Origin of the sequence: Myroides odoratimimus (assembly GCF_004337635.1) — a bacterium.
GTDB classification, from domain to species: Bacteria; Bacteroidota; Bacteroidia; order Flavobacteriales; family Flavobacteriaceae; genus Flavobacterium; species Flavobacterium odoratimimum.
In genome coordinates, this window is record NZ_CP037427.1 from 3,529,090 (window position 1) to 3,586,760 (window position 57,671).

Consider the following 57,671-nt stretch of genomic DNA (forward strand, 5'->3'; position numbering starts at 1 on the left):
ATTAAGTACAATGGAACACAGAATTCAAGATTGACAAAAGGTGCAGCATTAGCGTTTAAGGCAAAAACAGCATTAAATCTTCACGATTATGAAATAGCACGTAAGGCTGCTGAAGAGTGTATAAAACTAAATAATTATAAGCTACACAGTAATTATGGAGAATATTTCCTTTCTAAAACTAAGAATTCTTCTGAAACTGTGTTTGCTATTCCACGTTCTGCTCAACATAATTCTATATTCTCAGTTAAGAATTTCTATACTAGAAATGCTGGTGGAAGCTCTGTAGCACAACCTTCTTGGGAATTATTTGCTACTTATCTATGCACGGATGGGAAAACAATAGATCAATCTCCTCTTTTTGATCCTCAAAACCCATTTAAAAACAGAGATCCGAGATTAAAAGAAACTATAGTAGAATTTGGTACTGATCACCTTGGATATATTTATGATCCTAATCCTTACTCTACTAATGTCCTTAACACTACAACAGGTAAGCAAGTAAAAAATAAAGACACAAGATCTGTAGATACCTATGCTTCTTATAATGGATTAACACTAAAAAAAGGAGTTGATACAGACTGGTCTGATGATTCTTATTCTGATGCTGACATTGTTATTATGAGATATGCTGATGTACTACTAATGTATGCAGAGGCAAAAATAGAACTAAACCAATTAGATAGCGAAATGCTTAAAGCGTTTAACCAAGTAAGAGCACGCGCTTATAATGACTCTGGTATTACTGCTCCATTACTTACTATCTCATCACAAACTGAAATGAGAAAATACCTTAGAATAGAAAGAAGAGTAGAATTTGCTTGGGAAAATAGAAGAATTGAAGATATTATGCGTTGGAAACATGCCGAAATCGCCCTAACTAGACCAAATTATGGTATGTTAGACCCTGACAAACTAAAAAAAGAAGTAGTTGATAAAGGACTGTGGTTCTGGTCAGAAACACCAACCATAGATGAAAATGGATTACCTGTATTTGACGGATTACTTAGTAAAGGAAAAATAAAAGTATTAGCCACCAGGGCTTTTGATAAGAATAAGCAATACTTATGGCCTATTCCGTCAAAAGAAATTATTATCAATTCTAACCTTACCCAAAACCCTGGTTATTAAAATGAAGTGTTTGTATAGTTTATATTTCCAAATAGGGGTGCTTTTTTTATTAGCATCCCCTATTTCTCTTGCTCAACAATACGCGACAAAAGTAGAGTTAGACCAGCCAAACTCTTGGTCTATGATTTTAATTCCTGATATTCAAAACTATTCTAAATATAGCCAAAATCAACCTATACTAGACCTTATTAATAGATGGATAGAGGCTAATATAGATCAACTAAATATTAAAATGGTACTGTGCACTGGTGACTTAGTAGAGCAAGATGATGTAATCCTTCCTGGATTAAATGGAAATCTCTCTTCTAAGCAACAATGGGAGTTTATAGATAAATCCTTTACTATCTTAGATCATAAGATTCCTTATATTCTAGCAACAGGAAATCACGATTACACCATAGACTCTAAAGGAACGAGAACTACCCAATATGACAAGTACTTCCCTATAACTAAGAATTACTTAAATCAAAAACATCTTGTACAACATGGACTTAATGAGCATAACTTACCTACGCTAACGAATGCCATGTATGAGTTTAAAGGAATTAACAATAAAGATTACCTGATTGTCAACCTAGAATACGCTCCACGAAACACAACCCTAAACTGGGCAAATGAAATTCTAAAATTTAAACAATATGAAAATCATCAAATCGTCTTGTTAACACACGCCTATCTCAATCGCAATGATACAAGATTAGAAGGAGATAACAAATGGATAATCTTTGAACCTTACTTTAAGGATAAAAAAGAAAGAAAATCAGACAGAATATTACTCCCTGAATCTAATAATGGAGAACAGATTTGGAATAAAATAGTAAAAGAAACAAAGAATATGCAATTAGTCCTATCTGGACATATTTCGGGAGAAGGATATAGAGTAGATAAAAACAACTTTGGACAAGAAGTACACCAGATGCTCTTTGATATGCAATCAGAAGGTGGCGGCCATCAAGGTAACGGAGGAGACGGCTTTATAAGAATATTAGAATTCTATGACGACAATAGAACTATTAAGGTTAAGACCTTCTCTCCTCTATTTGGTATCTCCCCAAAAACAGCTCATTTAGCTCATAAAAGAGATGAAAGAAATCAATACCTAATTCATTTAGATTAATCAAATCCTTTCAACAACAAAAATCGCCAAGACTATTTCTTGGTGATTTTTTATTTATACCTCATCCTCTTAAAAACACCCTCTTAATGCCCAGTCATAAGTACTTCCTGTCATTTCTATATTACAAGTCCCAATACTATACTGTTCAGATCATCTAATATTAAATTCTGAATACTAGCCAAAGTTACTTTCACTCTTAAAACTCTCTTCCTAAAACCCTCCCAAAACCTTAAAATTGCGATGATTTAAAGTGAACTTATAATTTACATAAACACTGACTTCTTTGTAATTCTTGGTTTTAATTATTTGTATTTAATTAGTTTGCTCTGAAGTAATTACCTTAAACCATAGCACCCTAATATAGCAAGTACTTATTCCTCTGATTCTTTTTCTATACACATAACTTACATACACATCTAAATCTTCTAAAGGTTAAAATAAATTCATCTTTGATAGTCCAATAAATACTATTAAAAATCAAACCTTTTAATTACATCCAACGAGCGTGCAAAATATCTAAAAAAAGCAACCCTCAGGTTGCTTTGCTATTTTAGTTTACTTCTACTTCTGGTCTAACACTCTTATTGACAATATAACCTATTATATAGCCAACATAATTGATAAACCCTTCTAACCTGTGATTATCCTCTACATAAATCACAGTACTATTAGAAGCATTATTCTTTACATCGAAACTACTATAATCAATTACCTCATCTTCTTTAGCCATAATCACTAAAGCGTCCTCTACATTGTTTATTTTTATTAAACTCTCTTGAAGATTCTCTGTAAACTGTAGATCAGCATTAAGACGTTTATCATAATCTAGCAATGGACTAGTTAGTACTAATATTGTCTTTAACCCTAACGCTTTACGAGCTTCTCTTACTTGGTACGCTAGATTAGCTCCAGTAGAGTCTCCTACTAAAATGATTTGTTCAATCTCTGCTGTCTGTCTTACAGCTGTTTGTAATAACAACTTAAAATCTGTGTTCTCATCCCATTCAAAAACCGCAGCCGGAAAGTCTGGCAAAGATTCTTTTATATTATAAAATTTACGTGATTCTCTGTTTGATCCATATCCATGGATATATAATAAAAAAAGGTTGTCCATTATCTATATTTAATTATCGAATAGTAATTCTTTATACTATCAAGGGCTAAATGTACATTTATCTTCTACATATTCCACCCTTTTTTTAAAAAAATATCTCTACAAAGCCCATTTAAATATTTATTATGCAATAAGTCCAAAATAAAAATCGCATTATTAACATTTCTAACCTAAATTAATTTGTATCTTGTTAGAAGATTTCTTACCCACTCAACTAACGATAATGTAACCAAAAAAACAAAACCGTTATGAAACAAGCGAATCAACAAGTGCTAAATGCATTACTATCTCCTGAGGAGTACACGCGTATTCTACAAAGTACTAAAGATACCATACCTGAAGATGCCTTATTTAACTTCTTGCTTAAAAACAAAATCTTATATGAAGTCAATGTTAATGCTCCGCATCTAGATAGTGATGCCATTTCTTTTATCAGCCAAAGAATGAATACACTAGGTGAAGATTTCGTAATCAATGAAAAGAAATTAGACAAAAAAGTCTCTAAAGCTGTAAAAAAAGAAAAGATCGACAAAGGGGAAGCTCTTGCTTATATGATTAATCAAATCCGTAAGAAACTACCTAAAAATTATACGGTCTGCAATTTAGAGAGAGGAGATGAAGCTTATTATATAGGAGTAATCAAGAAAAAAGAACTCAAAAAGATAAGTAAGTTGAACCTTGACTTTGGGGTATTCCATAAATTTATAACAACACCTGATAAAGAGCCCTTCTATGTTATAGAATGCTCGTGTGGTACTACTTATATATGGGAAACTCAAGAAGAAGATGTAGATCCTAGCAAAGGCGTTTGTCATAATTGTGGTAAATCATTTGCAGATCAAAATACACATCTTAGCAATGAAATAAAAGAATAAATATATCTAGGTATTGTCTATCTTTACTTTATGATTAATGTTATTTAGAAATGATTAAATTCAGTAGATTATTTATTCCGCTATTATCACTAGGTCTTCTTACTATTAGTTGTAGTAGTGATGATGATATTAAAATCACTCCACCTGTAGAAGAGGAAATTATTGATCTAACAGAGCCTCATACCTATAGTTTTAGCTCTGTATTTATAGAACAGCAAAGTACCTTCATAGATAAAGCAATTACCAATCAAGGGACAATAACTTTGGACCAAGATTGGGAAAAGGAAATAGAAGCTATCCGACCTGTATCCATGACATTAGATGGAGAGCGCCTACGTGTAATACTAAACAATGGTAAGGATACAAACTATGTGATCAAACTGATAGAGCGTACCATCTACTTTATCAGAGGTGATGGCGTTCTTCTACCAGCTGCTACACTTGCAGAGGATAATAAAAGTATAACACTATACTCTTCTTTCTATCAAATAGATGGATTAGACAAGGTTTCATTAATGACACAAAAAGAAGAAATACACGACTATCAAGCAATCGATTTATTATCCTTTACCAAACAATTCTATCATCTAAAAGATATTAAAGGAAAGTATTTACGCATTTCACTTGAATATAAAATAGTACAAGGAGCTCCATGAGCTCCTTTTTTTATTACTTTTTAATTATTTTTCAAAAGACATATTTTGACATAATCATCAGTACTTATATCAACATCAACTAAATAGTATTACACATATTTTTACGCAATCTTCTTTACGGTATAAATCACACAATTGAGGATAATTAACATTGTTAATTTTAACAAAAACACATATCTGACACCTTGTAACAAACACGAATTGATATGATACGTACCACTGTAAAATTATTTAGCCTGTGTCTAGCCATAGGAGTTATTACTGCTTCTTGTAGCAGTGATGACAGCAGCCCAGTAAAGCCACCTATTGTTGATCCAGAAAAACCGGAGCCAGAGAAACCTGAGCCTGCCACAGCAATTACTTTTGACTTCAGTGCTCAGAATGTTGTTAAGCAAGTATCTTTTAAAGACAATGCGACTACAGATCTAGGAACTACTGTCTCTAAAGAATGGGAACCTACTCTAGCCTACTTAAAACCTATCCAACTAACCTTAGATAAAGAAAAACTAGTGGTTACTTATAACGAAAGTAAAGTAAAAGAATATACTGTAAAAATAGAGAATAACAATATCGTTATTCAAGCGACTAAAGACTATCCATCTTATACTTTCGCTAAAATATCAGAGGATAAAAAGAGTCTATCTGTATACTCTTCGTTCTTCCGTATTAAGGGAGCACATAAGACATTAAATGTAAACAACGTAACTTCTCTTCAAGAATACGGAGAAGTAGACTTTACTACATTTGCTAATAAGTATAATCACTTAAAGAACACAAGTGGTAAATACTTGAAAGTTGAATTTAAATACACTCAAAAAAACTAAGACATCATGAAAAAAATACTTTATACTCTAGTTGCCTTAGCTTTTAGTAGTGCAACTTTCGCTCAGACATTTGGTAGCAATGCAGTGAAATCAGAAGAGTTCTATCCAGGTGCAATATTCAATGAAAAATCTTTAAAAAGTACTGAACCTAAAAGGTTAGCTACTGCAACAGAAACAAGTCATGTGCTTCTTCCTTCTTTTTTAGGAGAGTTAGCTTTTGAAATTAGCGATTATTCTAAAGATCATTGGCATTCTATTATAGATAAACATTACACTAAACTAGCTGAAAGTAATAATAATGAAGGTTTTTCATTTTCAAGTCCTTCTCAAGTCAACTCTTTAAAATATGTAGATAAAGCTTACAATACTTATGAAGCGCTAAAAAACTACTTTGGTGTGGAAAAAATAACTTCTAAGAACTTATTCTTTGGTAAAAGTGAGCAGATTCTTTTCTCTTTAAATATTGTTGACCCAATCAATAAAGAAGGTCGATATATTTCAAAGGAAGCATTAAAAAACATCGAGAGTCAAGATCCTATCTTAGTAACAAGCATAAGTTTCGGAAAAAGAGCTGATATCTTAATTGAATCTAATCAATCACGAGAAAATGTAACAAAAGCTTTTAATATTTATAGTCATAAAGAGACTCAACAGTATGAAGAAGCAAATCAAATCCTATATGATGCGTCTATACATATGATCTTTTTTGGACAGAACAGCATCGATGTATCTGATTTAACGAATCAAGAAATGATTTTAAAATATATTGAGTTTATTACTAAACCTGCTACTAAGGAAGATTATTACTTCCCGATTAGATATAATGGTATTCACCTAAACAATCGAGGTAATTACGAAAGTGATATAATGCAAGATACTTATTATTAAAAATAACACATAAAGGAGCTCCATGAGCTCCTTTATTTATACCATCAAAAAAGCAAGTAGGCCATCAGCCTACTTGCTCATATAATATAAAATGCAATTATAACCTTTATATACTCTAATATACCAAAGTATATACACTAGGCTAACTCTTTATAATCAATTACTTCGTTATCTCTTTTACGATATCTCTTACCTCCATCACTCCAGTGTGTTTCCACAGTACCTCTCCTACTTGATTTACAAGTACCATAGTAGGAATCGCTCGTATGTGAAACTGAGCAGATATCTCCTGATGCTGATCTACATCTATACGTTGCAAATAGGCATGCTCTGTAATCTCTCCTACCGATTCATCTATTATCCTAGTCAACATCTTACAGGGTCCACACCATTCTGCAAAAAACTGTAACAATACTGGTTTATCTGTTTCTTTTAAAATCTCAGCTAACTTCATTTCTTCTTTTTTTAATTCGTTTGACTAAAGCAAAATTAGATATCATTCTATCAGAAAGTCATATACGAATGGGAGGTTAAACAGTACAAAGCACATTATATTGTTTTTTTTTCTTAATTTACATACCTAATAACCTAACTAACAGACCTTGGAAGAAAATACCACTACTCCTATTCAGCTACCTAAGCCTGAAGGATTCGAAGACTATACCATAGAGAAGAAGACCATTGATCTAGGAAAAGCAAACGGGTATGCACTACTTAGCTTAATCCCTATTGCGATAGTTAATTTTGCTGGATACTATCTCGTTTGGGGAGAAATAATTAGCATTTCTAAACTAAAAGGACTACATCCATTACTAGTCATGGGCTATTGCTTCTTATACATAGTCGTTATGACTCTCGGAATCGTAGTACATGAGCTTATACATGGAGCTACATGGGCTATATTTGCAAAGAAAGGATTTAAGTCTATAAAGCTTGGCTTTCTAAAAGAATATCTCACTCCTTACTGTCATTGTAAAGAGCCACTTAAAGTCAGAGCCTATAGTATAGGCGCGATCATGCCAGCTATTATACTTGGCTTTATCCCTTCTATACTCGCTATATGGACAGGTAGCTTAGGAATGCTATTATTCGGCATATTTTTTACTGTATCAGCTATGGGAGACTTTATGATTATTTACCTCATCTATAAAGAAGATAAGGATACATGGGTACAAGATCACCCTTCAGAAGCGGGATACTACTTACTAAAACAATAATTAAACAAAAAGACAGCTCATAGGCTGTCTTTTTAACCCAGAATCAGTGATAGACAGATAAACGAAAAGTAATTATACAAAATAGCTCTGAATTAGTGATACAAGCATACTATAGTATGGTTTTAGAGCTAATGAAAGAGATATGAAGTAGAATTGCTTTGTAGTATTTGGCTAACGCTTATTCTGGGTTTAATATACTATCTCTTAAGGTATTAATACGGCTCTACCTTTCAGTTCTCCTCTTCTCATTTTATCATATACCTCTAGAGCCTGATCTAAAGGAAACTTCTCTACTTCGATATGGATATGCCTTTGTCTAGCTAGTTCTATAACTTCCATTAGTTCTACCTCAGACCCCCAATACGGTATAGATACATTTACTCCCAATGGGACTTTTCCGAAGCCAAAAGGATAGTTACCTCCTGACAGTCCTATGATGGTAAGGTCTCCATTTAATCCCACTACTTTCGCTCCTAATTCGATAGTAGAGGTCGCTCCTACAAAGTCAAGTACAGCTATAGCTTTCTTCGCACCTGTTATCTTCACGATTTGCTCTGCAGCATCCTTATCTGTCGAATTAACAGTATAGGTAGCTCCCATTTTCTTAGCGAAATCTAATTTGTCTTGAGTGATATCGCATGCAATAATAGTAGCGCTACTAACGGCCTTTAATATCTGTAAGGCAGTATGCCCTAATCCTCCAATACCGATAACCACTACATAAGAGTCAGGAGACAGTTTATGCAACGATCTCTTAATCGCAGAATATGGTGTCAAAGCCGCATCTGTAATAGGCGCTGCTATAGCAGGATCTAAGTCTCCTATCGGCACTAATAAACGAGATGAAGGTACTAGCATATACTCTGCCATCCCTCCGTCTAATCCTAACCCTCCTCCTGCAGCCTGACTCGCATGGTTATCACAGTAGTTCTCAGAAGATTGTTTGCATGGCTTACAATGCCCACATCCCCAAGGACCATATACTACTACGGCATCTCCTTTTTTAAATCCTTTTACACTTTCACCCATTGCCTCTACATAACCAGCATTCTCATGACCTAAGGTAAAAGGTCCAGGTACGATACCGTCATCTATCACATGCAAATCTGAATGACAGACACCAGCACCTGCTACTTTAATTAATACTTGTTCTCCTGTAGGTACAGGAATAGGCATATCATCAACGATTTTCACATCGTGTAGTCCTAAAAAACGTACTGCTTTCATTTTCATAATTATGGTTTTAAGTATACTCACTAAGTTACAAAAATGGATTAAAAGAGTCAGTTTATATCCGTTCTCTACACATTACACAAGTAATCTATCAATATATTTATTAATTCACAGCACAACTACACAATACGCAATACATTAATAGAAATCATAATAGATGCTCCAACCCTTTGATTGTTTATTATAAGCAAACATAAAACTTCCATTATCTACTACATTCAGATTCACTTTTTCATTAGTCGAGATTTGGAATACAAATTCGTATCCCTCTCCATACTCTTCATATACTCCGATACCTGACTGACAGTAAGAAGGATACCCTCCTAACTTAGTGTCATAACAATGTGCGTCAAACACATCGTAGTAGCTCTCCATCACCCCCTCATCCTCCATCTCACAGATTCGATCCTCTTGTTCTAAGGTTAATCCTCCTCCGTCCCAGATAGGATAATCTACCTGTTCTAATCGAGGTTTTAAAGGAAATGGATGTAGAATAGAATCCTTATTAGTCAATTCCTTCTGAACAACACCTTCTAAGGAATCATAGGTTCTAATCACCCATTTATTTCCCATCGGTTCTAATTGTTCAGGAAATTCATAAGACATAAATACAGTCAGTAATACAATCCCCTCTAAAGCCTTGGGTACAAAAGGCAGATTAGATAAATACAATTGTAACAAAGGAATCATCTCTCTCCCTTGATCATCTAGCGGTATTCCCTCTTCTTCTTTATATGCCGTAACACGAGCAATCCAAGATTCTTCAATGGTATTTAGCGGACGAAAACCTCCTACTTCAAAGGCTGTGATAGTACGTCCTATCTCTTGTTTTAGTTGTTCTATTGTTTTCATAATCTTAAGAATAAGTATTAAGGCAAATGACGGTGTCCTCTTTCTCATTATAATAAAGTACACAATCGTTACCATCTGTAAAGAACTCACATCCTATCGTCATCCCAATAGGCGTATAATTATCTGATATAAAAGAAGCTGACACTATCTCACTTAGTTCGTTATAACGCGAAGTAGTATCAAAATCCTCGTCTCCCACTTTATACACATAAGGGCTAGGATCTGCCTTGCCAAAGCCATCTATTAATTGTCTATATTTAGCAAATTGTCCTGTTTTTTGAAAAACTAGTTTGTTTAAAGAATAGGCATAGAAGAACTCTATATAGGTCTCTAGATCTAGCTCATCATCAGTTAAGTCAGTCACTAAAGGTATTACCCTCTCAGTATAGTCTTCTAGAGACATCTTCGCTTTAAAATAATAATCTGCATTTGTCCAGAACTCTTCTTCTAATACAGAAGATACAGCCTGAGCCACTTTATGTCCTTTATATAGAGTAATATCTCCACTAAATACATACTTTCCTTCTTTTAATGAGAAACAAAAATGATCAAATGAATTCTGATCAGAATTACTTTCATCATTTGTCCAGATACCATTATGAGAGACAAAGTGTACATTCTTACCAGAAGCTAGTTCCACTGTACACAGTGGATAGAAGATTCCCCTTACTGTATCATCTATAAAGACCTCTTCAAATTTAGGGTATAACACGATTTCCATTGACTTTCTTTTTTCTAAAATAGAACACGAAAATACATTTTTAAATCTGCTTTCACCTTAATGAAAACAGCTATTTTAGAGTAGTATTATCACAGTAGTACACCAGTCTAACTACTTCTGAAGAGTGTACTTTCTTCTTAAAAACATACAATACAGTTAGTGGAGATCAAAGAAACTGTACAGTCATAGTAGGACGAGACAGTGTTTATATACTGTAGGGTACTTCCCTTCCTTTTACTATTTGTTGATATGCTCTTATTTTATTATTCATCGTATTGTATTTAGATTAAGATATATATAAAGTAAAAAGCCGTAGTCTTAAAATAAGGCTACGGCTTTTATGCGAATTAATAATAACTTTCTTTTGTTTTTTAACAAATACTAATATAGTAAATAATTTTAACATTTAAAGAAACATTATTATTTCTTTTTATCTAAAAACAACTTTATAGCCTTAGCTTCTTCTGTTTTTATAAAACTATCCTTACCTTCATTATAATGATTTCCATCTCTCCACTCCATTGTGCTCAGTTTTTCTTTTAATTCTTGATAAGCCTTTTTCACAGCAGGATGTGCTCTTAGGTAATCTCTAAAAGCGATATGACGTGTCCAGTTCATGTTATCCACTGGGATAGCATGTATATTAGCTACTCTTATATCGTGATTGTGTAGCCCTTCAGGCACTTCTGTTCCTATTCCTATCTGAGTAGGAAATCCATATACACTAGGCTCTTGATCCAACTTAACGAAAAATCTTCTGTAAGGCATTTCTTCATTGTATAGTTCATAATAGATATACCCTTTTGCAGTCATAAGGCTAGGCAGTTTATCTAAATCTTCCTCTGATTTTAACCCTATCATAATATCGATAATAGGCTTAGCAGATAATCCCTCTACAGAAGTACTCCCGATATGCTCTATCTGTACCTCTAAGTGATTTAATACAGGTGCTAATTCTCCTTTTATAAGGTCAAACTCCTCTCTCCACTGAGGATTGTATTTCTCAAAAGCTACTTTCATGGTTTTACGATATACTGGGTTCTATTCGTTACAAAGATACTCTTCACTCTTTAAGACACTTAAAACTAAAGTCAAAAAAAGCACCAATAAACAATATTGGTGCTTCAACTATCTTATTCGGAGTATGGAAACGAAACATTCATCTTCTCATAAGGAATGTACTTCGCTAATATCTCTTTATACTCTGTATAGGTCAATAATCCTCTATACTTATCATTGGTATCTTCTAATCTATAATCGATGATAGGACGCTCTATTAACTCCTGTAGAAGAGCCACTTTATCCTCTGATAGATACTGTATATGTGTCTTTAGGGTAGCCCTAAGGTTTTCTATAAACTCTTGATCAGACTGATTGTTATAGGTATCTAGCTGACTCATATCCATCACGATGCGTTTAAAGATAAAGTCTCTTAAATTCTTCGCTTCATAAGTAGCTTCTATATCATCGTGCCATACATATACGATAGGATAATCACCGTCTACTTCTTCATTCATCATGAAGCAATACATATCCCCTGCCCCATTCTTAGCAAACGAAATAAAGTTATACTCTTCCTTTATCTCCATATAATTATCAGGATCTCTTAGCCAGGCTATATCTTCATCAACATCCTTTAAAGGAGTCAATTCGAAGTCATCACTAAATAACAATAAAGGTGGATTATCTTTTAACTTCGGAAATGTCGTTGCATACCACATAGAGCTGTACTCTCCTACTTCTAACATATTATCCTTTTCTAACTGCTTATAAAGCTCAGGATAAACGATATTATATTTCTGTTCTAATTCTGTTATAGTCATAGCTATTCTTTTTAAAAGTCTCTATATTCATCAAACCACTGATTAGCTTCTTCTTCCGCTATTACTAAAGAGCTAAAAGAAACTAATTGCATGACTGCTTCCCAAGTATCTTCTCTCTCTGTAGTTTCGATATTCGGTAGATTATTTATTATCTCTACTAATACCTTTATCGCTTCTTTGATTTCCTCTTTTGTCTTAGCTTTCTTAATTACCTTTAGAGCCTCTTTATACGCTTTTACAGTCACTTTATTATTCTTACCTGTCCAAGATCCAAATGGGATACTAAACTCAGTAATAAACCACTCAGGCTTCTTTAAATTAGAAACAGAAGCGTATTGAAAGGTTCTCTCCTTCTCTAATACAGTTAATTGTTTCTTTAATTCTTTACCGCCCTTTTCCTCAATATTCCAACCAATGAAATAATTTAGTTTAGACCAACTCGCTAAAGTTGGTATTCCTTCTAGGTTAGGCATATACCTCAACTCTAGGCTTTCTAAATTCTCAAACTGCTTTAATTCACCTAGATTACATACATTACCAGATAGCGATATTGCTGTCAAATTAGTGAATTGCGATAAACTATTACAATCAAAAGGTTGCCCATTCACTTTAGTATGAATATTGATCTCCTTGATATGTGCTGTCGTTTTAAGTACTTGTAATCTCAAGGGAGATACAGTATCATTAGCAAACGAAAAAGACAAAGCTTCTAGGTGCTCATAGTTCTCTAAAGTTAGATTACTGACCTTCCCTCTAATAGAGATGTCTTTCACTCCCTTGCCTAATATTAAGCGAATAGGATGATCAATAGTCACTACTAATCTTCTGATAGCTGCCTGACTAAAATCAGCTTCTTTACAATCTAGTGGTACCCAATCTAGCTGTTCCATCTCACGAGTAGCACTCCACTGGATAAATGACGTATCATCTCCGTGGTATTCCATCACACGAGGCCAATTACCTCCTGCTGGAACTTGAAACTCATTAAATACGCTCCAATTAATAGTATCTTCTCTCTCTACTAAAGCATCACATTTAGACATTGTAATTCCCTTAGTACCTATCGCAAAACGACCTTGTCCTGCTGTTATCTTTACTTTATGACTATTCTCTTTAGTCAGTGATAAGTAAAATGGTTTATCTCTTTCCATACTTTCTTATTTAAACCACACTTCATATCCAAATCTACAAATAGCAATGAACATGATGAATAAGAAGATATATCTCACCCATACCTGTCCTTTTAGAATAGCCATCTTCGCTCCAAAATATCCTCCTAAACCGTTACAAACAGCCATTGGGATAGCAACTTTCCATATAATAGCTCCTTTTAATAAAAATAAGCAGATACTACCGAAGTTGGTTACTAGATTAATCAGCTTTGCATAAGCAGATGCTTTAAAAAAGTCAAAACCTATTAAAAAAACAAATCCCATAATAAAGAAAGTACCTGTAGCTGGCCCAATAAAACCATCGTAAAAACCTACTACTACCGAAATGATAACTCCCCAGATATACTTCTGTCTATCTGTAATATTAGTAATCGCTTTTCTAGAGAAGTCCTTTTTGACATAAGTGAATATCCATAGGGCTATTAAGATGATAAATAACAAAGGCTTCATAAAGTCATTATTCACTATCGTCAAAACATAAGAGCCTGCAAAAGCACTTCCAAAAGAGATCAAGGCTAATAGGGCAAAGTACATCCAGTTTATCTTAGTCTGCTTTAAATATTGTCTGACAGCTATAGCCGTTCCTGAAAAAGCGGGAATCTTAAGTGTACCTATCACAGTCGATACAGGGAGTTGGGGTAATAAGGCTAGGCCTAGTGGTGTTTGTATTAGTCCTCCTCCTCCTGCGATGGCATCTATAAACCCAGCACAGAAAGCAACTATTCCTAAATACAATAAGATATCTAATTCCATTTGTGTTTTATAAGTACACAAATGTAGAAGTATTACTTTATCTTCTAAAGTGTATTTTTCCTTTTTTATCTAAAAACCACTAGTTAATAAAAAAACCACTAACAATAGTTAGTGGTTTTCTTTCATTTTGTATTAAGAGCATCTATGTCAATAATACCTTAATAACTCTATTAATCATTTTCTTTTAACTTTATTCATTCTCTAAATGTAAGTATCCTTGTTTCTTGATAATTCTAGCTCCTCTAGCATCAGAATATTCGTATGTTAAGACGTAGAAGTAAGTACCTGTTGGTAGTTTAGCATTTTTATTCATAGTACCACGCCCTTCTGAATATCCTTTAAATACATTACCATTACTATCATAATTGGTTGTTTCGTACACCTTAGCTCCCCATCTATTAAAGATCTGTACTTTGTTATTAGGGTAACGAGTAATATTATCAATAATAAAATAATCATTCTTACCGTCTCCATTAGGAGAAACAGCGTTATATACGACTACATCACCATCTAACATTACATCAGTATTTACTGTCCCTAAAGTGAAGAATCCATAACCATTTACAGCAGTAGCTGTAGTTACTTCTTTATTTGCGATATCTACTACTCCTCCTTCATCTACCCAAATAAGATTATGTGAATCCCAACGGATAATATGTAAATCTTTTTCTGGATTTAGTAACATCTCTTTCAATGTAGTATTCTCGCTCCAACTCAAGGTTAGCAAGACATCTCCTTCTGTGTTATTTCCTTTATCTACTAACCAAAACTCTTTTGTATTCAATAAATTAATTACTCCAGATTTATTACTATGAGATTCGAAGAACTGTTTATCATCATAAATATATCTACTAACATAAACAGATTTATCACTTTTAGGAGCAGAGATTTTAGCATATCTAAAGTTACCTTTATTTCCTTGAGGGAACATAAACTCATCGTTTCCTATTTTCTCTATCTCACCATCAGCAAAGCTTTTATCACTCACATTAATTGCTTTTGCTCCTTTCTGAAAACTGATCATCCCTTTTGATAATCCTGTTGTTGCATTCAAAGTCGAGTCTACCTTTACAATTCCGTCTTGAAAGTCCATTGTTCCATAGACATCTATATTTGTTTTCAGATCAAAAGCTCCAGCTGTCTGGGGATTGTTTAGAACTACATCATAAAATTCAGTAAATGAGTTACCCGAAATAGTTTGTACACCTGTTTCGTTCTCATATCTACTAAACACGACTTTACCTGTCTTCGCATTTTTACTAATGCTATAGATACCTTCATTGGTAAAATCATTAAAGAAATAAACAGTACCATCATTAGTAAAGTCACCTTTCTTTTCGTTAATAAACTCCGCTACAGTACCCATTTCTGTACCTGGCATAACGGATAATATTCCTTCATTTACAGTTTGTGCAGAAACAATACATGGCACTAGCCCAAGAATTATTAAACTGATATTCTTCTTTTTCATAACTACTCTTTTTATTCATTTTATCCCCAGCTTTAAAAGCAATATTAGCTTTCAATCTCTGGTTTTTTTAACCTTATCCCTACGAGGTCGTTTTACAATAAAACCAAAAATCGCACCAATTAATCTATTTTGTATAAAATTTTGTACCTAATCATTCTTCTATTAGATCTTTTCAGCAATTTCACTAGTCTCAAACACCTATAAAACGAACACACTATTTATTATTTTATCATAATTACTAGCAATACAAAAATAGAACTTAACCAACAATATTTAATACTACACAAACATTTATACACAATAAATAAAAATATTATACAAATACACGATTAAAACTCATAAAATAACAATTATAAAACCTAATTTATAAAACGCCACTAGTCACCATAGGTGACTCCCTATAGTATATAGACTCCTCTTTTATACCTCTAGTGATTAATTGTTAAATTACATTCTTATTTCACAACAAACAATCGCTAATTGTGAATATTTTATTTTTTAGTGCTTTTACCATTTATTCAGCTCCTCTCCCTGTCTATGCAATCATTAAAACTATATTTAAAAAAAATAAGAGCCAAATACCCTAAGATACTTGACTCTCATTATTACTTTTCTTTTTCATTAATATTATACATTATCTAGCAATTATACAGGATGCTAAAAAATTTAATAGATGACTGATTAAAAAACATAGGTTCTAGTTAGATAATACACTAACTAGAAACCTACTACAAACAACGTATCTATAATTCGGCCAGAACTATATTTTATCGTATAACTACAAAGCGCAGTATTATAGTAAATGCGTTATAAACTCTCTTACAAGAGAATAAATCACGACAACAGCACTTAATATCCATTTTATCATAATACTCCTATTTATGACGTTATAACTATTTTTTACAATTACTTCTTTACTGTATATAAGCAAGAATATTGACTCTAATTCTATTTTCAACAAAACCTCTAATCAAATCAATACTTCTTATTAAAAGAAATATTCTTAACAGAAAACATTAAGTATCCTTCATTAATACTAAGATTTCAATACCTAGAGAGTCTCTTATGAAGAGCAAATATATAACAAATCACTTAATGGTGACTTAATAATTAGTACTTTTGATAAAATATTTTTTTTACTTCATTATGTCAGAGAAAAAGGAAAAACCAAGAGAGAGAAATAAAGAAAAAAGTAAAGAAACATTACTTCAAGCAGTAGGAATAATCTTAAAGGAAAAAGGCTATTCTGCTCTTAAAGTAAATGATATCGCTGCAACGGCAGGCTTAGACAAAAAACTTATCTATAATTACTTTGGAGGTGTAGATCAATTACTTGATGAGTATATCAACTCCCAATATTTTTGGAACAATATAGATCCTGATTTATTGTTAGACGAAGCCACTAAAGATGGCGGAAAAGAAATGGGTAAAGCATTATTAGCTGAACAATACGACTTTGTTCAACAAAACAAGGAGTTTCAAAAACTAATGCTTTGGCAATTATCCGAAGACAGAGATTCTTTAAAAAGAATTATAACTAAACAAGAAGATATAGGAGAAGTTCTATTTAAGAATGTATCTGATCATCACTTTGGTGATAAAGCAGATAATTATCGCGCTTTAATGGCTATTCTTGTATCTGGGGCTTATTACCTCAACTTATACGCTGAACACAATGGAAGGTATTTCTGTGGTATAGACCTCCACAGTGATGAAGGAAGACAAAAGATAAAAGAAGCAATGAACTCTATTATAGACAAGGCCTACGAAAAGTAAAAAACAAGAAAGAGAATAGTATAACTTATATCTATTCTCTTTCTTGTTTTAAACATTGTCAATACTAGACAAGTTATAATATAAACTTATGTTTGCGATAATCACTAGGTGAATACCCTGTCACCTTTTTAAATAACCTTGTAAAATAAGAAGGTGAATTATACTTTAATTCAAAAGCGATACCTGCAATATCTCTTGTTTTATCTTGTAAGAGTATTTGACTATGTAAGATACTAATCTCATTAATCCACTGTTTAGGTGGTTTATTAGTAGCTTCCTTGACACATTTATTGAGATAATTCTCTGAGATGTGAAGAAGGTTAGCATAAAACAGTACATTCTTATGGTCGATATGAAATTTCTGTACCAACTCTCTGAAGCGAAAGGCAATATCTAGTTGTCTACTCATCGGAGTCTTCTTTTCCATATCAACGCGAATTACCTTCATTAATATAGCCTCTAACAAAGTAACACAAATCTCTACATCTCTATTTTCACTTAAAGATTCTTCTTCTAGCAAATCTAATGTTCTACCTACCCAACTCGCATTCATCTCATTAAGCTTTACATGAGGATTCATGGCAAAAAACTTTAAATCAGTTGCTCCTAATGATATATCTGTAACCACATCGTTCTCATATATAACAAAATACCCCCTGATATCCTCTGATATAGATAGGGTTGCTGTTATATTTCCATTCTTGACATTGATAATCTCATGTTTAGACAAAGTATAAGCTCCACTATCTAAATACTGTGTCATCTCCCCCGTAGTCAACATAATCATAAAATTAAATGTGGTACGATAAGGGATAACAGGCATTAAAATTCCCCTTAAATAGTCTTCTAAACGATAAACTTGAATCTTGCTATCATTCTCTAAATAACTATTATCCAAATGAGGCAAAAACAACTTCTTATACTGATAGTTGTTCAATATTTCAATAGACGGCTTCGACATATTTCAACCAAATAATTAAGGCAAATTTTATAAAATAAATAGATCATTATCAATAGTCTATAGCTAATATTTTGCCAATATTACTTAGATATTCTATCAATAAGATTAGTAATTCCTAGTTCTTCTAATTTCTTCACTATCCATTTGTCTAACTGCTTGATAGGATACATCACCCACATCGCAAATACAAAAGGGAATGTCAAAGTAGTCCATCCATACTTAATCATAAAAATATCGAAATAGGTAGAGATAATTACACTGATTAACACATACATTCCTGCACGTACTTTATCCTCTCCCATAGCAATACCGCATAATACCGCATTAAAACTAAATACTCCTTCACTAATTAAAGCATTAGAGGCATGACTACTATGCGAAATATACACACTGACAATCACTGCTACAAAACCATATAATGCCTGTATAGGTCGGCTGATAAACACTCCCAAAAAGAATACAACTCCTGCTACAAAGCTCCCTTGAAATAATACTTGTCCAAAAGCATGGCCTTGAATTAAAAAGTCATCTAACTCTTCTATATCTACAAAGTGCTCAGGTACAGAACGAATAGCTAAATCAGGGATACTTAGAATAAACAGTGAAATCCAAGTAAAAAGAATAAAAGGAAATGTATAAGCTGGTAATTCCTTTTTTATTGCCCATCCCATTATAATGGTTGATAAAACAGATGAAATAATCATCATCGCATATACCCAAATACTAGGTTCAAAATAAAATATTAAAGCTACCCCTATCAGACATGAATTAAACCCATATAGTCCATTCTCTATGTCCTGCCTATCAAATCTCAACAACTTCGCTGTTATAATAGCTACTATATTACTCAGAGATGCCGCTAACGCCATATTGGTAGAATCGTAATATATTGCTGCCAAGAACAGCATTCCTGTTATTGCATTGGCTTGTAACATAATCTGTCCAAAACCTCTAAAAAAGGCCTTAAAACAATGAACTATAAGTTCTTTCATAGTTTTATTTTTGAGTTTTTAATTAAAATCTACTTAGGCTGTTATAAAAACAACTCATCCCATAGCTTCTGTTGAATTGTTTGAAATATATTGAATAGCTTTTCTGCTCCTTGTCCTAAAACTCGAATCATAAATCCATCTCCTTCTAATAAGCTTATACCGAATTCGATTCCTTCTTTCTCTCCATACTGTTTATAGAAAAATTCTATGTATTCTAGTACAGATACATTGGCGGTATTGTAATAAATCAGAGTTCCCTGATGAGTATATCCCTCTAGAATACCTATCTCTTTAATAGGCATTAAGTCAGGTTGTAACAATACATTATCCTTTACTTTAAGCTTACCTTCTACATAAATCTCAGTCAAATTCTGAAAGTGATTGTACTCAAACTCTTCTCCTGATAACTTCCTTCCACAAGTAATAATATCAGAAAGTAAAAAATGACAATCTTCCTTCATTTCTACTTTATTACGACTGATAAAAGTAGATGAACTCTGAGGCACTACCGGATGAGGAACATAGGCAAAAGCACTTCCCTTTTTCATATCTATTACAGTGGTTTGCATCGACTTATTCTTCATGTGAAAAAGACGTTGATACGCTTGTGTCTGTAATTGAAGTTTAGTGTACTTAGCAAGGTGAATAGAGATGCGATGATCATCATTGTCTAACAGTCCTGGAGAAGAACTCATAATCATTAGATAAGCTGCCTTATCTCTCTTATATTGCCCTACTGGTACAATTCGAAAAGGTTGAGTAACGTAAGCGTCCTTTAAATAAGAAGCTCCCTCACGTTGCTCAACTCTAATGTCTAATGATGAAATCATACTATCTCAATAAATTAGGTTCTTCAATATCCTCTAACAAAGCATATTTTTTAATCCAACCCACTATATCTTCTAACCCTTCTCCTGTTTTTAAATTAGAGAATAAGAAAGGGGCTCCTTTTCTCACTCGTCTTGCATCTGCCTCCATCACATTTAGATCTGCACCTACATAAGGGGCTAAGTCTTTCTTATTGATTAACAACAGGTCAGAACGTGTGATGGCTGGTCCTCCTTTACTTGGCATTTTCTCCCCTTCTGCTACATCTAATACGAAAATAGTAATATCTGCCAAGTCAGGGCTAAAGGTAGATGATAAGTTATCTCCTCCACTCTCAATAAAAATCAACTCTAAATCAGGAAAACGATTAGCTAACTCATCTACGGCTTCCAGATTCATACTCGCGTCTTCGCGTATAGCAGTATGAGGGCATCCTCCTGTCTCTACTCCTATAATTCTATCTTTTGGCAATAGACTATTCTTAGCCATAAACTCTGCATCTACACGAGTGTAAATATCATTAGTAATTACAGCTAGATCATATTCATTTAATAATCGACGACTCAATCGTTCAAGTAGAGCTGTTTTACCTGATCCAACAGGTCCTCCTACTCCTATTTTAATATATTTTCTATTTTCCATATTGTTGATTGTTTATGATAAATAAAGTCTTGAATAAAGGCGTTCGTGTTGCATACATCTGATGTCAAAACCAATATTACACAGACCGATAAGGTTTCTATCCATTACTAATGACTCTTCACTTAGTTTCAATAAATCATCGTGTAAGTAATACAGAATATCTTGCCCATCTAGTTGCCCTAGTGGTACTAGCTTTACAGCATTGGTAACCATCCCTATAGCTGCATTGTAGTAATATGCATGCATAGCTTCTACTAAAGGAATTTGCATTACTGCTGCAAAGACTCCATAAAGGATACAATAGTGATTATAGGTTTCTTTTGCCTTAATCAATTGTTCCCATTGTTGTACTACAGTATGCTCTCCACTGTATCTATTAAATATCTTATATAAACGCAATCCCAGCTTCTGACTACCTTGTCTTATTTCCATTGGCCCTTTTAGTGCATTACACTCTTGATCCAATGCGATTAATTCTTTGACATCTCCTAACACAGTAGCATCATAGGCCAGCTTCATCAGTGCTGCATCATTATACTTAATATTATACCATAGATTATGTCTTATATACTGATCTGCTGATATCTTATCACATACCATCCCATTTTGTACATAGGTCTCTAACCCATTAGAATGCGTATATCCCCCTATGGGTAATGCTGGATCTGCTAAATGCAATAACCTTCCTAAAAATGACTCTTGCATATTCTATAATTTTAATGATAAACTACCTTTAGGCAGTGTAAACGTAAACTTCTTATGTTGTTCAAAATCAACATTTGCATTTAGTGGACATCTCAACTTCTTTTCTATAGCCTCTGTTGTATATCCATTTTTATCAAACCACTCCTGCATAGAACGCTCATAAGGCATGTATAAACTATTATCTTCAGCAAAGAGTGGGATATGTTTATTTCCTATTTCATAAGCCACTAAACCTAATGTTATCATATCAGATGAAGTAAAAGCAATAGCCTCACAAGGCAAAATAGATACCATGATTACTTTTTGCTGATCTTCATATAGGATATCTCCATCTTTTAAACTCTGCCCTTTACCTAAAAAACGAATAGCAATAGATACCCCATCAGCTGTCACTAGACGCTGGATACGCTTCTCTACTTGATACCATTCGATGTATAAATAATCGATATGCTTCTCTATCTCTTCTGACTTACAATTTCTTATCGCTTGAGTTACTAGCATTCTTACGTTTACTTAAAAATGAGAATACAGGGCTAAAAAGCCCTTGTATTCTCTTGTTGTTGGTTTATTTGTTTGTTGTTTCTATAGTTTTAAAACAAGAAATATCGCTGTCCTAGTGCTACCTCATCTATTGGTTTACAAGTGATTTTCTTACCATCTATACTTACCTCATAGTTCTCTGGATTCACAATAATCTCTGGTGTAGCATGATTGTGAATCATATCTGCTTTAGAGATATTACGACAGTTAGTCACTGGAAGTAACGTTCTAGCTACCCCATATTCTTCTTGAATACCTTTTTCTAGAGATATCTTAGAGACGAAGTTAAAACAAGTGTTAGTTACTGCTTTTCCTAGTCCCCCATACATCGTTCTCAAGATAATAGGTTGAGGCGTTGGAATAGACGCATTCGCATCCCCCATCTTAGACGCAGCTATCATTCCTCCTTTGATAATCATCTCTGGTTTCGCACCAAATAATGCTGGTTTCCATATTACTAAATCAGCTATCTTACCTGGCTCTATAGAACCGATATAGTTAGATACCCCATGAGCAATAGCAGGGTTGATTGTATACTTCGCTACATATCTTTTTGCACGGAAGTTATCATTACCTGTTCCCTCATCCTCTGCTAGGCTACCGATTTGTTTCTTCATCTTATCTGCTGTCTGCCATGTTCTAGTGACTACTTCACCTACACGTCCCATAGCTTGAGAATCAGAACTCATAATACTAAATACTCCTTGATCTTGCAAGATATCTTCAGCCGCAATAGTCTCAGGACGAATACGCGAATCTGCAAAAGCCACATCTTCTGGAATATCTTTACTCAAGTGGTGACACACCATCAGCATATCTAAGTGCTCATCGATTGTATTCTTTGTAAATGGTCTCGTTGGGTTAGTTGACGCTGGCAATACATTAGGATACATAGCCGATTTAATAATATCAGGTGCGTGTCCTCCTCCAGCTCCTTCTGTGTGAAATGTATGGATTACACGTCCATTAATTGCTTGCATTGTGTCTTCTAAGAATCCTCCTTCATTTAACGTATCTGTATGTATCGCTACCTGCACATCATATTGATCTGCTACAGATAACGCTCTATCGATAGTAGCTGGAGTAGCTCCCCAATCCTCGTGTATCTTTACTCCTAAAGCACCTGCTTCGATCTGTTCAATAATAGGCTGTTCTGTCCCTACATTTCCCTTTCCGAAGAAACCGAAATTCATAGGTAAGTGATCCACAGCTTGCATCATACGTCTAATACTCCATTTACCAGGAGTCACAGTTGTTGCATTTGTTCCATCTGCTGGTCCAGTACCTCCTCCTATCATGGTAGTCACTCCACTATAAAGGGCTGTCTCTATCTGTGTAGGACTGATATAATGAATATGAGTGTCTATACCTCCTGCTGTAACGATATACCCTGCTCCTCCATGTACTTCTGTAGAAGCCCCGATAATCATATTAGGACTCACATCATCCATCGTATCAGGGTTACCTGCTCTACCTACACCTACTATCTTACCATCTTTAATACCGATATCTCCTTTCACGATACCCCAGTGATCAATAATAATTGCTCCTGTAATTACCATATCTAGCACCCCTTCATGACTAAGATGATTAGAAGATTGCATCATTCCATCACGTACAGTTTTTCCTCCACCGAACTTACTCTCATCCCCATAACTTGCAAAGTCTTTCTCTACCTCAATGATGATTTCTGTATCTCCTAGACGCACTCTATCTCCTACTGTAGGACCAAAGATTGCACTGTAGTTTGCTCTACCAACTTTTAAACTCATAATGATTTGTTTTTAAAGTACTGTTTCTCTACTTTTTTCATCGCTATAGCTTTAGCTTCTTCAGAGATAGTCTCTCCATTAGCTAAATCGTTATGTCCATATATCTTTCGTGCACCTGCATAAGGTACTAAGTCTACCTCTTTTTCTTCTCCTGGCTCAAAACGAACAGCTGTACTGGCAATAATATTTAATCGTTTACCAAATGCCGCAGCACGGTCGAACTCCATCATTTTATTTACTTCAAAAAAATGATAGTGAGACCCCACTTGGATAGGTCTATCTCCTTTATTAACCACTGTAATGGTAGTAATCTCTCTACCTTCATTACAGATAATATCTTCCTCTTTAATAAAATATTCTCCTGGAACCATTTGTTGACGTATTAAATTATCTAATAGGGTTGTGTACTGTCACTAGCTTTGTTCCATCAGGGAAAGTAGCTTCTATCTGTACATCGTGAATCATCTCGGCAATTCCATCCATTACATCTTCACGTGTTAATAGTGTAGCTCCATACTGCATTAACTCTGCTACTGTTTTTCCATCTCGTGCCGCTTCTAGAAGCTCACTACTGATATAGGCTATAGATTCAGGATAATTTAGTTTTACCCCTCTAGCCTTGCGTTTTTTGGCTAATTCACCAGCCAAGTGCAAAAGCAACTTTTCCGTTTCTCTCGGTAATAAATGCATATATATTTTTAATTAAAATTGAAAAAATAGAATAACACTCCAACATAGATTTAACTACATTGGCTACATATTGATTGATTAACTAAGTAGCAAAGATTTGACCACAATTACCCTGTAGCCATTATTTTTTAAACTATCCCATGAGGAATCTTAAGTGTCTGGTATAATAAGTACTTTGCTCTATGCTGTTGCAGATAAGCTGATACATTGTCCTCACTTAAAACGGGTGTAGTAAAACGCTCATTAAAAACGTATGTATGCAGAAAGTGTAGTACATCACCTAAATCTATTTTATCACTAGAAAAGTCATTAGTATCTAACGAGTTTAAATACTCCACTTCTACTTCTATTTGACAAAAAACTTTAGATGCTTCTTTCTTGCTAACTTGATCAGATAACAAAACCTTACCTGATACGGCATAATTCTTCCCTGTCTCTACACGTTGGCTTGCAAATACAAATCCAAAATGAAAGAGAAAAAAACACAAAACGATAATTCGAGATAATGCTTTCATAACAGCGTTAAATACCTTGTTCTTAATTATGCCACAAAGATAAAATCTATATACTTGTTCTAATAGCACAAATCTTGACTATACTACCATAAAATAGGCAATTGAGAATACAAATCGTTAAACTTGTCCTTATCTTTATGGACATAAAACACACAACAATGAAAACACATAACTATCAAGCTACCATAGAGTGGACAGGGAACAAAGGAACTGGAACTGATAACTACAAGAACTATGAAAGAGATCATACTATTACAATTGATTATAAACCTGCTATATTAGGTTCATCTGACCCTGCTTTTAGAGGAGATAAGACCAGACACAACCCTGAAGATATGCTTATTTCTTCTCTATCTTCTTGCCATATGTTGTGGTACTTACACTTCTGCTCTGTAAATAATATTATTGTAGTAGCATATACAGATCATGTGACTGGTGTAATGATAGAAGAAGTAGATGGCAAAGGTAAATTCACTGAAGTAACACTCCATCCTACGGTAGTTGTAGCTAATAAAGATATGGTCGAAAAAGCAAAAGAACTACATCATAAAGCCAATGAATATTGCTTCATCGCTAACTCTATAAACTTCCCTATCAAACACAATCCTACTATCCTTGTACAACAATAGACATCTAAGAAGTTGTCGACGGCATTGTTTTTATCCAAAATAATAATACTGAAACCCTAAAGAAGTAATCATTCTTGCTAAATACACCACAATACTAATACATATTTCTAAAAAAAATCAAACATCCTATAATCACTACTAAAGAATAAAATCAACTCATAGCATTCTACTACGGTTTCTTTTTAAGTAAACTCTTTGCTGTTGCTTTCCCTTTTTCAGTTAAATAGTACCTCTGGTTACGGCTCGTAGGTTTATCAGGTATTGTCAAAGCAATATATTCTCTTTCAAGTGCTGCTTGCAAGTAATTTCTTCTAAAATTATCTCTATTTAGTAGCCCTAATTTCTCTTGTAATTCTTCTCTACTGTGTATATCAATAAAAGCTTTTAAAAGCTCTATAACTTGTGGACTATCTTGCATGGTATCATGAATGCTATCTTGCACGTTGTCTTGCATGGTGTCTTGCACGTTATCTTGCACGTTATCATGGATGATGTCTTGCACGGTATCTTGCATGGTGTCTTGCACGTTATCATGCATGGTGTCTTGCATGCTATCTTGCACGTTGTCATGGATGTTATCTTGCACGTTGTCATGGATGTTATCATGGATGCTATCATGGATGCTATCATGGATGATGTCTTGCACGGTATCTTGCATGGTGTCTTGCACGTTATCATGCATGGTGTCTTGCATGTTATCTTGCATATTGTCTTGCATGCTATCTTGCACGTTGTCATGGATGTTATCTTGCACGTTGTCATGGATGTTATCTTGCACGTTGTCTTGCACGTTATCACGTTCAACAAGTACAATTGGTTCTACTGAAGGAAGGGTAATCTTCAAGAAGTTTTCTGAAAACTGAAAGCAATCTGTACCATAGGCCTGCAATATTCTAGGGACACCGGACCCTAACTGTTCTACTAGGTCCAGGTCTTTAAGTATTCGCATAATCTCTTTATTTCGCGGTACAGAGAAACCATAAAAAAACTCTTCTTTTGACAGTCCATCAGGCAATCCTCCATAGGAAGTAATCTCTAATCGGTCATCGAATATCTCAAACTTAGGAGCGATCTCTCGAGTATAATCATTATGTACAAAGGCATTTAAAACAGCTTCTCTCAAAGCGATTACATTCCATAAACGCCTTTCTTTCCTTTCTTTTGCTGTGATTTTAGCTAGAGTCCGATTCTCTACATTTAATTTATCTAATACTTGGTGAGTTGCTTTTATCAGTGATTCATAACCAAACTCATTACTCTCTTCTAACTCTACCCTATCTAGCCCTATATAACGAGCTACTTTAACAGAGACACTATTACTGTCACTCATTAGATAAGCGACATAATTATATTCTTCTTTCTCGGTTAAAAGCTCTAGATTAGTTGCGAACTGTTCATTTAATGTCTTATTGATAAACTGAGAATAGATATGTAGTTGCTGGAACTGTAATTGTTGTTTAGGAGATCTAATCTTACTAATAGAGTTCCTAGTTCGTTTACTATACAAATCTTCTATTAGTTTAGTGGTCATGGGTTCTAAGGAGCTTCCTATTCTAATAAATGTTCCTTTCTCTGACATTCCATATTTCTTGATATAATAAGGTTTCTCAGATCCACCTGCTATAATAATTTTTATAACATTCTTGCCCTCTGTATTTTCAACAACTAGATCAAATAGTCCTAAACACGAAGGAAGTATATTAGTCTTTAACCTATCTTTAATAACTAGTTGATCCTGATCAAGATTCTTTACTCCTATAGGAGTATCTTTATTATTAATACCTATATAGAGTACACCCTCTTCATTGCTATTTAAAAAAGCCACAACTTCTTTTTCTAAATCTGAAGTTAGCTGTTGTTTAAATTCTAGATGCTTATTTTCGAACATAGCTTTAGCATTATTAACTACAACTAAAATACTGATTACAAAACCAATAAAATAAATCAATTCAAAGAAACTTAATCTTTTTTAGCAAATAAAAAACCTCAATAGAATGCATCTATTGAGGTTTTTGTTACTTTATTTTCTCTTGACTAAGCATTAGTATTCTTTAATAAACAACACTTCTTATATTTCTTACCACTTCCACAAGGACAAGGATCATTTCTATTAACCTTTTGCGAATTGATAATTTGATGATTAGTGAACTGATTTAAAATAAAATCATTATACATCTCATTACTAAAACTATCCATATCATCATCAAGATCTTCATTACCTTCTAACATCATATTGATTTGTCCAATAGTCTTTATTTCTAATTGTAATACTTCATCTAAATCTCCTGTAAGAAACATCATAATCTCTTCTAGATCTCCACAAGCCATGTAATCAACATACTCCAATTCAAATAACTTCTCAATCTCTGGCAATAATTCTTTTGCCTGAATATCAACAACATCTCCTATTAAAAGACCTATAAAATCAGGGTCTATTTCTTCTTCTTTACCCTTGATATAATAATTCATGACATCTTTCAAACACTTTATAACCTCTCTACGTCTTTTAGGTTGAAACAAAGCTAACTGTGAAATAGCAGATGTAACTGATGTTTTAGAATAAGTATATATAAGTGGTTTTTTGACGTAATCTAATAATACCTCTATTTGGTTTTGTCCTAATTCGTAGATAATCATCCATAGATATTCAGGTAACAGATCAGCAAAATACATGTATAAGTATTCTTCACTCTGTGCTAATACATGCAATAATTTAGGTAAACTCTCTGTTGCTTTTAATTCTCTTAATAATAATAAACTATTAAAAACAAAATTATAATTAGAACTATCAAATTCCTCTTTACTAAAATATGTATAACGAGCAATACTATCCTCTAACACAGTCTCTAAGTCATTTATCAAAGTTACACGTGGTAAAGCTAACAACATCTGAATATCTTCTTCACTAAGTATTTCTTTTTTGTAAAGAAGTTCAATCTCTTTATGGTTAAACTTAGGTGCTAACTTCTTTCTTGTCTTAGGCTGCTTAATAGTTGTTCTCATATAATCTTCTGTCTCCATAGTACTCTTACTAAGAACCTCTGTAGCAAGAATAAAATTCTCAAAAGCATCTATTAATACTGATTCTGGATTTATCTCTTTAAGTATATCGAGTCTTATTCTGGCTTGCTCAAAATCACCTTTATAGACATAATACTGAACAGCTATATTAGACATTGCTTCTACTTCACTTACATGAAATACTGTTCGCTCAGGATACAATACCTTAAGGTCTAAAGAACTACCCAAAAGTTTTATAACCGTATCAAAGTCTCGATTATCAATACACATTGCTGCTTTATTAACCTTAGCAAATAAATATTCTGGGTGCTTTTTTATTATGCTGTCATTCACCTCAATAGCTTTCTTGGTATTACCTTTTGTGTTATACCAAATCGATAAATAATTTTTAAACTGAGGAATACTAGGGTATGTAGCAATTGTTTTCTCTAATAACTTATCTCCATTTTTACTTCCCTGTATTGCCACTTCATGCATCTCTCCCATTAATTTTGCAACCTTAGGAGTTATTTTCTCATCTACTAGTTGATCATAAGTAATAGTATAACCTATTTGTTTTAGTTTTGCCATCATTAGAGCTATTAAAATACTTATGCTAAAATAATGCAAAAAAACCTTAACAGAATAAACTCTATTAAGGTTTTCTTTTTATCTAAAATAAATTATATTAAATGTTATCACAGATTGCTGTCACAAATTTAAAATCTGTGATAGAAATATCTAAAAATTGTATCCTAATGACACCATCACATTACGAGGTGCGCCTGCGAATACTCTGGTATAATCAAATCCTCCAAGGAAGTAATATTTATCAAATATATTATTCACATTGACAGCTAGTTTAAATTTATCTAAGTGATAATACACTGCCGCATTAGCCGTCATATAAGCTGGTAGATATCCCCACTGAGCATTCCCCTGAGTATCTTTACCTACACTTTCACTTAACCTTCTCTGATCGACATAATAAGCTCCTGCTCCGAATCCCAACCCTTTAAGTGCTGTATCTGAAAAAACATACTTTAACCAAATACTAGCTGAATTCTTAGGAGCTCCAGGTAACAATTGTCCTTCTTCTGAAGCGATAGCAGACTCTTTTACCTCTGTGTCATTATAAGTATAGTTGGCCATAATTTGAAACTCTTTTGTAAGCTGTCCTCTCATATCTAACTCTACCCCTTGAGAGATTACTCTACCTGACTGTCTATACACTGGTAATCCTGCTTCTGTCAACTGTCCTGTACCGATAAGCATGTCTCTTCTTTCGATTCTAAATAAAGAGAAATCCATTTGCAGCTGATTATCAAAGAAACCTGTTTTTAACCCTGTCTCTACCTGGAAACTCTTCTCTGACTTAAACGCACTATCCGCTCCGTAATCTTTATAATTTGCTACAAAGTTAGCAGCCACTGGCACATACCCCTGAGAATAACTAGCGAAATAATTAATCTTATCATTGATAAGGTAAGTTAACCCAACTCTAGGTAGCCAAGCATTTTGAGTCGCTGTAAAAGGAACCTTAGTATCTGTACTCTCTGACTTATAACTCTCATGTCTCAATCCCAATACCATTTTTAATCTTTCTCCTACAGAGATCTGATCTTGGATATAAACTCCTGTGCTCTTGTAAGGGCTCATAAAAGGATATTGTGTGTTTGATCTCCATACATAATTAGTAATATCAGCACCTTGATATACAGGATTATTCATGTCAAAAGTCAAAGCGACTACCTCTCCATTTTCTTTCTTACTACGCGCCTCGCGTTGGTAGCTATTTTTATCACCCTTATACTGAGCATAATCTACTCCTACTACGATATGGTGGTCAATATTCTTACCATATTTATCCCATTTTAAATAAGATACGAAGTTATCCGTATACTCCTTACCATGACGATCAAAGAAGCGCAGATTCACCACTGTATTCTCTGGTGGATTAGCATACGTATTTAGTGTTCTGTGCTCATTTAAATCTTCTTCATAGATAGACTTCATATAATTCACATGTAGATTTACATTATCTGTAATACGTTGTGTTAAGCGTCCACTAAGTGTCGTAGTCTTTGTCTTAAAATAATCTGATGGTTGGCTCAAGGTAAATGTACGTGGCAAAGCGTATAAATCTCCTCCCTTAGTACTCATACCTCTATCTAAATAACCATTGAATTGATCGAATACTAAATCTACATCAAACGTTGTTCCCTCCACTGGTTTAAACGTGAAGGAAGGTGCTACTGCGAAGTTCTTGCGGTTATTAATATCTCTAAAGGTTTTAGAACTTTCGTACCCTGCATTTAAACGATATAATATCTTCTTATCTTTATCAATAGGTCCTCCTACATCAATAGTAGTTCTTAAAGTCTCAAAGCTCCCTGCTGAGAAATTAATTAATCCTTTATGATTTTCTAATGGTTTTTTAGTCACCATATTAATTGTTCCCCCAGGAGCAATATCTCCAAATAAAGAAGCCCCTGGTCCTTTTAGCACTTCGATACTCTCAAAGTTAATCGTCATCGGCGAACGATAGTAACTCTCTCCAAAACCATAGGCAGAACGCATTCCATTTATGAGACGAATACCATTGTCATAACCACTTTTAAATCCACGGATAACAAACTCATCATAGACTGACGCCTGTGTAACACCTGCCAAATCAGGAATCACATCTGCTACTTGGAACACTTGTTTGTCCTCCATTAACTCACTTGATACAATCGAAATAGACTGAGGCAAATCCTTTATTCTCCCATTGTACTTTCCTCCTAATACTGTAGAGTTGGTTAAATAAGAATTATTTCTTCTTGCCGTTACTAGAATCTCTTGTAATTGACTCACATCTTCTTCAAGCTTAACAACAAAACCTTCTTTATAGCTCTCCTCTGTAAGTTCTACTGACTTTTGCTTATATCCTAAAGCATTAATCTGTAATAACAGAGGAAACTGCACTTGATCTACTGTCATAAACTCCCCTCGCTCATCACTCTCTTCTACATGATCAGTACCGATCGTAACAGTAGCATAAGCTATGGGATTATTCTTCTCTCCTAATATTCTACCCGATATCTTCTGAGAAGTTTGGGCATTAGAGAGATAAGGAAGTAATAAAGACAATGCTATTATTCCTGATTTACGTAAATATGTTTTCATTAGTAAATGTGTTTCTTAATTTATATTCGATATAGGTATTCTCAAGTTTGTTACTACTTCGGAATGACTCCGTAGTAAGTCCGTTATGAGTCCGTAGTGAGTCCGTTATGAGTCCGTAGTGAGTCCGTTATTTTGCTTAAATTAACGGACTCATCATGAACTTACATTATAAACACTCAATTCTTATTCAGAACAGAGGTATTGTAAACTGGTAGTAATAACTTACAATCCTGGCTATTTATCCCTAAACCGTTCTATCCATATGCAGTGTCTCAAACTCACCATACATCGTCGTTTTAATGAGTTGAAAACCTTGTTTTTGCCAATATTCAAAAGCGCCTGTTAAGAAAGGATGCGTATGTAAATACAACATATCTATCTCTTTCTCCTTCGATACTTCTAACAAAGTATTAAACAACGTGGTTGCCAATCCTATTCTTCGATAAGCAGGTTCTACAAAAAGACGAGCGACCTCTACTGTACGACTATCTCTATAATCTAAATAGTCAAACCGATAATCATAAGGCATCATTCCTATCACGCCCATGATATTATCATCACAATCTCTTGCCTGTAGAAAACATCCATCTGGATGTAAGAGATAAGTCTGTTCAAAGTGTAAAAGGTCTCGGGGGACTATAGTACTATCTAGCATAGGAAAAAGACCTTTTCTAAATGCTTTGACATATTCTTTTATATCTTGAGCTTGGTGTAACTCTACTTTACTGATCTGAATATTCATAATACCAACTATATTAAAGGCATAAACATAGGTTTGCCTTGATTATCTATACGGTGTAATGGCAACTGATAAGTCTCTTCTAACAATCGGTGTAACTCTTCCCCTTGTACCTCTTGAATATCTATCAACTGTTTATTTTGCATCAGATAAAATCGCTCTCCATACATAAACGCAAGATTGGGGTCATGCATTACACAGAGTACAGTAGTACCTTCTTCTGCTAATTGTTTAATACACTTTAGTACAGCTACCTGATAATGTAAATCTAAATGATTAGTAGGCTCATCAAGCATCAACACCTCTGGCTTTTGCACTAATACTCTACACAATAAGACTAACTGACGCTCTCCACCCGAAAGTGAGGTATAAGGCTTATCTATCAGATGAGATAATTGAAAGCGAGATAATATATCGACTACCTCTTGAAAATCTTGTTCTGCAGGAGCAAACTTCGCAAAAGAAGCCCTCCCTGTTAGAATAACTTCTTTCACCGTAAAAGGAAAAGTAGTCTGATGAAACTGATTTAAGAATCCTATACGCATATATTGTTCTTTTCCAAGTTTAATCATTCTGCGTTCTTGTCCATCAAAGCACACCTGTCCGTGATACTTCTTTTCTAAACCTGCTAGGATATTAAACATCGTAGACTTACCACTTCCATTTCGCCCTAGTATAATAGAGAGTTTACCTCGCTCAAAAGACGCATTCACCCTGTCTAAGACCACTTCTTTAGCGTAAGAGAACACTAAGTCTTGTATTTCTATCAACTGTCTCATGCGCTCCAACTGGTTAAACTCTTCTTCATCAAATAAATAAATATAGGTGCTCCTATAATCATGGTAAACACGCCTACTGGAATCTCAAAAGGCATTACAGCACGAGAGAAATCATCTATCAACAATAGAAAAGAACCTCCTATACTGATATTAGCCCAAACACCAATATTGTTATTAGGTCCGAATACCATTCTACTCATGTGAGGCACGATCAGTCCGAATAGACTAATCACTCCAACTGCAGCTACCGAAGAAGCAGTAATCATCGTCGCTACACAGATAAGAACAAGCTTCAAATACTTCGGGTTCACCCCTACGGCTAAAGCTTCATTATCTCCTAACGACAAAAGGTTAAATTTCCAACGCAGTAATACAATTATAAATAAACCCAAAAGTATAGGTGCAAATGCAGTGTATACTTTAGACCAAGAAGCAGTGTGTAAGTTTCCCATTGTCCACTGCACTATAGCTTGTAGTTTATAAGGGTCACTCATATATTGTAACAAGGTTAGCAAAGCTGTAAATACTCCTGATACGATAATCCCAGACAAGACCATACTTACTATAGAAGTATGACTCCCTACATAAGATACTGTATAAGTCAATGCTACAGCACATATCCCAAAGGCAAAGGCAGATAGATTAATCGATATAAAAGGAAATAGCATAGCTAAAGCGGCACCAAAGGCAGCTCCTGAAGAGATACCTAAAGTAAATGGATCTACTATAGGATTGCGAAAGATAGCTTGTAGCACTCCTCCTGATACAGCAAGAGAGGCTCCTACTAAAAAGGTTAAGATAATACGGGGCAAACGCACTTTCCACAAGATAGTCTCTATCGGGTCTGTAGAAAGTTCTGAACTACTAAACCACTTCACAGTATGGCTAAATAGCTCTGCTGGAGATAAAGTCCCTGTAGTTCCCAACATAAGAGACCCTATTAATAACCAAATAGGAATAATCCACAATAACCCAACTTTAATGCTATATCTCATATATAGTTTATTTCTGACCTTTTGTATTGTATAATATATTCATCGCTTCATCTATCTCTGCTCTTAGCGCATCTTCTGTGTACTCAGGGTAACTCCATTGACGAACTTGTTTGGCAAATAATAAAAACTTCACTGTGTGAGGATCGTATAAGAATGAAGGTTTCATGACCTTTACTTGTTTATTTACTACTGCAGGTAGATTAGCTAATTCGCTTAACCCATATACATCGCGCTCATTAGAGTTCCACAGAAGGATGATATCAGGATTCCATTTGTACAGCATCTCCGCTCCTACATTAGGAGCTTGCATCTCTAAAGGACATGCATTAATAGCTCCAGATAGTGTAATCGCCATATCCATCAAAGTACCTTTACCCGAAGTAGAAAGTACTCGTCCTTTAGACCAAGCATAATATACTTTCTTTGGGCTTTCTACTTTAGAAGCTTCCATTTCTGCTACTTCTTTTTCTATATAATCTGTGATTTTAGTAGCGCGATCAGCTTTCCCCAGTAGTGTTCCTATTCCCTTTAGTTCACTGATAATGCCTTTTTGATCTTCACTCGCAATGGTAAATACTGCGATACCTAGGTCTTCTAGTTGCGCTACAGCTTCTGCATCTTGATCAAAAGTGATGACTAAGTCTGGCTGAAGTCCTATAATCGCTTCTACATTAGAAGACCCTCCACCGAAAGTAGGTGTGGCAATCTCTTTCTTAGCCATGCGACTATCTAAAGTAGATAGAAAAGAGAAAGTATCTTCATTCAAATAAATTTGTTGAGGAATACCCACTAACTTCTCTTGTGCATCTAACATAAATACATCGTCTACTAGAGCCTCGTATAAAGCTACTACTCTAGTAGCAGGCTTAGATAAACGAACCTCTTTACCTCTACTGTCTATTGCTACAAGTTCTGTTGAGGTTGGTTCTGTAGATTGTGTTGATTCTGTACTTTGTTTGCACGATTGTAATAATACAAGTGAAAACAATACAGTTAATAAATATCTTAATTTCATAATTCTTAGAATTTACTCGTCACAGATTGCAAATCTGCGACAACTGAGTTGCGGTTTACAGTTAACAGTCTACAGTTAACAGTTTACAGTTAACGGTTTACAGTTAACGGTTTACAGTTAACGGTTAACGGTTAACGGTTTACAGTTAACGGTTAACGGTTTACAGTTAACGGTTTACAGTTAACGGTTTACAGTTTACAGTTTACAGTTTACAGTTTACAGTTTACAGTTTACGGTTTACAGTACTATCAGGCTTCTGTTTCCTGTTTTCAGTTTTCAGTTTTCAGTTTCCTGTTTTCAGTTTTCAGTTCCCTGTTTTCAGTTCCCTATTTACTGTTTTCAGTTTTCAGTTCCCTATTTACTGTATTTCTTTTTAAGCAAATGTTGTGTGAACAACTGTCTCTTCTCTAGCACAATATTATTTGCAAACTTGTTTGCCAATTGTTCATATAGATTACCGTCATAAGGCACTAAGAAGGTGTTATCTCCTTCTATAAACACAGGTAGATGCCTATTGCCTATATAAAAAGAGAAATCAGCTACCTCTTGTCCTTTATCCGATTTAAACTGTATTGTTAAAGTGGGTTTAATAACAAGTTGAGCGATTAATTCTCCTTGACAATACAATGCATCAGCGTGTTGCCAGTCCCTATTCTCCTTCAGTAGATGTAGTTCAACCCCGTTAGTAGTCAATCGATGAAATAGATGCTTTTGTGTTTCGAACCATTCGATTTCAAACACATCTATTCCCTCAACAATTCGTTCGCGAGGTTGAATATCATCTATATAAATTGTTTGTTGCATAAGTGAGTTACTCTGCTGCGTTTGCTTTTTTAGCTTTTACACGTTCTTTTAACCATTCGCACCACTCGTCTATTCCCTCTCCATTCGTTGTACTAATCGTCAATACTTCGATATTTGGGTTAACCTCTCTAGCATCTTTCGTTACATTCTCTACTGTAAAAGGAACATAAGGAAGTAAGTCGGCTTTAGACACTAACATTAATTCACTAGTCAAAAACATACGAGGGTATTTCTTCGGCTTGTCATCTCCTTCTGTAGTTGCTAATAAAGTAACTCTATAGTCTTCTCCTAAATCAAAAGCAGATGGACATAATAAGTTCCCTACGTTCTCTATGAATAATAAATCCGTTCCTTCTAGGTCAATATGATCTAAAGCTTGAAGAATCATCTGTGCTTCAATATGACACATTCCTCCTGTTACGATCTGAAGTGCATTTAACCCTACTTCTTTCATACGAACAGCATCTCTATCAGTCTCTGGATCACCTACTAATACTGATATGTTTAAGTCTTTTCCTAGACGTTTACCTGTTTCTTGCATTAAAGTTGTCTTACCAGAACCAGGAGAAGAACAAACATTAATAACACAAACATTCTTTAAGCGTTCTCTAATAGCATTAGCTACAAAGTCATTTGCTTTTAACAAGTGTAATGTGGTATTATCACATTGTAATGAACCTACGCGATTTCCTAAACTTTTTGGATTCGATGCCATAAATAATGATTTATAATGATTGTTTAAATATTACTTTTGAAATATATAATTCGTTGCCTTGTACAATATCAGCTGACGGAGTACCACATGGGCAAACAAATCGGTGATACTCTACCTTAAATTCTTTATCACAACTGTGACAATGCGCTATGATATCATTGACCACCACCTCTAACTCCATGTCTCTATAGACCTCATTATCGATGATAAAGGCATCAAAGGCGTTCTGTATCAGCACAGGCTGTACATTAGATAACAACCCTGCTGTGACCTGTATTTTCTGAATATCTTCTACTTTAGCCTCATAGTGCTCTTCTAGTGTAGAAAAGATATCTTTCACGATTGACAATTCATGCATCGCTTTACATTTTAATTCTATATATACTCTACTATAACAGATAAAAAGGTATCTACAATTTTTAGACCCTTTTTTGTTTAACTGTGAAACTTGAAGTAATTCTTTACAGTTAAACTGTTTTTTGATTAGTGTGGATTCTCGCTGATTAGGTCAGTACTATTCTTTTCGGTTTGAATAGACACTAATTTCACTTTTCTTTACAAAATACTTTAAAGTGGTATTTCTAAGAATTGCTGTTGTTAATAAATCAAAACCAATCACATACTAGCCACGCCCCCTTTATTAACGGTACAAATGTAAAAACACTTCTCCATCAAGAATAGCACAAATCTTGACTATACTACCATAAAATAGGCATTCACATTTCTTTAAGAGTAGTGGATATAGGGAAATGAAGGAACGAGGAAGACACATAAAAACCTCACAAAGTTGACTGTGAAATACTTTCTTTACAAACACAATTGAATAAGACAAAGTATTTTAGTGTAAATATTCTTTTGTTTTAAATAATTGGTAAATGTATCTTTATGAAAACTAAGAGAATGAGGGAAAAGAACCTATATATAATAGCAGGTTGTAATGGAGCAGGAAAAACAACTGCTTCTTTTACCATTTTACCAAAGATTTTAGACTGTAAAGAGTTTGTAAATGCTGATGAAATAGCTAAAGGCTTATCTCCATTTCAGCCAGAAAAAGTAGCGTTTGAAGCAGGAAGAATTATGCTTAATAGAATTAACGAGCTCTTTAAGGATAACGAAGATTTTTCATTTGAGACAACTCTAGCAACCAAAAGCTATAAACAGAAGATTTTATATGCAAAAGAAAACGGATATAATGTAACGCTATTATTTTTTTGGCTTAAGGATTTTCAATTAGCGAAAGAAAGGGTAAAAGAAAGGGTTAAGGAAGGTGGACATAATATCCCAGTAGATGTGATTGAACGTCGTTACATAAATGGAATTATAAATCTTTTTGATATTTATTTAGATATAGTGGATGAATGTCTTATATTTGATAATTCAGAAGGGAATCATTTGCTAATCGCAGAAAAACATATTGGAGAATTGATATCTATTCACAATCCTGATAAGTTTAATGCATTAAAACAATATTATGACAGCAGAAGAAAGAGCTAAAAGAAAAGAAAAGATCATAAAAGGATTAGAGCTTGCCTATGAGAATATGATCGCTTTTAAGAAAGAAAAAAAGAGTAAAATAGTTGTAATACGAGATGGGAAAATCGTCAAGTTAAACCCTTAGTATTTGATTGAATATAATAGATGAAGGCTATCTGATTACTCGGATAGCCTTTTTAGTTTACAGTAATCGTTTTACGTAAATCTATATTCAGGACAAATGCAATAAAAAACCTTACCTATAATCTAAAAAGAAAACAAAAAAGCCGAATATTTAACGATACCTGTCTTTTTACATATTGTACTAAGTTACCTATCCAAACTTAGCATTTAAGAACTCTTCCCTTTCTAAACCTAAACAATCTGCAAAATACTTAGCAATCATTTCTCTAAGCTCCTTTTCATTCATTGTATTAGAATCTCTTCTACTCTTAAAATAGTTTTTCTCAACCATTAGTTTGACCAACTCACCTACTGTATCTACTTTAAAATCCTTTCTATAATCCTCCGCTACTTTATAAGCAAAGAGCCAAATAACTCCTCCTACCATTGCATATAATGTTGTAAAAAATAACAATACAAACAACACTAAAAAGGTAACCACAAGTACAGTAACAACGTTATCCTTCATTTTTAAGATATGTAACTTAAATCCTAAATCTTCTCCTACCCTTTTGATATTCTCAATACGATTCTGTTTAGGAAATAATTCTTCTAATCGAGTACTCGGCTTTATATCAGACTCATTTGTATACTTATGAAGAATTGTTCTCAGTTTATAAAAAGCTTGTTGAGAAGTACAGTCTTCTTTTTTCTCTTGCTTAAAATAGCTAACTATTAAATCTAACATCTCAGCCACATTCCTTACTTCCGCAAGTTTCTGAGGATCTAAAGGCAAGTCATATTCATTCACAAAGTTTTCAATGGCATAGTCTAAATCCTCATATTGGTATCCTTTAAACACAAAAGGTTCTTTTACTCCCTCCATAACCAATTCATTTTTAAACACCTAAAATAACACTTATTCCTTTTCCCTAAACACAGAATCAAAAAAAGGATACTACACATTGGTAATATCCTTTCTAAATTATTCTAAGGAACAAGGAGGTGGACTCACCACGTACACCTTGTCATTATTCTTGATAATCTCTTTTCCAAAATCAGAAATAGTCTGGATAAGAGGAAGCAATGTTCTTCCAAAATCAGACAATTCATACTCCACTCTTAGAGGAGGCTTACTAGTATACACTGTTCTTATCACAATGCCGTCTGCTTCTAACTCCTTAAGTTGCAAACTCAAAGTTCGCTCTGTGATATTGACCAAATCTTTTCTAAGCTCACTGTATCTCTTTTTTTCGGCAAGGTACTTTATAATTGCAGCCTTCCATTTGCCGCCTATAAACCTCATCGTCACACTCGTACTACAAGGATAATCTTTATCGTCTATACTATACATCAGTTACTATACTTTTTGACCGTTATTGCAAATATAAATCACTATACTTAAGTTTGCAACTATAAAAATGATAGTTTAATTTAATATTAGAAAAATGAGCTTTTTAGAAATTGCTAAGAGTAGATACACGACTAAAAAATATGATTCTACTAAAAAAATAAGTGGTGACAAAATAGAACAATTAAAAGATATACTACAACTAAGTCCTTCATCGATTAATAGCCAACCATGGAAATTTACTATTGTTGAAAGCACAGAAGTAAAAAATCTATTAGCAAGTAACTCAGCTTTTAATCAAACAAAGATAGAAGATGCTAGTCACTTAATTGTGTTCAATGTACTGTAGGCTTCCCCATTTTAGGACACCTCTAAATTCGATAAATAATTCTTATTATGTTCAGATTTGATGAAGAATTTAAATTCTTCATCAAATCTGGGCTTATATTCTTTAGGCGATTTATTCCCTAATGCTTTATGTGGATGGTTAAAATTGTAATCCTCTCTCCATTTATCAGCCAATCTTTGTAATTGGTAGATATCATTGAAGTAAAAGGCGTCTAATATATCCTCTCTAAAAAATCGATTAAAACGTTCAATATATCCATTTTGCATTGGTTTGCCAGGCTGAGTATATTTAATTTCTATAAAATTCATTTCACACCACTTTACAAAGGTTTTAGAGATAAATTCAGGACCGTTATCACATCTAATGTACTTTGGAGTCCCTATTTCATGTTTTAGGTTTTCTAATGTTTCTATTACCGCCCTTGCAGGATAACTTAATCCAGCTTCGATAGCTATTGCTTCTCTATTACAGTCATCTAATACATTAAAAACTCTTACTTTTCTGCCATCTGTAAGTAAGTCACTCATAAAGTCCATACTCCAACACTCATTGAGCACTTTTGGCGTTTCTAAAGGCTGTTTAACTCTTGTTATTAAACGTTTCTTATGTTTTCTTCTTAGACTTAGTTTCATTAAGCGATAAACGCGTAGAACTCTTTTTCTGTTCCATATAAGTCCTTCTCTGCGTATCTTATGATAGTACTCATCAAAGCCACGAGTAGGGTATTGTTCTGCTAATTCACTTAGTTTATCAATGACTTCTGTATCATCTTTTTTACTTTGGTAATACCACATTGATCGGCATAGTCCAACTAATGAACAAATACGAACAATGGATAACTTATATTGCTCTAACAGATACTTTACCCTTTCTATTTTATCTGCTGAGCTTAGAACTTTTTTGACAGAATATCTTTGAGCATTTTATTGTCTAAACTAACATCTGCATACATCTGTTTGAGCTTGCGATTCTCTTCTTCAAGTTCTTTTAAACGTTTCAGCTCTTGTTTTTCCATTCCACCATACTTCTTTCTCCAATAGTAAAAAGTGCTCTTATCAATACCTAATTCTCGAGAGATTTCACTTACTGATCTTCCTTGTTCATTTTCTTTGAGAGCTTTAATTATTTGACTCTCACTAAAATTACTTGTTTTCATACTTGACAGTTTTGTTTAAAGTTAATAATTTCGAATTAACAACTGTCCGATTTTTAGGGAAGCCTACAGTACTAAGTACAAAAGAATACTTTGAGAAATTGCGTTTAGAAAATGCGGCTGAAGGTTCTAAAATGTATTACAATAATTTTCTAAAACCTAAATCGGAAGAAGAGGTTACAGCTTGGTTAAAAAATCAAGTATATATTTCATTAGGATTCTTCTTAGCAGCTTGTGGTACAATGGGAATTGATGCAACACCAATGGAAGGTATTAATACCCTAGAGTTTGATAAGATTATCAATGAAGATGGAGTTTACAAAAGTGTTTTTGCTGTAGCAATAGGATACAGAAATTCTGAAGATACTAACCAACCATCTGTAACTCCTAAAAATCGCCTAGATAAAGAAACTACAATAGAAGTTAGATAATTAAACTACAACTCATGTTACTTCTAACAACAAAAAAGCCAAGAAATCTTATCCTTGGCTTTTTTATTTTACACAATTGTCTTCTAAAACTCAATTCAAAACAAGCAACCCACACACCTCATAACGCATTTTAAAACACTTTACACACTTGCCAAACATTTACTCATTCAAACAAAAACAAACTCTTAAAACAACTTGTTTTGAATTAAACAAAAAACCACGCCTAAGAAACGTTACTTCTCATCGTTCGTCGAAGTACTCTCTGAATGATTGTGATTCTCAAACAATGATTTTAAATTAAGATCAACAATAGGACGATAGGGACCCAATACATTAAAAAAAGTATTGTCAACTTCTTCTACCACCACCAACGCTTTTTGTAAAAGTTCTACTCCAATCGGAGTTAAACTAATCACTTTTGCACGAGTGTCCACAGGGTGATCTTTGCGCTTAATTACCTTCTTCTCTTCAAGGGTTCGAAGCACTTTTGACACCATCATACGATCCGTATTACTATGATTAGCTATATCTATTTGTGTAACACTTTGACTCTCTTTTGACAACCAACCCAAAGCAGACATCAATACAAACTGCGTATGCGTAATGTCTAATTTATCCAATTCTCTCTTCATAGCTCTTTGCCATAACATCGTTACTTGCCATAACAAATATCCTGAACTTTCCTCTGGAGTACTAAACGGAAAACTTACTTGATCACTCATAGACTTTATTACAATTAATAATTATTACAATTTTAAAAAACACTTATATTACACATATAAGTTACCAAATCTATTCATTATCCCTATCTAATTTTTGCCTTAAGTGATGTGTCCAATGCATCGGTATTAATCTAAACCACTCACTAGCGTTTAAATAATCAAAGCCGGGATGTGGTGTTTTTCCTCCCAAATCATTTTTTAATAATTCTTTCCAAACACACATCATTTCGTCAACCTTCTGCAACCCCAGTTCAATTTCTTTTTTACTAACTGGAGTGATAGGAGTATACTCATCCGAAGCAGGTACTTTTATCTTCACAGGAGGAAATTTACCTAATATAGTATAGACCATAAATCCCTTAAAATTCTTTCTCTTATTACAGTTGTTTTTTGCCTTCACACAACACTCAATTTGCTTGCCATGAAAATACAATATAGAATTAATTAGGTGTAAATAAATCTGTCCCAAAGACCAATGATATGCTGATCCATTTTTAGAAATTTCCACTTCAGAATATGTTTTTAATGCTTTTTTCCATACTTTTGAGACCTTCTCAAAGTCCCTAAAACTCTTCTCTATATTACTCATCACCTAAATATTGTTGTTGCAAATATAGTAACCGCAACAACAATATCAAACACAAAAACAAACAAAATAAAACAATAAAATATTAATTATTAATATTCAGATACTTATAAAAATCATCTAAAGTTTTAAATCATATTACTTTAAATACCTATTTATTCAAACAAAAAATATTTTTACTTTAAAAATAGTATTTTTAACAAGTAAAAATGACATTAAAATATCTCCTAAAAAGACTGCCATTTTGACAAAAACCCTTCACCCTAAAAACAAGACATTTGCCACTTCCCTAAAACACATCAAGCTTCACTTGAGCTAAACAACACTTAAAGTAAAACTTTACATAATCAACATAACTAAATAAACAAAATCACTCAATCCCTTCTTAAATAGAATACAAAACACCTCCTTATCTAACACAAAAAAGCATTGGTATAAGAACACAAAAACACCCTCTTTTACAAAAATACCAGACACGATCCCCCACTCTTCTCTTATATATATGTATCAAAAAAACACATACTTTCCCTCCTTCTTTATTGCTTATCGCTAAAGCTCATCAAATAAAAAGAACTACAATTCGTACACAACAGATCTAGCTACATAATAGTACTTTTTACCGTAATAAAAGAAAATAACAATCTTTAAAAAAGTAAGTCAAATCAACCAAATTACCAGCACATAAAATTAATACCTCAAAGAAACTACCTGACTAAAAACTTAAACTCTCCTAAACTAAGCACCTTGTACAATAAAAAAACATCCAATATACCAAACAGAATAGTTATAATTTACACAATACTACAGATTATATATATTCTACTTTACACAAACACTAAAGGAGTAACACAAAGCATCAATAACAATTTCAACAAAATAATTTACTGATAAAAATAGCACCAACATAAAACAATATGTCTTTATTACACTAAAACACAAAACAACAAGGCACATAAAAAAAGTCTTAGTTATATTGCAAAAAAGACTCATATTACAAACAACATATAAAGACCTAAACAAGAAAATATAAAATGACAAAAAACAACAATACTCAACTTGATAAAATGACTAGACCTCTCCTAATTGATAAAGTAAACAGAGGTGAAAAAGGAGTTATACTACAACTATACTTCTGCCAAATAGAAGCACAAAAAAGTGTAAAGCACACCTACTCCTTCAATCCAAAACAAGACCATCAAAAGTATAAAACAAGTAAAGTAAATAAGAATTAGCTCTCTAATAGCATAGCCTAAAACAACTATTACAAAAATAAAGCAGGTACAAAACACCTTGTTTTATACCCAAAGAAGAAGAGTGAATTATAAAAAAGCCCTATAAAGAGCTCTAAAACATAATATAATACTAGAAGTATAAAGAGTTATAATATAGAAGTTCATTCAACTGAAGGCTTTAAAATGCTCTAAATACAGTAATAGTAGTCATTCCATAATCAAAACAACACACTTACACAAAATACTGTAAATAAGCAAAATACAGAATAAAACTAAATATATAAAAAGATAACTAACACAAGTAAAGCTAGTTAAAAGAAAGGTTAGTTTGGCGTAGTTTCTAACCCTTATCTGTACAAAAAACTTGTTTATAGCCCAAAAAAGCAGATGTATTACTAGCATTCCTCCTATCCCTATAAACCAAAAAAACAGGTATATACCTAGGTCAACCATACCACATCGAGAGCCAGAGAACTCATCTATTGGATATAATTTTGAGACAAATACAGAAGGAAAAACAATCAGGAATAAGAAAAAAATAAGAGCAGATAATGCATATCTCTACCCTTAATTCCCTTTTTATAGAAGATTAAATACCCTAATATTTGAACTACTAAGACTGAAATAATGGTCACTAATGGATTGAGATAATAAAACATACTGACGATTTTACAAGTATCAATGTTTAGGGATTTATCCCAACTATTACTTATACAAAGTAAAAAAATATCCCCATATAATAGCTAGCTATTTATAGCGATTTTCTTCTCGAAAGCGGAACAAAACAGTATTATTAAGAAGATAAAATACACCTGCTCCACTAAAATACATCACGCAATCTAACCAATCTCCCGTATAACGAGGATTGTGCTGAGGTAAATACCACTCAAAGTAAACACTATAATATAAAACCACAAAAAGGATAAGCGATAGAGGTAATAGAAGATCTGCCTGCTTCTTTAACTTCCTCAATATGTATTGACAAATACTCAATGCCAACGGTAGAGTCAGAAAATCATTGACATAATTGTTAACCCAAGCAGGTAAAGCAATATGAGATTTCTGCAAAACATAGATAACAACAGAAATACAAAGGGCTATATAGAAAAGTGTTTTCTTCATACAAGTATAAAAGAGGAACGATTACAAGTTGTAACAGCTCCTCTCATTCTAATTTTTAAAAAACTAAACAACCTACTATGCTGCTATAAATCCAATAAGATAAGCTATCCCAGCCATGATAGATACCCCTACCACCCATATAGCATTGACTATCATAGCTGGCACTCTGATAAAAGGATTGGGGTGCTTGAGCATTCTACGAGTAAATTTCTCAAAACTAGTTAGTTCTCTATTTACTTCTTTTTGTATTCTTTCATTGACAACTCTTTGTTGTTCCATTTGACGGCGTAAAACCACATTGATTATCTCTCCACAATTCGTACAATAATCACTATTGACATTCTCTGTTTTACACTTTTGACAAGTGATATAATGCTTACTCATTTCAGTTTGTTTTATCAATAAACGTTACTATGTTATATAAACAGGGCAAAGTTTAAACAATCTGAAGGATTAAAAAAGAACATTTACCGTCCAAAACTGTTCTAATTCACTCTTATTATATCCTATAATCAAATTCTTTTTCGATATTCTCGAGGAGAACAACCTACTTTTCGTTTAAAAAACTTACCAAAGAATGAAGTAGTATTAAAATGAAGTGATTCTGCTATCTCTGATATACTCAATGTCGAGTTAGCCAAAAGTAACTGTGCCTCAACTATTACAGCATCATCTATTAACTCCCCAATAGTCTTAGCCGTAATCTCCTTTATCACCTTAGCTAAATAGCTTTCAGAAACACAAAGTCTATCAGCATAAAAACGAACCAATTTCTCTGATTTAAAATGAAGCTGAAGAAGCTCTAGAAACTGAATAGTAAGGCTTTCCTTTCGAGACAAATTACTCTTTAATTCCTTATAATTATAATGACTCGCATCTACTAATTCCAATAAAAACAAAGCAAATAAATGCTTAATAGCTTCTTTTTGATTAGCAGACTTCCCTTTTTGGGTATTCTTATGATTGAGTAAAGTACACAGACTTAATAAAGAAGTTTGTTGCTCTTGATTCAGCATTAATTTAGTTACTGTATTCGGCGTTAGTAAGACGAAAGTACTCTTCTCATTTTGGGTATGTGTATTCTCTATCGCAAAAGCCCGATCAAAACTAATAGCAATAAAGTTAATATCTTGACTAAACTCCTTAAACAGAATAACCATCTGTGGAGGAATAATCGTTATGGTACCAGGTTCTAATCGATACTCTATCAGATTTACCTGTACGGTGATCATTCCTTGAGTCACAAAGAGCAAAGTATAATTCTCATTGCGATAAGGATATTTTAAAGGATTATCTGTAAAAGAAGTCTGTACATCTACATAGATACCACTATCCTGATACTCCTGATCTAATAATCGAAGGATATCTTTTATAGTATAGTCGTGTATCTGATCAGCATTACTCATCTTTTTTATTTACAAAAATAGAGAAAACCTACTTGATATACGCTCTATTATCCCATTAGAAGCCATCTACTTTTACTAAGTCTATTACTATTTTTAGTCCAGTTAGCAACTTATACTCTATCTTCACAAATCCATATTGTTCAGAAAAATAAGACACTAACTCTGTTTCCCCTAAAGTAGACTTAGCTGTAGAAACCACCTTTAGACAAGACAAATCTCCTAAAGCTGTAGAAACCATCTCTTGTTTTTCTATCCTGTAGGTATAGTCTAACAAGAGCTTTCCTTTCCATTCTCCCCACACTGGATTAGACCAAGAATCACCTATAATCATCTGATCTGACCAAGTATAACCTACAGACTTACCTAAGTGAACATAAGGAAATGGAGCTGTCTCTAATGCTTTAAAGAAATGGGAACGCATTGGGTGTAACCATACATTCTGTTCATTCTCTACCAATCCTGTTGAAGATCTAAAATCAGTCATAGGTTCAAAGCTATATCTTATTTCAGTCTGTCTTTTATTCGTTCTTTTACCCTTTTCAGGAGCTATAACCTCCATTTTAAAATGATCAGGCAGTGCCTCATCTTTAACAGAAGTCAATCTCTCTGCGTCCTCTGCATCTATAAATAAACTATCTCCTTCCTTGTTTTGAATCTTATAAGAATAATAAAAAGTACGTCCCACCTTATAGATAGTATTGTTTACATCTACATCCTTTTTTTCTATATATACTTTGTCGTAACTCTGAGCCATACTATTGCCAGACGCCACCAACACAAATAAAATTAAAAAACAATATCTCATCATAATTACTATCATTTACAAAAACTAAAGATAAGTATTTCAACACAATATCCTATAAAAAAGCTACCCTTATCGAGTAGCTTTAATGTATTTATATTCTCTTACTTAGAGAAATATGTACTTGGATACAACTTTTGAAATGCGTTGTTCACCGCCTGATGGATCACTGTTGAGTGTATTTCCTCAGGTAGATAGTCAAAGTGAGATTTGATATTCTTGTTCTTTTGAAGTGTCCTGTATAGTTGTTCCCCATACTCATACATCTTCACATCCTCTTCCTTATTAGGCACCCCTACATATACATTCACAGGTTGTTTTATCTTCTCTATCAGACACGTATGTGTCTTGTCTAATAGTTTCTCATCACCCCACCATAGACTAGGACTGATAATGATATAGTTTGTAAATAGATAAGGATGATACTCTAACACATAAGTAGAATATAACCCTGCTAATGACTCTCCTATTACAGTACGAGTACTACTCCCTTTATAATTCTTCTCTATATAAGGAATCAACTCAGACTCTAAAAATGCTGTATAAGCCTCAGCTCTACCGTACTCCGGGAACATATCTTTACTAAAACCTGCTTTCTCTACGAAGTTTAGATTATCTACTGCAAAAGTCATATCCTTTCTACGGTTGATCGTCTCTATCCCTACGATAATAGAATTAGGAAAACGAGCTATCCAAGGTAGTGAGTTAAAACGCACTAACCCTGCCAGATGTATAAAATCCTCTTCTACTCCTCCATCTAAGATATACACGACAGGATACTTAATAGTATCATTCGCATTATAATCAGGTGGCAAAACGATATTAATCGTTCTATCCTCACTTAGGATAGTAGAATGTAGTTGATCTGTTGTTCCGAATGTAAGAGGCTTACTATTCGTTTGGCTAATACCAGATACGCCTAGTAGCAACATACCCATTACTAATAATGCTTTTATATTTATCATGTTTGGTTAGTTAATTTGTTGGCTTCAAAGATAAATAAATCATTGAGCTACAAAAGTTTTTTTATACCAAAACACCCCAAAACAGTATAGTATTAACAAGATAAAATGAAGATTATTTATCTATTTGTACTATTAGAACATCTATTAGTACAATTAAGACAATTACTAAATTTATAATCTCTATGTAAAAGCTTTAATAAAGTATTTCTTCCCAAAAAAAACGTGTATTAACACCAAATTCATTTTCTATTAAAGATAAAAAAGACTCTTCCTTACCACTTGCTTTAGCATATATTGAAGTACCTAACCCTTGAATAAAACTATCAAATGAAGGGGCTACTATAACTTTATCATCAAAAGATATTTCAGAAGAGACAACATAAACAACTCCCTCTTTTAAAGATAGAAGTATAGTATAAGGATCTCCCAAACCAACAACCATAGCATCTATACTTAAACAATCTTGATACCAATAGTTATCTTTATTATTGAGGTTTATTAACCTATTAATATAATTTCCTCCACTACCAAATTGTATATTAGCCAAGGTTAAGTTTCCTAAATTATATCTCATTACAAAATCTTCAAACTCTTCTGGCAAAATAGTAATATTTAAGTACTCTTTTAACCTTAAAACTTCTTCTTTACTTCCTTTATAAGTTATTAATAATAGTTCTGAGATAATATCTTTATCAACATCAGCAAATTTCTTTTCGAGAAACACACTTACTTCTTCTATTTCAAACAATTTCATATTACAAACAATCTACCTTACATCCTCTGCACAACTATAAAACGTCTCCTGCTCAGTTATAGATCGATAATAAAACGTCCCCATATCTAGCCCTGTATCTTTAAACAATACATTAATATCTACTTCCGCTTCTCCTCTGTAAAACGCTTCAGAACTAACATATCCTACTGTATCTGTATTCAAATTAAGAACAATCAAATCCTCGTGAAGACCCGTACCTATAATATAGTACCCCTGTTTATAGATTTCTCTATTATGTGTTTTGAAGTTCTCTTTATGTAAATGAAATACCTGATCAAAAGTATTGATACCAAAACGCCACCCTGAGCGATATGAATGACGGATAAAGAAAGTTCCTATCTCTTCACCGAAGTTTTTGATAAAATTACCTTCTGCTGTCTTTGTTAACGGCCATTTGATTAGTTCATGCTCTTTACTTAACAGCTCAACTGCCTTATCAAAAAGAACAACATTCACTTTACTTTCTTTTTCCATAATACCTATTCACATTATCTTCTAATGACAAAATTAGAGTTTTAAATTCAGTTTATAACTATCTAGCAATTGTTTACTTATTTCTCTCCACTAATTGTCTCTACTTTTTTTGTTGAGAACCAACACAATATTGAACCAATACACACCATGACCGTCCCTTGCCAAAAAGATATTCCCAGTGGAGTCGCTAACAATACTGAAGAAAGAGCTGATGATAATACTGGTATAAAATAAGATGCCCCAGTTAATATCGTTACATTGCCTTCTAAAATCCCAACATTCCATGCTGCATAACCAAATCCCATAGCAAAAGCAGCTAATAATAAATAGACAATAGAAGATAGCGTAAAGAGCATTTCTACCTGCTCTTCCATAATAAAATACTTCATCCACAATACTAACGCTACCAACATAAAGAAAAACGTTATTCCATTCACTCCATTCGCTGAACGAACAGTAACTACACAATATGCTGACCATAGAATAGCTCCTAAAAAAGCTAATCCATAACTCAGTGGGTTAGCCTTAATATTTACGAGCATCTCAGATAAATTAAACCCCTCTTCTCCACCTAAAACCCAAATAATGCCTATTAATGAAGCTACAACACCAGGAATGATTAACCAATTCGCCTTTTTTGAAGTAAAAAGAACAGTCGCTATCATAGTAAAAGTTGGCCACAGATAATTAACCATTCCTATTTCTATCGCTTGCTTACTACTAGTAGAATAACCTATAGACAACGCTAGACATAACTCATAAGCAACCATCAAAATAGCACCGTAAATTAAGTATCGACGAGGAAACTTAGACAGCGGTACCCATTTCGTAGTACACAACAGAAACACACTTGCTACAGTATAAATCATCGCTGCACCACCTGTAGAGCCAAATGAATAGCTCACTTCCTTAATAAGTCCTACAATAGAACTCCATAGTAGTATAGCACAAAAACCAATTATTGTAGCCTTAACGTGTTTAGTCATAGTATGTATTTTATAGTCTTAATAGTCTATATTTCTTATTAAAAAATTCTACACTAAGTATAGTTCTAAAAAGAAATACAATTGACAAAACTATTCTTTTTATACTTATTAATAAAAGCTCTGTCTAAAATAGTTTTAAAAGCGAACACCACTCATAAACTATCGTAAAATCAAGACTTCACACTATTATTAGGTAGTTTAATATTCTATATTTGCGATAACATAACAACACGACACTTAGAATAATGAAACACCTTTTTTTAATAGCATCTGTATGCTGTTATGCGCCTCTATTTGCTCAATCAAATGACACTATAACCAATCAAAAAATAAACGAAGTAGTAATCACCACTACTCAACAGCAAAAAGGTTATTCTTCTAAAATACCCCTAACTTATATTGAGAATCCACAGTCTGCCGATATCATCCTTCATCAAACTATGAAGAATCAAGTAACGACTAACATAAAAGACGTCTTACAGAATGCTACCGGGCTAGTACGAGTATGGGAATCAACAGGTGTAGGAGTCACAGGAGGAGAATATTATACAATGAGAGGCTTTGCATTCCAACCAAACTTACTCAATGGTATGCCTAGCTTTACTAATAGTACATTAGATATCGCTAATATTGAACAAGTCGAAGTAGTCAAAGGTCCTAACGGAACACTGTATGGGGGGGAATGTAATCTCCTATGGAGGATTAATCAATGTGATAACCAAAAAACCTTATGAACAATTAGGGGGTGAATTGAACTATATCGGTGGGTCAAACAACCTTAATCGAGTATCGTTAGACATCAATACCCCTATCCATAAAAAGCTTTTTATACGTTTAAACACAGCATATCACAAGCAGCACACTTTTCAAGATGCTGGTTATAAAGAATCTTTCTTCTTAGCCCCATCTATCCAATACAATATTAATGAAAAACTAAAACTATACGTTGACTTTCAGTATAAAGCTAATGAAGGAGCCCACGCCCCTATGTTTTTTATCTCTAGATATATGCCCGTGAGCTTTGAATCATTAGACCTATTTAAAGCAAATTACAAAAAAGCATATACTAGTAATGAATTAACCTTAAAAAACCCAACATTTACAGCACAAGCCAAATTAGAATATAAAATCAATGACCGCTGGACATCCAATACCATTATCAATAAAAACAACACCCAAAGCAAGGGATATGATATACTTTTTGAAGACATCGGCACCACAGACAACTTTGTCCGTTACATCTCTAAAATAGACTCAAAAACCAACATATTTAGTATCCAACAGAATATAACAGGTAAGTATAACATTGGCTCATTAGACAACACTATACTAATCGGATTAGACTATTTATCTAAAGAGTTTTCTAGTATAGATGGTGATTATATAGAGCATGGCATTATTTCTTTAGCCAATCAGTCTGACACAGGGGATTTATCTAAAGATGCCATTGAAACTAATTTATCCAATAGTAATTACATACATAACAAAGCGAAGACGCAGACCTTTAGCTCTTATATATCTAATGTAACTAATATTCTTCCTAACTTCTCATTCATGGCAAGTTTGAGATTTGACTATCTAGAAGGAAGTACTTCAGCAGTAAATAATCAAAAGACGAGTCAGACTACACTCTCTCCTAAATTTGGATTAGTCTATCAACCTATCCAAAATAAACTAGCTCTTTTTGCTAACTATCTAAATGGCTTTGTATTTCTAGACCCTGCTATTATCTCTGATCCAAATGGAACCAATAAAACTATTCAACCTTTTGATCCGGAACAAGCGAACCAATTCGATTACTATGATAAAAGCAAATCATTATTAATATATTTTACACCTTATTTTTGAGAATAACTCAATAAAACAAGGCATATCTAACCTGAGGATTATATCCGTATTATCCTCTATTTTTGTTTCTAATTCAATGTATGATGTTTATGCTACTTGTCGTACCTCATAAGCTTTTTTATTCCTAACACAAGAACATATACGCTGTACAAGCTTGTTTCTAACATTGTTTAAAACAAGCATCTTATGCTTACCTTCTCCAACTTTCCTCTCGTAATAAGCCCTTATCTCTGGGTCCCATCTAACAGCTGATAAAGCACAGAGATGTAAAAGTTTTTTAAGCTTTTTATTAGCCATAAAGTGTACTTTAGCTTTGCCTCTTACACTTTTACCTGAAGTATATTCAAAAGGGACAACACCACAATAAGATGCTAATTGTCGAGAGTCTTCAAATGATGTAAACGCATTGGTATAACATATTAAAAACATCGCTGTAATATCTCCAACACCTCTTACAGAAATCACACAATCAAATATCTCAGATACCTCTTGATTTTCTCTAATAAGAGTATTTAACTGTTCTTCAATCACCTTTATAGCGTTCTCTAAAGCCTTGATAATAGCCTTATCATTTTTAGACAAAACCTTGTACAGTTCATCATTAAACCCCTTAAATTCGTTGGTTCTTACTTCTATAGCTGTCTTATGAGCTATACTCATCTCTCGCTGTCCCAATAGAGCCTGAATCTTATTCAATACAGCCTTTGATGCTTTAAAGAGCTTCGCTTCTTCTTGATTTTTCTTAGCATACAATGCTATCCTTTTAGAATCTATCTTGTCATTCTTTCCTCTTTGTATTCCACTACTTCTTATAATTCTATAAGCCATTTCTACCCATAGATTACAATTCTTTGAAAGCAAAATATCTACTAAAATATTTTTATAAATACCTGTATGCTCCATACATATCAATGTTTCCTCTACACAACATCCTTCGCTTTTCATCCACTTCATAAATTGATCAACTCCCGTTTTAGTGTTTTCAAACTGATTGTGTTTACAAGAATTAGCATCTACATAAATAGCTACATCAAAATAATCTTTGGAAATATCTATTCCGATAAATTGTGTAAATTTGTCCATATGATAATTATTTAAGGCAACCTGTTACTAAAATATCATCTAAACCTTAATACTAGACCTCGACGTCTTAATTACTAGTCTGATACTCTTTAGTAAAATCAACAAAGTCCTACTCGAATTTTAGGGCGTTATCCTTGTAATTCGTCTGGTTCACTTTGTTGATTAGGTTGTTTTATTTATTCTCTACAATATTATCATATTCTCAGTTAGCAAATCTAAAGGAAATTCGTAATTAAGCGAACTGTCCTCGTAGTGTCACTGCTATTTTCTTCGTAGCGCTAACCTTACTCCACTCTTCTATCAAGGCAATAACTGTAGGATTAGTCACCTTAGCGTTATTTGTATGAAGCACCTCTACATACTGCTCTAATAGAGTCTTCAGACCTTTAATAGGACTAGCTCCTAATTGCTCTAAAATACTCTCTATGAATAACTGCAATGCTTGATTATGTTGCACACTCACATTCATCATAAACCCTTGTATAGAATCAGTCAAACGCTTAATCGTCACATATTCTTTTGCCTCTACTTTACCGATGATATGACCTACTTTTTGTTGATCTAGACGAAGTGCCTCTTTGATCCAATATTCTGCTACGAAAGCACGCGTTACCTTATCATCACATATCAATGCAAGCCCAAAGAACAAATAGAATTGCTCTGAGAAGACCACATTATTCATTTGCAACAGATACGTAAACATCCCTTGAAGCAATTTCTTCTCTGCTACTTCGAAGGTAGCACTACCACCATAATGCAGGCATTTCTCTACCACAGCTAAGTAAATAGGATCTAACTGTCTAGGATTAATAGCCAATAAAGACTCGCTTAAATTCACTTTAGTATCTCTAATCTGGTACATGATCAAGCCCATTAGATTTGCAGACCCCATACGATCACCTACTTCTGTCTTTGGCATCGCTTTATTAATACGGCTAAAGATTAAAGACAAATTAATATCATACGGTATCTGCTCAAACTTCAGTTTCTTATGCGTAAATACCTTATCTATCTGCGTCTTCGTTTTATGATCCCAATCCTTATACGTATGAGACTCTTCTATCACTTCCCAGTTTCCTAACCAACCTGCACAGTATTCTTGTTGCTCTTTGGTATAGCGTTCATTCGTCAAACTTTCTAAGGGTTGATGAGGGTACTTTAACGCTGCCGCTACTCTCCATATATCATAGTAATCTGCTGACTCTTCTTTTACCTCTCCATTACCTAAATAAAACTCAAATATCGCTAGCAACTCCCCTTTTAGTTGTTGCTGAGCTAGTGTCAACCCAGCCTCTTCTGTATTTTTATCTATACGTGCTAATGCAATCTGTAAATCCACTGCATCTACTAATTCTCCCTCTTTTTGATAAGCTACTAATCGATCTACCAATACCCTACTATCTATATAAAAAGGCTCATGTGTAGGCAAACTCAATATTGGGAAAATACGCTTCTCTTTTACCAATTGTAAACTGTAGTAATACACTGTCAGATAAGGGCGCAAAGCAGCATAGTAATAACTAAATCGATTACTTGCCTCTAACTTTACCTCTCCTAGCGTGATTCCACTATTGGTATATATCTCTGCATTAGCATATTTGTGATACAGCTTGTCTAATGCTGTAGTCTCTATAGTAGGATCTGCAATCAACATACGCGCCCACTCTAACAGCCAAAAAGCCATAGCGTTCTGTATCGTACTCGTTGACCACAAATCTTTAAAGGTCTTAAATACCTTATCAAAAGCAGGTAATAATTGATCGATGTGCTCTGCTTTTAATTCTCCTTGAAGTCTAATAATCGCATCTATGGTTTGCTCATAGGCATAGTCACTCTCCAATGTCTTCCAAGCCGAACAATGGAAAATCAAATCTTCTACTGTCGCAATAGCCTGAATAGGCACTAGCTCCGCTTCTCCCTCTACTACAGCCTCCGCAAGCGTTACACTCTCCTGCACACTCATATATCCACTAAACAACGTCTTCGTCTCACTCATCATCATTTCTTGATAAGCTTCTAATTGCACTGCCAGCTCCTCATTAGGTTGAGCATATTTCACGATTTGCTTCGCTACTTTAGTCTGCATCGCTTGATCCTGTATATGCAAAGCCCCTACGATAGCAACAGCACTCGCCTCCTTATAGGTAGGATGTGCTTTATCCAATACAGCCACGATACGCATCGCCTTATTGATCGTCGCCTTAACGGTACTGCTCATTAATATAGGCAGACTATTAACAAAAGCCTCTACGTGAAAAGCCTTGTCTTTCGCTATTTTAAACAAGATGTCCAATGCTTCATTGACCACCTTAGACAATGGACTATTCAACAATTGGAAGATATCCTCCTGAAACGACAAGATCTCATGATCAGCAAGAGACAATTTACTTAACAAATTCACATTCCATCCACACAACGCTTGATTCGTATGAGTCAATGCTCCTTGAATAACAGTTTGTACAATGCGTTGTTTATCTAATCGTCCTTGTTCTATTAATGTTGCGATGACCTCATCCCATGAGTAGTGATTAATGTTCACTTCATGATCAAACAAATACCAAAACTCCTTCTCTAACAACTCAGGGTATTGATCAAATAATTCAACCTTACTTGCATTGACCATCACAGTCGCCCAAGTCGCTTCTGTCAATGGGGTCTTAAATACTCCTTTCTTATAAGACTCATATAAATAGCCTATCTCATTAAAAGGCGCTCTCACCCATCCTTCTCTAGCCGAATCATTGATATAATCACCTAACCAATCAGGCACATACCAATCCAATACTTGCTTAAACTCCTCCTCACTAATAATCCATATTCCCGTAAAATCTTTATATGTACAACAAGCCAATACCGCCACACTCACAGCTGATCGCTGCTCACTATTTCCTCTATATCCATACGAATTCCTATTGCCCTCCTCTGGTACATACTCTTGATAGTATTTCCCTAACTTAGAAATCTTCTTAGTGTACTTAAGCCTTTCCTCTAAAGGGGTTTCCTTAAGTAAGAGAAGTAATCTTCTAGTATTCCCTTTTCTTACAAACTCTTCTAATTCAGTATAAAATATATCTTTACTCATAGCGATTCTCTTGTGGTTTTGTTGTTTTGGTATGCTGTGTTTTTATAATCTCACTTTCAAGACCGAAAGATACAATTTTACAACCTAAAATAAATAACGGAATAAAGGGGTTTAAATAACAATATTACAGTTTATATCCTCCCTCCTCGTCATACCTACTTCTTCAAGACCACTACAACATCTCTTCAATATTCCTTCAACAAATAGCCTCTTAACTAGAGCATTCTTGGGGAAATGTTGAAGAAGTGTTGAAGGAAATCACTCTATGAAGCGTCTTTACTGGGATTAGGGTAGGTTGATTATTTTATATTTTTATGTATTATAAACATAAGCACCTAATTATAAGAAACATATACAAATAAGGTAAAAATAAAAAACTATCCTTTTTTAATGGATAAGAGGCTAAAAGAGGTTTTATGGACTAAAAATAGCTTGTAATTATAGTTAATTAGAATTGATTAGGGGTTTTTTAAAGCAATTAAGGGGTGTATTTAGTAAAAAACATGCTTAATTATACTGCGGATGTATTACATACATCACTACCATTGCGTGCCGATAGGATGGGATTCTTCGCAAGCTCAGAAAGACATAGCATACGG

General features: G+C 33.8%; 62 protein-coding genes (1 of these 62 running past the window's edge). 16 read left to right on the top strand and 46 right to left on the bottom strand.

The window, feature by feature from the left end; all coding sequences use genetic code 11:
* Nucleotides 1-1,128: the 3' portion of a RagB/SusD family nutrient uptake outer membrane protein gene (locus E0Z07_RS15995; protein WP_006258195.1), read on the top strand. It extends 558 nt beyond the left edge of the window; only the last 1,128 of its 1,686 coding nucleotides appear in the window; its start codon lies off the left edge, out of view; it ends in the stop codon at nucleotides 1,126-1,128.
* 1 nt (nucleotide 1,129) lies between these two features.
* Nucleotides 1,130-2,245 carry a metallophosphoesterase gene (locus tag E0Z07_RS16000; protein ID WP_006263998.1) on the top strand — a complete coding sequence of 372 codons (1,116 nt, stop codon included), beginning with the start codon at nucleotides 1,130-1,132 and terminating at the stop codon, nucleotides 2,243-2,245.
* 550 nt (nucleotides 2,246-2,795) lie between these two features.
* Here E0Z07_RS16000 and E0Z07_RS16005 read toward each other — a convergent pair.
* On the bottom strand, nucleotides 2,796-3,359 hold the full coding sequence (locus E0Z07_RS16005) for an alpha/beta hydrolase family protein (RefSeq protein ID WP_006258197.1): 564 nt from the start codon (nucleotides 3,357-3,359) through the stop codon (nucleotides 2,796-2,798).
* A gap of 248 nt (nucleotides 3,360-3,607) precedes the next feature.
* Here E0Z07_RS16005 and E0Z07_RS16010 point away from each other — a divergent pair, with 248 nt between their 5' ends.
* The 4 genes from E0Z07_RS16010 to E0Z07_RS16025 all read left to right on the top strand — a co-directional run bounded on the left by E0Z07_RS16010 (nucleotide 3,608) and on the right by E0Z07_RS16025 (nucleotide 6,602).
* Nucleotides 3,608-4,234: a hypothetical protein gene (locus E0Z07_RS16010; RefSeq protein WP_006261492.1), complete on the top strand. Its 627-nt coding sequence runs from the start codon at nucleotides 3,608-3,610 to the stop codon at nucleotides 4,232-4,234.
* A 50-nt stretch (nucleotides 4,235-4,284) separates the two neighbouring features.
* Entirely contained in the window at nucleotides 4,285-4,890 is a 606-nt protein-coding gene (locus tag E0Z07_RS16015) for a hypothetical protein (RefSeq protein ID WP_006261493.1), read from the top strand.
* A gap of 206 nt (nucleotides 4,891-5,096) precedes the next feature.
* On the top strand, nucleotides 5,097-5,714 hold the full coding sequence (locus E0Z07_RS16020; protein WP_006261494.1) for a hypothetical protein: 618 nt from the start codon (nucleotides 5,097-5,099) through the stop codon (nucleotides 5,712-5,714).
* Between the two features lie 6 nt (nucleotides 5,715-5,720).
* The gene (locus E0Z07_RS16025; RefSeq protein ID WP_006261495.1) at nucleotides 5,721-6,602 is read left to right on the top strand and encodes a hypothetical protein; all 882 of its coding nucleotides are present in this window, start codon (nucleotides 5,721-5,723) and stop codon (nucleotides 6,600-6,602) included.
* A gap of 160 nt (nucleotides 6,603-6,762) precedes the next feature.
* Here E0Z07_RS16025 and E0Z07_RS16030 read toward each other — a convergent pair whose 3' ends face one another.
* On the bottom strand, nucleotides 6,763-7,056 hold the full coding sequence (locus E0Z07_RS16030; RefSeq protein ID WP_006261496.1) for a thioredoxin family protein: 294 nt from the start codon (nucleotides 7,054-7,056) through the stop codon (nucleotides 6,763-6,765).
* Nucleotides 7,057-7,204: 148 nt separating this feature from the next.
* Between E0Z07_RS16030 and E0Z07_RS16035 the strand changes: the two genes are divergently transcribed.
* Entirely contained in the window at nucleotides 7,205-7,819 is a 615-nt protein-coding gene (locus E0Z07_RS16035) for a DUF3267 domain-containing protein (protein WP_058699812.1), read from the top strand.
* A gap of 204 nt (nucleotides 7,820-8,023) precedes the next feature.
* Here the strand turns inward: E0Z07_RS16035 and E0Z07_RS16045 are convergent, their stop codons facing one another.
* The 8 genes from E0Z07_RS16045 to E0Z07_RS16080 form a co-directional block, all read right to left on the bottom strand.
* Nucleotides 8,024-9,052, bottom strand: a complete 1,029-nt coding sequence (locus tag E0Z07_RS16045) for an NAD(P)-dependent alcohol dehydrogenase (RefSeq protein WP_058699811.1) — start codon at nucleotides 9,050-9,052, stop codon at nucleotides 8,024-8,026.
* Nucleotides 9,053-9,190: 138 nt separating this feature from the next.
* A complete protein-coding gene (locus E0Z07_RS16050) occupies nucleotides 9,191-9,904 on the bottom strand; it encodes a DUF1963 domain-containing protein (RefSeq protein WP_058699810.1) in 714 nt (237 codons plus the stop codon).
* Between the two features lie 4 nt (nucleotides 9,905-9,908).
* The gene (locus E0Z07_RS16055) at nucleotides 9,909-10,625 is read right to left on the bottom strand and encodes a hypothetical protein (protein ID WP_006261500.1); all 717 of its coding nucleotides are present in this window, start codon (nucleotides 10,623-10,625) and stop codon (nucleotides 9,909-9,911) included.
* A 420-nt stretch (nucleotides 10,626-11,045) separates the two neighbouring features.
* Nucleotides 11,046-11,645: a GrpB family protein gene (locus tag E0Z07_RS16060; RefSeq protein WP_059051213.1), complete on the bottom strand. Its 600-nt coding sequence runs from the start codon at nucleotides 11,643-11,645 to the stop codon at nucleotides 11,046-11,048.
* A gap of 113 nt (nucleotides 11,646-11,758) precedes the next feature.
* Nucleotides 11,759-12,448, bottom strand: coding sequence for an SMI1/KNR4 family protein (locus E0Z07_RS16065; RefSeq protein WP_006258207.1), 690 nt, complete (start codon nucleotides 12,446-12,448; stop codon nucleotides 11,759-11,761).
* Between the two features lie 11 nt (nucleotides 12,449-12,459).
* Complete coding sequence (locus tag E0Z07_RS16070; RefSeq protein WP_006258208.1) at nucleotides 12,460-13,599, bottom strand: hypothetical protein; 1,140 nt, start codon at nucleotides 13,597-13,599, stop codon at nucleotides 12,460-12,462.
* Nucleotides 13,600-13,605: 6 nt separating this feature from the next.
* Nucleotides 13,606-14,373 (bottom strand): sulfite exporter TauE/SafE family protein, encoded by a 768-nt coding sequence (locus tag E0Z07_RS16075; RefSeq protein ID WP_006258209.1) that lies wholly within the window; start codon nucleotides 14,371-14,373, stop codon nucleotides 13,606-13,608.
* A 190-nt stretch (nucleotides 14,374-14,563) separates the two neighbouring features.
* On the bottom strand, nucleotides 14,564-15,844 hold the full coding sequence (locus E0Z07_RS16080; protein WP_131540980.1) for a gliding motility-associated C-terminal domain-containing protein: 1,281 nt from the start codon (nucleotides 15,842-15,844) through the stop codon (nucleotides 14,564-14,566).
* Nucleotides 15,845-16,990: 1,146 nt separating this feature from the next.
* Between E0Z07_RS16080 and E0Z07_RS16085 the strand changes: the two genes are divergently transcribed.
* Entirely contained in the window at nucleotides 16,991-17,620 is a 630-nt protein-coding gene (locus tag E0Z07_RS16085) for a TetR/AcrR family transcriptional regulator (protein WP_006258211.1), read from the top strand.
* A 73-nt stretch (nucleotides 17,621-17,693) separates the two neighbouring features.
* Here the strand turns inward: E0Z07_RS16085 and E0Z07_RS16090 are convergent, their stop codons facing one another.
* The 10 genes from E0Z07_RS16090 to E0Z07_RS16135 all read right to left on the bottom strand — a co-directional run bounded on the left by E0Z07_RS16090 (nucleotide 17,694) and on the right by E0Z07_RS16135 (nucleotide 25,265).
* Complete coding sequence (locus E0Z07_RS16090; RefSeq protein ID WP_006258212.1) at nucleotides 17,694-18,581, bottom strand: helix-turn-helix domain-containing protein; 888 nt, start codon at nucleotides 18,579-18,581, stop codon at nucleotides 17,694-17,696.
* Between the two features lie 80 nt (nucleotides 18,582-18,661).
* Complete coding sequence (locus tag E0Z07_RS16095; RefSeq protein WP_006258213.1) at nucleotides 18,662-19,573, bottom strand: urea transporter; 912 nt, start codon at nucleotides 19,571-19,573, stop codon at nucleotides 18,662-18,664.
* A gap of 41 nt (nucleotides 19,574-19,614) precedes the next feature.
* Nucleotides 19,615-20,403: an urease accessory protein UreD gene (locus E0Z07_RS16100; RefSeq protein WP_131540981.1), complete on the bottom strand. Its 789-nt coding sequence runs from the start codon at nucleotides 20,401-20,403 to the stop codon at nucleotides 19,615-19,617.
* A gap of 1 nt (nucleotide 20,404) precedes the next feature.
* On the bottom strand, nucleotides 20,405-21,043 hold the full coding sequence (ureG, locus tag E0Z07_RS16105; protein WP_006258215.1) for an urease accessory protein UreG: 639 nt from the start codon (nucleotides 21,041-21,043) through the stop codon (nucleotides 20,405-20,407).
* Nucleotides 21,044-21,055: 12 nt separating this feature from the next.
* Nucleotides 21,056-21,748, bottom strand: a complete 693-nt coding sequence (locus tag E0Z07_RS16110; RefSeq protein WP_131540982.1) for an urease accessory protein UreF — start codon at nucleotides 21,746-21,748, stop codon at nucleotides 21,056-21,058.
* A gap of 3 nt (nucleotides 21,749-21,751) precedes the next feature.
* Complete coding sequence (locus E0Z07_RS16115; RefSeq protein ID WP_131540983.1) at nucleotides 21,752-22,249, bottom strand: urease accessory protein UreE; 498 nt, start codon at nucleotides 22,247-22,249, stop codon at nucleotides 21,752-21,754.
* Between the two features lie 89 nt (nucleotides 22,250-22,338).
* Nucleotides 22,339-24,060 carry an urease subunit alpha gene (gene ureC / locus E0Z07_RS16120; protein ID WP_131540984.1) on the bottom strand — a complete coding sequence of 574 codons (1,722 nt, stop codon included), beginning with the start codon at nucleotides 24,058-24,060 and terminating at the stop codon, nucleotides 22,339-22,341.
* Nucleotides 24,057-24,431 (bottom strand): urease subunit beta, encoded by a 375-nt coding sequence (gene ureB / locus E0Z07_RS16125; protein WP_006261509.1) that lies wholly within the window; start codon nucleotides 24,429-24,431, stop codon nucleotides 24,057-24,059. Before ureB ends, ureC begins: the two co-directional genes overlap by 4 nt.
* A gap of 16 nt (nucleotides 24,432-24,447) precedes the next feature.
* Nucleotides 24,448-24,750: an urease subunit gamma gene (ureA, locus tag E0Z07_RS16130; RefSeq protein ID WP_006258220.1), complete on the bottom strand. Its 303-nt coding sequence runs from the start codon at nucleotides 24,748-24,750 to the stop codon at nucleotides 24,448-24,450.
* A gap of 128 nt (nucleotides 24,751-24,878) precedes the next feature.
* Nucleotides 24,879-25,265: a hypothetical protein gene (locus E0Z07_RS16135; RefSeq protein WP_006258221.1), complete on the bottom strand. Its 387-nt coding sequence runs from the start codon at nucleotides 25,263-25,265 to the stop codon at nucleotides 24,879-24,881.
* A gap of 158 nt (nucleotides 25,266-25,423) precedes the next feature.
* On the opposite strand from E0Z07_RS16135, the gene E0Z07_RS16140 reads away from it, so the two are divergent.
* Nucleotides 25,424-25,894, top strand: coding sequence for an OsmC family protein (locus tag E0Z07_RS16140; RefSeq protein WP_232279330.1), 471 nt, complete (start codon nucleotides 25,424-25,426; stop codon nucleotides 25,892-25,894).
* A gap of 169 nt (nucleotides 25,895-26,063) precedes the next feature.
* On the opposite strand, the gene E0Z07_RS18420 is transcribed toward E0Z07_RS16140, so the two are convergent.
* From E0Z07_RS18420 to E0Z07_RS16190, 10 genes are all read right to left on the bottom strand, one after another.
* The gene (locus tag E0Z07_RS18420; protein ID WP_317128055.1) at nucleotides 26,064-27,782 is read right to left on the bottom strand and encodes a Fic family protein; all 1,719 of its coding nucleotides are present in this window, start codon (nucleotides 27,780-27,782) and stop codon (nucleotides 26,064-26,066) included.
* 146 nt (nucleotides 27,783-27,928) lie between these two features.
* Complete coding sequence (locus E0Z07_RS16150) at nucleotides 27,929-29,488, bottom strand: DUF1186 domain-containing protein (RefSeq protein ID WP_233445993.1); 1,560 nt, start codon at nucleotides 29,486-29,488, stop codon at nucleotides 27,929-27,931.
* 147 nt (nucleotides 29,489-29,635) lie between these two features.
* The gene (locus E0Z07_RS16155) at nucleotides 29,636-32,062 is read right to left on the bottom strand and encodes a TonB-dependent receptor (RefSeq protein ID WP_131540986.1); all 2,427 of its coding nucleotides are present in this window, start codon (nucleotides 32,060-32,062) and stop codon (nucleotides 29,636-29,638) included.
* A gap of 244 nt (nucleotides 32,063-32,306) precedes the next feature.
* Nucleotides 32,307-32,804 carry a GNAT family N-acetyltransferase gene (locus tag E0Z07_RS16160; protein ID WP_131540987.1) on the bottom strand — a complete coding sequence of 166 codons (498 nt, stop codon included), beginning with the start codon at nucleotides 32,802-32,804 and terminating at the stop codon, nucleotides 32,307-32,309.
* Between the two features lie 8 nt (nucleotides 32,805-32,812).
* Entirely contained in the window at nucleotides 32,813-33,580 is a 768-nt protein-coding gene (locus E0Z07_RS16165) for an ABC transporter ATP-binding protein (protein ID WP_039329999.1), read from the bottom strand.
* Nucleotides 33,577-34,575 (bottom strand): FecCD family ABC transporter permease, encoded by a 999-nt coding sequence (locus tag E0Z07_RS16170; RefSeq protein ID WP_131540988.1) that lies wholly within the window; start codon nucleotides 34,573-34,575, stop codon nucleotides 33,577-33,579. The genes E0Z07_RS16165 and E0Z07_RS16170 overlap by 4 nt, the downstream gene beginning before the upstream one ends.
* A gap of 7 nt (nucleotides 34,576-34,582) precedes the next feature.
* Nucleotides 34,583-35,590 carry an ABC transporter substrate-binding protein gene (locus E0Z07_RS16175; RefSeq protein WP_006261519.1) on the bottom strand — a complete coding sequence of 336 codons (1,008 nt, stop codon included), beginning with the start codon at nucleotides 35,588-35,590 and terminating at the stop codon, nucleotides 34,583-34,585.
* Between the two features lie 354 nt (nucleotides 35,591-35,944).
* Nucleotides 35,945-36,394 (bottom strand): urease accessory protein UreE, encoded by a 450-nt coding sequence (locus E0Z07_RS16180; RefSeq protein WP_131540989.1) that lies wholly within the window; start codon nucleotides 36,392-36,394, stop codon nucleotides 35,945-35,947.
* 7 nt (nucleotides 36,395-36,401) lie between these two features.
* Nucleotides 36,402-37,109 (bottom strand): hydrogenase nickel incorporation protein HypB, encoded by a 708-nt coding sequence (gene hypB / locus E0Z07_RS16185; protein WP_006258231.1) that lies wholly within the window; start codon nucleotides 37,107-37,109, stop codon nucleotides 36,402-36,404.
* Between the two features lie 10 nt (nucleotides 37,110-37,119).
* Nucleotides 37,120-37,467 carry a hydrogenase maturation nickel metallochaperone HypA/HybF gene (locus tag E0Z07_RS16190; RefSeq protein WP_131540990.1) on the bottom strand — a complete coding sequence of 116 codons (348 nt, stop codon included), beginning with the start codon at nucleotides 37,465-37,467 and terminating at the stop codon, nucleotides 37,120-37,122.
* A gap of 542 nt (nucleotides 37,468-38,009) precedes the next feature.
* Between E0Z07_RS16190 and E0Z07_RS16195 the strand changes: the two genes are divergently transcribed.
* Both E0Z07_RS16195 and E0Z07_RS18100 read left to right on the top strand, forming a co-directional pair.
* The gene (locus E0Z07_RS16195) at nucleotides 38,010-38,603 is read left to right on the top strand and encodes a zeta toxin family protein (RefSeq protein ID WP_006258233.1); all 594 of its coding nucleotides are present in this window, start codon (nucleotides 38,010-38,012) and stop codon (nucleotides 38,601-38,603) included.
* A complete protein-coding gene (locus tag E0Z07_RS18100) occupies nucleotides 38,581-38,727 on the top strand; it encodes a hypothetical protein (protein WP_006258234.1) in 147 nt (48 codons plus the stop codon). Before E0Z07_RS16195 ends, E0Z07_RS18100 begins: the two co-directional genes overlap by 23 nt.
* A gap of 189 nt (nucleotides 38,728-38,916) precedes the next feature.
* Here E0Z07_RS18100 and E0Z07_RS16200 read toward each other — a convergent pair whose 3' ends face one another.
* Together E0Z07_RS16200 and E0Z07_RS16205 are read right to left on the bottom strand one after the other, a co-directional pair.
* The gene (locus tag E0Z07_RS16200) at nucleotides 38,917-39,591 is read right to left on the bottom strand and encodes a hypothetical protein (RefSeq protein WP_006261524.1); all 675 of its coding nucleotides are present in this window, start codon (nucleotides 39,589-39,591) and stop codon (nucleotides 38,917-38,919) included.
* 99 nt (nucleotides 39,592-39,690) lie between these two features.
* Nucleotides 39,691-40,059: a winged helix-turn-helix transcriptional regulator gene (locus tag E0Z07_RS16205; protein ID WP_006261525.1), complete on the bottom strand. Its 369-nt coding sequence runs from the start codon at nucleotides 40,057-40,059 to the stop codon at nucleotides 39,691-39,693.
* A 94-nt stretch (nucleotides 40,060-40,153) separates the two neighbouring features.
* On the opposite strand from E0Z07_RS16205, the gene E0Z07_RS16210 reads away from it, so the two are divergent.
* A complete protein-coding gene (locus E0Z07_RS16210; protein ID WP_233445994.1) occupies nucleotides 40,154-40,405 on the top strand; it encodes a nitroreductase family protein in 252 nt (83 codons plus the stop codon).
* Between the two features lie 11 nt (nucleotides 40,406-40,416).
* Here the strand turns inward: E0Z07_RS16210 and E0Z07_RS16215 are convergent, their stop codons facing one another.
* Both E0Z07_RS16215 and E0Z07_RS18155 read right to left on the bottom strand, forming a co-directional pair.
* Nucleotides 40,417-41,280 carry an IS3 family transposase gene (locus E0Z07_RS16215; RefSeq protein WP_207893711.1) on the bottom strand — a complete coding sequence of 288 codons (864 nt, stop codon included), beginning with the start codon at nucleotides 41,278-41,280 and terminating at the stop codon, nucleotides 40,417-40,419.
* Nucleotides 41,281-41,294: 14 nt separating this feature from the next.
* Nucleotides 41,295-41,561 carry a transposase gene (locus E0Z07_RS18155; RefSeq protein ID WP_006261795.1) on the bottom strand — a complete coding sequence of 89 codons (267 nt, stop codon included), beginning with the start codon at nucleotides 41,559-41,561 and terminating at the stop codon, nucleotides 41,295-41,297.
* Nucleotides 41,562-41,572: 11 nt separating this feature from the next.
* Between E0Z07_RS18155 and E0Z07_RS16220 the strand changes: the two genes are divergently transcribed.
* Nucleotides 41,573-41,989, top strand: a complete 417-nt coding sequence (locus E0Z07_RS16220; protein WP_233445995.1) for a nitroreductase family protein — start codon at nucleotides 41,573-41,575, stop codon at nucleotides 41,987-41,989.
* A 233-nt stretch (nucleotides 41,990-42,222) separates the two neighbouring features.
* On the opposite strand, the gene E0Z07_RS16225 is transcribed toward E0Z07_RS16220, so the two are convergent.
* Nucleotides 42,223-42,711, bottom strand: coding sequence for a MarR family winged helix-turn-helix transcriptional regulator (locus E0Z07_RS16225; protein ID WP_131540991.1), 489 nt, complete (start codon nucleotides 42,709-42,711; stop codon nucleotides 42,223-42,225).
* 70 nt (nucleotides 42,712-42,781) lie between these two features.
* Complete coding sequence (locus E0Z07_RS16230; RefSeq protein WP_131540992.1) at nucleotides 42,782-43,300, bottom strand: DinB family protein; 519 nt, start codon at nucleotides 43,298-43,300, stop codon at nucleotides 42,782-42,784.
* A gap of 1,028 nt (nucleotides 43,301-44,328) precedes the next feature.
* Between E0Z07_RS16230 and E0Z07_RS16235 the strand changes: the two genes are divergently transcribed.
* Entirely contained in the window at nucleotides 44,329-44,529 is a 201-nt protein-coding gene (locus E0Z07_RS16235) for a hypothetical protein (protein ID WP_006261529.1), read from the top strand.
* 747 nt (nucleotides 44,530-45,276) lie between these two features.
* Here the strand turns inward: E0Z07_RS16235 and E0Z07_RS16240 are convergent.
* From E0Z07_RS16240 to yddG, 8 genes are all read right to left on the bottom strand, one after another.
* Complete coding sequence (locus E0Z07_RS16240) at nucleotides 45,277-45,651, bottom strand: hypothetical protein (protein WP_050809783.1); 375 nt, start codon at nucleotides 45,649-45,651, stop codon at nucleotides 45,277-45,279.
* A gap of 75 nt (nucleotides 45,652-45,726) precedes the next feature.
* A complete protein-coding gene (locus E0Z07_RS16245; protein ID WP_006258246.1) occupies nucleotides 45,727-46,035 on the bottom strand; it encodes a hypothetical protein in 309 nt (102 codons plus the stop codon).
* Between the two features lie 128 nt (nucleotides 46,036-46,163).
* On the bottom strand, nucleotides 46,164-47,057 hold the full coding sequence (locus E0Z07_RS16250; protein WP_006258248.1) for an AraC family transcriptional regulator: 894 nt from the start codon (nucleotides 47,055-47,057) through the stop codon (nucleotides 46,164-46,166).
* 55 nt (nucleotides 47,058-47,112) lie between these two features.
* The gene (locus E0Z07_RS16255; protein ID WP_131540993.1) at nucleotides 47,113-47,865 is read right to left on the bottom strand and encodes a hypothetical protein; all 753 of its coding nucleotides are present in this window, start codon (nucleotides 47,863-47,865) and stop codon (nucleotides 47,113-47,115) included.
* 98 nt (nucleotides 47,866-47,963) lie between these two features.
* Nucleotides 47,964-48,824, bottom strand: coding sequence for an alpha/beta hydrolase (locus tag E0Z07_RS16260; RefSeq protein WP_006261532.1), 861 nt, complete (start codon nucleotides 48,822-48,824; stop codon nucleotides 47,964-47,966).
* A 193-nt stretch (nucleotides 48,825-49,017) separates the two neighbouring features.
* Complete coding sequence (locus E0Z07_RS16265; protein WP_131540994.1) at nucleotides 49,018-49,578, bottom strand: SMI1/KNR4 family protein; 561 nt, start codon at nucleotides 49,576-49,578, stop codon at nucleotides 49,018-49,020.
* A gap of 12 nt (nucleotides 49,579-49,590) precedes the next feature.
* On the bottom strand, nucleotides 49,591-50,073 hold the full coding sequence (locus E0Z07_RS16270; RefSeq protein ID WP_016649117.1) for a hypothetical protein: 483 nt from the start codon (nucleotides 50,071-50,073) through the stop codon (nucleotides 49,591-49,593).
* A gap of 77 nt (nucleotides 50,074-50,150) precedes the next feature.
* The gene (gene yddG, locus E0Z07_RS16275) at nucleotides 50,151-51,059 is read right to left on the bottom strand and encodes an aromatic amino acid DMT transporter YddG (RefSeq protein WP_131540995.1); all 909 of its coding nucleotides are present in this window, start codon (nucleotides 51,057-51,059) and stop codon (nucleotides 50,151-50,153) included.
* Between the two features lie 245 nt (nucleotides 51,060-51,304).
* Between yddG and E0Z07_RS18335 the strand changes: the two genes are divergently transcribed.
* Both E0Z07_RS18335 and E0Z07_RS16280 read left to right on the top strand, forming a co-directional pair.
* A complete protein-coding gene (locus E0Z07_RS18335) occupies nucleotides 51,305-51,793 on the top strand; it encodes a TonB-dependent receptor plug domain-containing protein (protein ID WP_233445996.1) in 489 nt (162 codons plus the stop codon).
* A complete protein-coding gene (locus E0Z07_RS16280; protein WP_233445997.1) occupies nucleotides 51,732-52,907 on the top strand; it encodes a TonB-dependent siderophore receptor in 1,176 nt (391 codons plus the stop codon). The genes E0Z07_RS18335 and E0Z07_RS16280 overlap by 62 nt, the downstream gene beginning before the upstream one ends.
* A gap of 87 nt (nucleotides 52,908-52,994) precedes the next feature.
* Here E0Z07_RS16280 and E0Z07_RS16285 read toward each other — a convergent pair whose 3' ends face one another.
* Together E0Z07_RS16285 and E0Z07_RS16290 are read right to left on the bottom strand one after the other, a co-directional pair.
* On the bottom strand, nucleotides 52,995-53,990 hold the full coding sequence (locus E0Z07_RS16285; protein WP_006258619.1) for an IS110 family RNA-guided transposase: 996 nt from the start codon (nucleotides 53,988-53,990) through the stop codon (nucleotides 52,995-52,997).
* Nucleotides 53,991-54,222: 232 nt separating this feature from the next.
* Nucleotides 54,223-57,072, bottom strand: coding sequence for a DUF6493 family protein (locus tag E0Z07_RS16290; RefSeq protein ID WP_006258256.1), 2,850 nt, complete (start codon nucleotides 57,070-57,072; stop codon nucleotides 54,223-54,225).
* Nucleotides 57,073-57,671 lie beyond the last annotated feature (599 nt).

Bases quoted from the DNA above. Each gene is read 5' to 3' on its own strand.
- E0Z07_RS18335 (WP_233445996.1), top strand. From the start codon at position 51,305: ATGAAACACCTTTTTTTAATAGCATCTGTATGCTGTTATGCGCCTCTA.
- E0Z07_RS16055 (WP_006261500.1), bottom strand. From the start codon at position 10,625: ATGGAAATCGTGTTATACCCTAAATTTGAAGAGGTCTTTATAGATGAT.
- ureG (WP_006258215.1), bottom strand. From the start codon at position 21,043: ATGGAAAATAGAAAATATATTAAAATAGGAGTAGGAGGACCTGTTGGA.
- E0Z07_RS16140 (WP_232279330.1), top strand. From the start codon at position 25,424: ATGAAAACACATAACTATCAAGCTACCATAGAGTGGACAGGGAACAAA.
- E0Z07_RS16155 (WP_131540986.1), bottom strand. From the start codon at position 32,062: ATGAAAACATATTTACGTAAATCAGGAATAATAGCATTGTCTTTATTA.
- E0Z07_RS16095 (WP_006258213.1), bottom strand. From the start codon at position 19,573: ATGAAAGAACTTATAGTTCATTGTTTTAAGGCCTTTTTTAGAGGTTTT.
- E0Z07_RS16240 (WP_050809783.1), bottom strand. From the start codon at position 45,651: ATGAAGAAAACACTTTTCTATATAGCCCTTTGTATTTCTGTTGTTATC.
- E0Z07_RS16205 (WP_006261525.1), bottom strand. From the start codon at position 40,059: ATGTATAGTATAGACGATAAAGATTATCCTTGTAGTACGAGTGTGACG.
- E0Z07_RS16225 (WP_131540991.1), bottom strand. From the start codon at position 42,711: ATGAGTGATCAAGTAAGTTTTCCGTTTAGTACTCCAGAGGAAAGTTCA.
- E0Z07_RS16210 (WP_233445994.1), top strand. From the start codon at position 40,154: ATGAGCTTTTTAGAAATTGCTAAGAGTAGATACACGACTAAAAAATAT.
- E0Z07_RS16070 (WP_006258208.1), bottom strand. From the start codon at position 13,599: ATGGAAAGAGATAAACCATTTTACTTATCACTGACTAAAGAGAATAGT.
- E0Z07_RS16245 (WP_006258246.1), bottom strand. From the start codon at position 46,035: ATGAGTAAGCATTATATCACTTGTCAAAAGTGTAAAACAGAGAATGTC.
- E0Z07_RS16265 (WP_131540994.1), bottom strand. From the start codon at position 49,578: ATGAAATTGTTTGAAATAGAAGAAGTAAGTGTGTTTCTCGAAAAGAAA.
- E0Z07_RS16195 (WP_006258233.1), top strand. From the start codon at position 38,010: ATGAGGGAAAAGAACCTATATATAATAGCAGGTTGTAATGGAGCAGGA.
- E0Z07_RS16285 (WP_006258619.1), bottom strand. From the start codon at position 53,990: ATGGACAAATTTACACAATTTATCGGAATAGATATTTCCAAAGATTAT.
- E0Z07_RS16085 (WP_006258211.1), top strand. From the start codon at position 16,991: ATGTCAGAGAAAAAGGAAAAACCAAGAGAGAGAAATAAAGAAAAAAGT.
- E0Z07_RS16065 (WP_006258207.1), bottom strand. From the start codon at position 12,448: ATGACTATAACAGAATTAGAACAGAAATATAATATCGTTTATCCTGAG.
- E0Z07_RS18155 (WP_006261795.1), bottom strand. From the start codon at position 41,561: ATGAAAACAAGTAATTTTAGTGAGAGTCAAATAATTAAAGCTCTCAAA.
- ureB (WP_006261509.1), bottom strand. From the start codon at position 24,431: ATGGTTCCAGGAGAATATTTTATTAAAGAGGAAGATATTATCTGTAAT.
- E0Z07_RS16230 (WP_131540992.1), bottom strand. From the start codon at position 43,300: ATGAGTAATATAGAGAAGAGTTTTAGGGACTTTGAGAAGGTCTCAAAA.
- E0Z07_RS16025 (WP_006261495.1), top strand. From the start codon at position 5,721: ATGAAAAAAATACTTTATACTCTAGTTGCCTTAGCTTTTAGTAGTGCA.
- E0Z07_RS16030 (WP_006261496.1), bottom strand. From the start codon at position 7,056: ATGAAGTTAGCTGAGATTTTAAAAGAAACAGATAAACCAGTATTGTTA.
- E0Z07_RS18100 (WP_006258234.1), top strand. From the start codon at position 38,581: ATGACAGCAGAAGAAAGAGCTAAAAGAAAAGAAAAGATCATAAAAGGA.
- E0Z07_RS16165 (WP_039329999.1), bottom strand. From the start codon at position 33,580: ATGAGACAGTTGATAGAAATACAAGACTTAGTGTTCTCTTACGCTAAA.
- E0Z07_RS16115 (WP_131540983.1), bottom strand. From the start codon at position 22,249: ATGCTAGTAACTCAAGCGATAAGAAATTGTAAGTCAGAAGAGATAGAG.
- ureC (WP_131540984.1), bottom strand. From the start codon at position 24,060: ATGAGTTTAAAAGTTGGTAGAGCAAACTACAGTGCAATCTTTGGTCCT.
- E0Z07_RS16090 (WP_006258212.1), bottom strand. From the start codon at position 18,581: ATGTCGAAGCCGTCTATTGAAATATTGAACAACTATCAGTATAAGAAG.
- E0Z07_RS16260 (WP_006261532.1), bottom strand. From the start codon at position 48,824: ATGATAAATATAAAAGCATTATTAGTAATGGGTATGTTGCTACTAGGC.
- E0Z07_RS16170 (WP_131540988.1), bottom strand. From the start codon at position 34,575: ATGAGATATAGCATTAAAGTTGGGTTATTGTGGATTATTCCTATTTGG.
- E0Z07_RS16280 (WP_233445997.1), top strand. From the start codon at position 51,732: ATGGGGGGGAATGTAATCTCCTATGGAGGATTAATCAATGTGATAACC.
- E0Z07_RS16010 (WP_006261492.1), top strand. From the start codon at position 3,608: ATGAAACAAGCGAATCAACAAGTGCTAAATGCATTACTATCTCCTGAG.
- E0Z07_RS16110 (WP_131540982.1), bottom strand. From the start codon at position 21,748: ATGCAAGAGTCATTTTTAGGAAGGTTATTGCATTTAGCAGATCCAGCA.
- E0Z07_RS16045 (WP_058699811.1), bottom strand. From the start codon at position 9,052: ATGAAAATGAAAGCAGTACGTTTTTTAGGACTACACGATGTGAAAATC.
- E0Z07_RS16005 (WP_006258197.1), bottom strand. From the start codon at position 3,359: ATGGACAACCTTTTTTTATTATATATCCATGGATATGGATCAAACAGA.
- E0Z07_RS16150 (WP_233445993.1), bottom strand. From the start codon at position 29,488: ATGATGGCAAAACTAAAACAAATAGGTTATACTATTACTTATGATCAA.
- E0Z07_RS16250 (WP_006258248.1), bottom strand. From the start codon at position 47,057: ATGAGTAATGCTGATCAGATACACGACTATACTATAAAAGATATCCTT.
- E0Z07_RS16100 (WP_131540981.1), bottom strand. From the start codon at position 20,403: ATGATTTCATCATTAGACATTAGAGTTGAGCAACGTGAGGGAGCTTCT.
- E0Z07_RS16080 (WP_131540980.1), bottom strand. From the start codon at position 15,844: ATGAAAAAGAAGAATATCAGTTTAATAATTCTTGGGCTAGTGCCATGT.
- E0Z07_RS16000 (WP_006263998.1), top strand. From the start codon at position 1,130: ATGAAGTGTTTGTATAGTTTATATTTCCAAATAGGGGTGCTTTTTTTA.
- E0Z07_RS16020 (WP_006261494.1), top strand. From the start codon at position 5,097: ATGATACGTACCACTGTAAAATTATTTAGCCTGTGTCTAGCCATAGGA.
- E0Z07_RS16160 (WP_131540987.1), bottom strand. From the start codon at position 32,804: ATGAATATTCAGATCAGTAAAGTAGAGTTACACCAAGCTCAAGATATA.
- E0Z07_RS16235 (WP_006261529.1), top strand. From the start codon at position 44,329: ATGACAAAAAACAACAATACTCAACTTGATAAAATGACTAGACCTCTC.
- E0Z07_RS16135 (WP_006258221.1), bottom strand. From the start codon at position 25,265: ATGAAAGCATTATCTCGAATTATCGTTTTGTGTTTTTTTCTCTTTCAT.
- E0Z07_RS16190 (WP_131540990.1), bottom strand. From the start codon at position 37,467: ATGCATGAATTGTCAATCGTGAAAGATATCTTTTCTACACTAGAAGAG.
- E0Z07_RS16200 (WP_006261524.1), bottom strand. From the start codon at position 39,591: ATGGAGGGAGTAAAAGAACCTTTTGTGTTTAAAGGATACCAATATGAG.
- E0Z07_RS16255 (WP_131540993.1), bottom strand. From the start codon at position 47,865: ATGATGAGATATTGTTTTTTAATTTTATTTGTGTTGGTGGCGTCTGGC.
- E0Z07_RS16180 (WP_131540989.1), bottom strand. From the start codon at position 36,394: ATGCAACAAACAATTTATATAGATGATATTCAACCTCGCGAACGAATT.
- E0Z07_RS16060 (WP_059051213.1), bottom strand. From the start codon at position 11,645: ATGAAAGTAGCTTTTGAGAAATACAATCCTCAGTGGAGAGAGGAGTTT.
- E0Z07_RS16290 (WP_006258256.1), bottom strand. From the start codon at position 57,072: ATGAGTAAAGATATATTTTATACTGAATTAGAAGAGTTTGTAAGAAAA.
- E0Z07_RS16015 (WP_006261493.1), top strand. From the start codon at position 4,285: ATGATTAAATTCAGTAGATTATTTATTCCGCTATTATCACTAGGTCTT.
- E0Z07_RS16050 (WP_058699810.1), bottom strand. From the start codon at position 9,904: ATGAAAACAATAGAACAACTAAAACAAGAGATAGGACGTACTATCACA.
- hypB (WP_006258231.1), bottom strand. From the start codon at position 37,109: ATGGCATCGAATCCAAAAAGTTTAGGAAATCGCGTAGGTTCATTACAA.
- ureA (WP_006258220.1), bottom strand. From the start codon at position 24,750: ATGCATTTATTACCGAGAGAAACGGAAAAGTTGCTTTTGCACTTGGCT.
- E0Z07_RS18420 (WP_317128055.1), bottom strand. From the start codon at position 27,782: ATGTTCGAAAATAAGCATCTAGAATTTAAACAACAGCTAACTTCAGAT.
- E0Z07_RS16270 (WP_016649117.1), bottom strand. From the start codon at position 50,073: ATGGAAAAAGAAAGTAAAGTGAATGTTGTTCTTTTTGATAAGGCAGTT.
- yddG (WP_131540995.1), bottom strand. From the start codon at position 51,059: ATGACTAAACACGTTAAGGCTACAATAATTGGTTTTTGTGCTATACTA.
- E0Z07_RS16075 (WP_006258209.1), bottom strand. From the start codon at position 14,373: ATGGAATTAGATATCTTATTGTATTTAGGAATAGTTGCTTTCTGTGCT.
- E0Z07_RS16175 (WP_006261519.1), bottom strand. From the start codon at position 35,590: ATGAAATTAAGATATTTATTAACTGTATTGTTTTCACTTGTATTATTA.